This is a genomic window from Falsirhodobacter sp. 20TX0035 (assembly GCF_028307215.1).
In the GTDB taxonomy this organism is placed as follows: Bacteria; Pseudomonadota; Alphaproteobacteria; order Rhodobacterales; family Rhodobacteraceae; genus Falsirhodobacter.
On record NZ_JAQMHV010000010.1, the window covers coordinates 1 to 55615 of the forward strand.

53 protein-coding genes (1 of these 53 cut by a window edge) are annotated in these 55615 nt (G+C 67.1%); 23 read left to right on the top strand and 30 right to left on the bottom strand.

All coding sequences use genetic code 11. The features are described 5' to 3' along the window. Positions 1-189 precede the first annotated feature (189 nt). Positions 190-4479 carry a PLxRFG domain-containing protein gene (locus tag PIJ50_RS11420; protein WP_271975373.1) on the top strand — a complete coding sequence of 1430 codons (4290 nt, stop codon included), beginning with the start codon at positions 190-192 and terminating at the stop codon, positions 4477-4479. Between the two features lie 276 nt (positions 4480-4755). On the opposite strand, the gene PIJ50_RS11425 is transcribed toward PIJ50_RS11420, so the two are convergent. Further along, positions 4756-5139 (bottom strand): MerR family transcriptional regulator, encoded by a 384-nt coding sequence (locus PIJ50_RS11425; protein WP_271975375.1) that lies wholly within the window; start codon positions 5137-5139, stop codon positions 4756-4758. A 181-nt stretch (positions 5140-5320) separates the two neighbouring features. Here PIJ50_RS11425 and PIJ50_RS11430 point away from each other — a divergent pair, with 181 nt between their 5' ends. After that, positions 5321-5674, top strand: a complete 354-nt coding sequence (locus PIJ50_RS11430) for a DUF305 domain-containing protein (protein ID WP_271975377.1) — start codon at positions 5321-5323, stop codon at positions 5672-5674. A gap of 64 nt (positions 5675-5738) precedes the next feature. On the opposite strand, the gene PIJ50_RS11435 is transcribed toward PIJ50_RS11430, so the two are convergent. Continuing rightward, positions 5739-6167 (bottom strand): MerR family transcriptional regulator, encoded by a 429-nt coding sequence (locus PIJ50_RS11435; protein ID WP_271975379.1) that lies wholly within the window; start codon positions 6165-6167, stop codon positions 5739-5741. Between the two features lie 81 nt (positions 6168-6248). Here PIJ50_RS11435 and PIJ50_RS11440 point away from each other — a divergent pair, with 81 nt between their 5' ends. The 10 genes from PIJ50_RS11440 to PIJ50_RS11485 all read left to right on the top strand — a co-directional run bounded on the left by PIJ50_RS11440 (position 6249) and on the right by PIJ50_RS11485 (position 12919). Next, positions 6249-8465, top strand: a complete 2217-nt coding sequence (locus tag PIJ50_RS11440; RefSeq protein ID WP_271975380.1) for a heavy metal translocating P-type ATPase — start codon at positions 6249-6251, stop codon at positions 8463-8465. Beyond that, positions 8462-8953, top strand: coding sequence for a signal peptidase II (lspA, locus tag PIJ50_RS11445; protein ID WP_271975381.1), 492 nt, complete (start codon positions 8462-8464; stop codon positions 8951-8953). The genes PIJ50_RS11440 and lspA overlap by 4 nt, the downstream gene beginning before the upstream one ends. 761 nt (positions 8954-9714) lie before the next feature. Then, complete coding sequence (locus tag PIJ50_RS11450; protein WP_271975383.1) at positions 9715-9972, top strand: hypothetical protein; 258 nt, start codon at positions 9715-9717, stop codon at positions 9970-9972. Then, positions 9972-10772: a hypothetical protein gene (locus tag PIJ50_RS11455; protein ID WP_271975385.1), complete on the top strand. Its 801-nt coding sequence runs from the start codon at positions 9972-9974 to the stop codon at positions 10770-10772. The genes PIJ50_RS11450 and PIJ50_RS11455 overlap by 1 nt, the downstream gene beginning before the upstream one ends. After that, the gene (locus tag PIJ50_RS11460; protein ID WP_271975386.1) at positions 10769-11017 is read left to right on the top strand and encodes a hypothetical protein; all 249 of its coding nucleotides are present in this window, start codon (positions 10769-10771) and stop codon (positions 11015-11017) included. Before PIJ50_RS11455 ends, PIJ50_RS11460 begins: the two co-directional genes overlap by 4 nt. A gap of 105 nt (positions 11018-11122) precedes the next feature. Next, entirely contained in the window at positions 11123-11383 is a 261-nt protein-coding gene (locus PIJ50_RS11465; protein ID WP_271975388.1) for a hypothetical protein, read from the top strand. Further along, on the top strand, positions 11373-11564 hold the full coding sequence (locus PIJ50_RS11470; protein WP_271975390.1) for a hypothetical protein: 192 nt from the start codon (positions 11373-11375) through the stop codon (positions 11562-11564). Before PIJ50_RS11465 ends, PIJ50_RS11470 begins: the two co-directional genes overlap by 11 nt. Next, entirely contained in the window at positions 11557-11961 is a 405-nt protein-coding gene (locus PIJ50_RS11475; RefSeq protein ID WP_271975392.1) for a hypothetical protein, read from the top strand. The genes PIJ50_RS11470 and PIJ50_RS11475 overlap by 8 nt, the downstream gene beginning before the upstream one ends. Further along, complete coding sequence (locus PIJ50_RS11480; RefSeq protein WP_271975394.1) at positions 11961-12629, top strand: N-acetylmuramidase family protein; 669 nt, start codon at positions 11961-11963, stop codon at positions 12627-12629. Before PIJ50_RS11475 ends, PIJ50_RS11480 begins: the two co-directional genes overlap by 1 nt. Further along, positions 12626-12919, top strand: a complete 294-nt coding sequence (locus tag PIJ50_RS11485; protein WP_271975395.1) for a hypothetical protein — start codon at positions 12626-12628, stop codon at positions 12917-12919. Before PIJ50_RS11480 ends, PIJ50_RS11485 begins: the two co-directional genes overlap by 4 nt. Before the next feature lie 558 nt (positions 12920-13477). Here PIJ50_RS11485 and PIJ50_RS11490 read toward each other — a convergent pair. Then, on the bottom strand, positions 13478-14833 hold the full coding sequence (locus tag PIJ50_RS11490) for a glycosyltransferase (RefSeq protein ID WP_271975396.1): 1356 nt from the start codon (positions 14831-14833) through the stop codon (positions 13478-13480). A gap of 135 nt (positions 14834-14968) precedes the next feature. Between PIJ50_RS11490 and PIJ50_RS11495 the strand changes: the two genes are divergently transcribed. Further along, entirely contained in the window at positions 14969-15154 is a 186-nt protein-coding gene (locus PIJ50_RS11495; protein ID WP_271975397.1) for a DUF3606 domain-containing protein, read from the top strand. A gap of 7 nt (positions 15155-15161) precedes the next feature. Here PIJ50_RS11495 and xth read toward each other — a convergent pair whose 3' ends face one another. The 3 genes from xth to PIJ50_RS11510 form a co-directional block, all read right to left on the bottom strand. After that, positions 15162-15932, bottom strand: a complete 771-nt coding sequence (gene xth, locus PIJ50_RS11500; RefSeq protein ID WP_271975398.1) for an exodeoxyribonuclease III — start codon at positions 15930-15932, stop codon at positions 15162-15164. 39 nt (positions 15933-15971) lie between these two features. Continuing rightward, positions 15972-16457 (bottom strand): hypothetical protein, encoded by a 486-nt coding sequence (locus PIJ50_RS11505; RefSeq protein ID WP_271975400.1) that lies wholly within the window; start codon positions 16455-16457, stop codon positions 15972-15974. A gap of 110 nt (positions 16458-16567) precedes the next feature. After that, positions 16568-16948, bottom strand: a complete 381-nt coding sequence (locus PIJ50_RS11510; protein WP_271975401.1) for a DUF6481 family protein — start codon at positions 16946-16948, stop codon at positions 16568-16570. A gap of 177 nt (positions 16949-17125) precedes the next feature. On the opposite strand from PIJ50_RS11510, the gene PIJ50_RS11515 reads away from it, so the two are divergent. The 4 genes from PIJ50_RS11515 (at position 17126) to PIJ50_RS11530 (ending at position 19852) form a co-directional block, all read left to right on the top strand. Continuing rightward, on the top strand, positions 17126-17476 hold the full coding sequence (locus PIJ50_RS11515; RefSeq protein WP_271975403.1) for an ArsR/SmtB family transcription factor: 351 nt from the start codon (positions 17126-17128) through the stop codon (positions 17474-17476). A 2-nt stretch (positions 17477-17478) separates the two neighbouring features. Continuing rightward, complete coding sequence (arsC, locus tag PIJ50_RS11520; RefSeq protein WP_271975550.1) at positions 17479-17898, top strand: arsenate reductase (glutaredoxin); 420 nt, start codon at positions 17479-17481, stop codon at positions 17896-17898. 388 nt (positions 17899-18286) lie between these two features. After that, on the top strand, positions 18287-18973 hold the full coding sequence (gene arsH / locus PIJ50_RS11525) for an arsenical resistance protein ArsH (protein ID WP_442900735.1): 687 nt from the start codon (positions 18287-18289) through the stop codon (positions 18971-18973). A gap of 84 nt (positions 18974-19057) precedes the next feature. Beyond that, entirely contained in the window at positions 19058-19852 is a 795-nt protein-coding gene (locus PIJ50_RS11530; protein ID WP_271975406.1) for a DUF6635 family protein, read from the top strand. A 246-nt stretch (positions 19853-20098) separates the two neighbouring features. On the opposite strand, the gene PIJ50_RS11535 is transcribed toward PIJ50_RS11530, so the two are convergent. Then, the gene (locus tag PIJ50_RS11535; RefSeq protein ID WP_271975408.1) at positions 20099-20785 is read right to left on the bottom strand and encodes an SOS response-associated peptidase; all 687 of its coding nucleotides are present in this window, start codon (positions 20783-20785) and stop codon (positions 20099-20101) included. A 193-nt stretch (positions 20786-20978) separates the two neighbouring features. On the opposite strand from PIJ50_RS11535, the gene PIJ50_RS11540 reads away from it, so the two are divergent. From PIJ50_RS11540 to PIJ50_RS11550, 3 genes are all read left to right on the top strand, one after another. Next, the gene (locus PIJ50_RS11540) at positions 20979-22436 is read left to right on the top strand and encodes a lipopolysaccharide biosynthesis protein (protein ID WP_271975410.1); all 1458 of its coding nucleotides are present in this window, start codon (positions 20979-20981) and stop codon (positions 22434-22436) included. A gap of 156 nt (positions 22437-22592) precedes the next feature. Then, on the top strand, positions 22593-24326 hold the full coding sequence (araD, locus tag PIJ50_RS11545; protein ID WP_271975411.1) for an L-arabinonate dehydratase: 1734 nt from the start codon (positions 22593-22595) through the stop codon (positions 24324-24326). 12 nt (positions 24327-24338) lie between these two features. Further along, positions 24339-25064: a ribonuclease activity regulator RraA gene (locus PIJ50_RS11550; RefSeq protein WP_271975413.1), complete on the top strand. Its 726-nt coding sequence runs from the start codon at positions 24339-24341 to the stop codon at positions 25062-25064. A 144-nt stretch (positions 25065-25208) separates the two neighbouring features. On the opposite strand, the gene PIJ50_RS11555 is transcribed toward PIJ50_RS11550, so the two are convergent. The 3 genes from PIJ50_RS11555 to PIJ50_RS11565 are packed head-to-tail and all read right to left on the bottom strand — an operon-like array spanning position 25209 to position 28781. After that, positions 25209-26264 carry an Ldh family oxidoreductase gene (locus PIJ50_RS11555; protein ID WP_271975415.1) on the bottom strand — a complete coding sequence of 352 codons (1056 nt, stop codon included), beginning with the start codon at positions 26262-26264 and terminating at the stop codon, positions 25209-25211. A gap of 52 nt (positions 26265-26316) precedes the next feature. Then, positions 26317-27822 carry an ABC transporter substrate-binding protein gene (locus PIJ50_RS11560; protein ID WP_271975416.1) on the bottom strand — a complete coding sequence of 502 codons (1506 nt, stop codon included), beginning with the start codon at positions 27820-27822 and terminating at the stop codon, positions 26317-26319. A 53-nt stretch (positions 27823-27875) separates the two neighbouring features. Continuing rightward, positions 27876-28781 (bottom strand): dihydrodipicolinate synthase family protein, encoded by a 906-nt coding sequence (locus PIJ50_RS11565; protein WP_271975419.1) that lies wholly within the window; start codon positions 28779-28781, stop codon positions 27876-27878. 122 nt (positions 28782-28903) lie between these two features. Here PIJ50_RS11565 and PIJ50_RS11570 point away from each other — a divergent pair, with 122 nt between their 5' ends. Next, positions 28904-29605, top strand: coding sequence for a GntR family transcriptional regulator (locus tag PIJ50_RS11570; protein WP_271975420.1), 702 nt, complete (start codon positions 28904-28906; stop codon positions 29603-29605). Here PIJ50_RS11570 and PIJ50_RS11575 read toward each other — a convergent pair. The 12 genes from PIJ50_RS11575 to PIJ50_RS11630 all read right to left on the bottom strand — a co-directional run bounded on the left by PIJ50_RS11575 (position 29602) and on the right by PIJ50_RS11630 (position 44964). Beyond that, positions 29602-30540, bottom strand: a complete 939-nt coding sequence (locus PIJ50_RS11575; RefSeq protein ID WP_271975423.1) for a 2-hydroxyacid dehydrogenase — start codon at positions 30538-30540, stop codon at positions 29602-29604. The genes PIJ50_RS11570 and PIJ50_RS11575 overlap by 4 nt on opposite strands. Beyond that, positions 30537-32168 (bottom strand): ABC transporter ATP-binding protein, encoded by a 1632-nt coding sequence (locus PIJ50_RS11580; RefSeq protein ID WP_271975425.1) that lies wholly within the window; start codon positions 32166-32168, stop codon positions 30537-30539. The genes PIJ50_RS11575 and PIJ50_RS11580 overlap by 4 nt, the downstream gene beginning before the upstream one ends. Continuing rightward, positions 32161-33078, bottom strand: coding sequence for an ABC transporter permease (locus PIJ50_RS11585; protein WP_271975427.1), 918 nt, complete (start codon positions 33076-33078; stop codon positions 32161-32163). The genes PIJ50_RS11580 and PIJ50_RS11585 overlap by 8 nt, the downstream gene beginning before the upstream one ends. 9 nt (positions 33079-33087) lie before the next feature. After that, positions 33088-34002, bottom strand: coding sequence for an ABC transporter permease (locus PIJ50_RS11590; RefSeq protein ID WP_271975429.1), 915 nt, complete (start codon positions 34000-34002; stop codon positions 33088-33090). Between the two features lie 258 nt (positions 34003-34260). Next, on the bottom strand, positions 34261-35697 hold the full coding sequence (locus tag PIJ50_RS11595) for an NAD-dependent succinate-semialdehyde dehydrogenase (RefSeq protein ID WP_271975431.1): 1437 nt from the start codon (positions 35695-35697) through the stop codon (positions 34261-34263). 1 nt (position 35698) lies between these two features. Then, the gene (locus tag PIJ50_RS11600; protein ID WP_271975433.1) at positions 35699-36745 is read right to left on the bottom strand and encodes a tartrate dehydrogenase; all 1047 of its coding nucleotides are present in this window, start codon (positions 36743-36745) and stop codon (positions 35699-35701) included. A gap of 11 nt (positions 36746-36756) precedes the next feature. Next, positions 36757-38220 (bottom strand): aldehyde dehydrogenase family protein, encoded by a 1464-nt coding sequence (locus PIJ50_RS11605; protein WP_271975434.1) that lies wholly within the window; start codon positions 38218-38220, stop codon positions 36757-36759. A gap of 119 nt (positions 38221-38339) precedes the next feature. After that, the gene (locus PIJ50_RS11610; protein ID WP_271975436.1) at positions 38340-39701 is read right to left on the bottom strand and encodes an NAD(P)/FAD-dependent oxidoreductase; all 1362 of its coding nucleotides are present in this window, start codon (positions 39699-39701) and stop codon (positions 38340-38342) included. Beyond that, positions 39698-39997: a (2Fe-2S)-binding protein gene (locus PIJ50_RS11615; protein WP_271975437.1), complete on the bottom strand. Its 300-nt coding sequence runs from the start codon at positions 39995-39997 to the stop codon at positions 39698-39700. The genes PIJ50_RS11610 and PIJ50_RS11615 overlap by 4 nt, the downstream gene beginning before the upstream one ends. Beyond that, the gene (locus tag PIJ50_RS11620; protein WP_271975439.1) at positions 39994-41964 is read right to left on the bottom strand and encodes a hydantoinase B/oxoprolinase family protein; all 1971 of its coding nucleotides are present in this window, start codon (positions 41962-41964) and stop codon (positions 39994-39996) included. Before PIJ50_RS11620 ends, PIJ50_RS11615 begins: the two co-directional genes overlap by 4 nt. Positions 41965-41968: 4 nt before the next feature. Beyond that, the gene (locus PIJ50_RS11625; protein WP_271975441.1) at positions 41969-44002 is read right to left on the bottom strand and encodes a hydantoinase/oxoprolinase family protein; all 2034 of its coding nucleotides are present in this window, start codon (positions 44000-44002) and stop codon (positions 41969-41971) included. Positions 44003-44076: 74 nt separating this feature from the next. Further along, the gene (locus PIJ50_RS11630) at positions 44077-44964 is read right to left on the bottom strand and encodes a LysR family transcriptional regulator (protein WP_271975443.1); all 888 of its coding nucleotides are present in this window, start codon (positions 44962-44964) and stop codon (positions 44077-44079) included. A gap of 102 nt (positions 44965-45066) precedes the next feature. Here PIJ50_RS11630 and PIJ50_RS11635 point away from each other — a divergent pair, with 102 nt between their 5' ends. Further along, on the top strand, positions 45067-46173 hold the full coding sequence (locus PIJ50_RS11635; RefSeq protein WP_271975444.1) for an NAD(P)/FAD-dependent oxidoreductase: 1107 nt from the start codon (positions 45067-45069) through the stop codon (positions 46171-46173). Positions 46174-46175: 2 nt separating this feature from the next. On the opposite strand, the gene PIJ50_RS11640 is transcribed toward PIJ50_RS11635, so the two are convergent. Then, the gene (locus PIJ50_RS11640) at positions 46176-47501 is read right to left on the bottom strand and encodes an NAD(P)/FAD-dependent oxidoreductase (protein WP_271975446.1); all 1326 of its coding nucleotides are present in this window, start codon (positions 47499-47501) and stop codon (positions 46176-46178) included. Positions 47502-47656: 155 nt separating this feature from the next. Between PIJ50_RS11640 and PIJ50_RS11645 the strand changes: the two genes are divergently transcribed. Further along, positions 47657-48151, top strand: a complete 495-nt coding sequence (locus PIJ50_RS11645; protein ID WP_271975447.1) for an Lrp/AsnC family transcriptional regulator — start codon at positions 47657-47659, stop codon at positions 48149-48151. On the opposite strand, the gene PIJ50_RS11650 is transcribed toward PIJ50_RS11645, so the two are convergent. From PIJ50_RS11650 to PIJ50_RS11680, 7 genes are all read right to left on the bottom strand, one after another. Continuing rightward, positions 48148-49806: an ABC transporter ATP-binding protein gene (locus PIJ50_RS11650; RefSeq protein WP_271975449.1), complete on the bottom strand. Its 1659-nt coding sequence runs from the start codon at positions 49804-49806 to the stop codon at positions 48148-48150. The genes PIJ50_RS11645 and PIJ50_RS11650 overlap by 4 nt on opposite strands. Then, complete coding sequence (locus PIJ50_RS11655; protein ID WP_271975451.1) at positions 49806-50654, bottom strand: ABC transporter permease; 849 nt, start codon at positions 50652-50654, stop codon at positions 49806-49808. Before PIJ50_RS11655 ends, PIJ50_RS11650 begins: the two co-directional genes overlap by 1 nt. Further along, positions 50654-51613 (bottom strand): ABC transporter permease, encoded by a 960-nt coding sequence (locus tag PIJ50_RS11660; RefSeq protein ID WP_271975452.1) that lies wholly within the window; start codon positions 51611-51613, stop codon positions 50654-50656. Before PIJ50_RS11660 ends, PIJ50_RS11655 begins: the two co-directional genes overlap by 1 nt. 58 nt (positions 51614-51671) lie before the next feature. Continuing rightward, a complete protein-coding gene (locus PIJ50_RS11665) occupies positions 51672-53285 on the bottom strand; it encodes an ABC transporter substrate-binding protein (RefSeq protein ID WP_271975453.1) in 1614 nt (537 codons plus the stop codon). Positions 53286-53344: 59 nt separating this feature from the next. Beyond that, positions 53345-54070 (bottom strand): HAD-IA family hydrolase, encoded by a 726-nt coding sequence (locus PIJ50_RS11670; RefSeq protein WP_271975455.1) that lies wholly within the window; start codon positions 54068-54070, stop codon positions 53345-53347. A gap of 165 nt (positions 54071-54235) precedes the next feature. Continuing rightward, a complete protein-coding gene (locus tag PIJ50_RS11675; protein ID WP_271975456.1) occupies positions 54236-55147 on the bottom strand; it encodes a 2-hydroxyacid dehydrogenase in 912 nt (303 codons plus the stop codon). Beyond that, a protein-coding gene (locus tag PIJ50_RS11680; protein ID WP_271975458.1) for an aspartate aminotransferase family protein crosses the window boundary here: on the bottom strand, positions 55147-55615 show its 3' portion. The gene runs 905 nt beyond the window's last position; the window shows 469 of its 1374 coding nt (coding positions 906-1374); its start codon lies off the right edge, out of view; it ends in the stop codon at positions 55147-55149. Before PIJ50_RS11680 ends, PIJ50_RS11675 begins: the two co-directional genes overlap by 1 nt.

Here is a 55615-nt window from a genome sequence, read left to right on the forward strand (position 1 = left end):
TCAGGCCCCGCGCAAACCGCATCAGGGGGGTCAATATTGGGCGCCGATAAGGGGTCAGTTTTGCGCGCCGATTGACAGTTCACCTTCAAGAGCGGCGGCAACACCCTGACGGCCGGCTTTGGTGCCAAGGATTCCGGCAAGTGGCTGGACGATGACGGCAACCGCCATGACGTCTACTGGTTCGAGGCGGTGGCCGACGACGCGGACAGCAGCCTCATGCTGGTGCAGGCCGCCCAGATTAAGGAGGACGAGAAGAAGGGCATCGCTGCGGATCTGCGCGTGATCGACGTCTTCGACACCGGATACACGCAGGCGGTGGCTCCATCGCGCGAGTCGCGCTTCGCCGCACCCGCCCGCGATGCCGGCGCGCGGCAGGCCACGCCGGAACAGCTTGCCGCGATCGAGTCCGCGGCGCGGGTGGAACTGGCCAAGCTGGGCATAGGCGAAGCCGTCAAGGTGGAGGCGAAGGCTACTGGCAAGGCGGGCGTGGCTGGCTCCTACCAGAACGGCCGGATCAGCGTCATTCTCGATGCCAACGGAAAATGGCGCGAGACACTGGATCACGAGGTGATTCACGCCCTGCGCGACAAGGCGCTATGGGATGGTGCCGAGTATGGCCTGTTCACCCAGGACGAATGGCGCGCGCTGGTGAAGGCCGCACGCGCCGACAAAGCCTTGGTGGAGCGCGTGGAAGCCGCCTATCCCGACCTCTCCGGCCTCGCCCGCAGCGAGGAGATGGTGGCGGAATTGTATCGCTCCCATGCCACAGGACGCCGGGAGCAGCCCCAGGGGGCGCTTGCCGGGGCGTTCGGCAAGGTCCGGTCCTTCTTCCGCGCCTTGGCCGCAGCCCTGCGGGGTGAGGGCTTCGTAGACGCAGCGAAGATCATGGAGCAGATCGCCAACGGCCATATCGGCGGCCGGGGCCCGGGTGGCGGAGCCAAGAGCAAGGCCACAAACACGCATGGCACCACCGCGCGCACATTTGGGATGCCGACAGCACCATTCAAGGATTCTCGATCCCCGGAGGAACGCCCCATCGTGGCCTCTCTGACGGGCAAGGAATTGGGCGAGTGGGCGGAATTGAAGCAGCTTCAGGCTAAGGCGCGGGACTGGTATCGCGACAACCTGGTGGGGCAGACCGTCACGAACGCAGCGACGGGCTGGCAGATCAGTTTCAACATGTCGGGTGCGAAGAAGACCACGAACAGCGCCGGGGACGTGCTGCTACGTCTGGTTCCTGCGCTTCGCTCGATCATCGAACAGGGAACGCTGGTGCGATCGGAGCCCGATGCCCGTGGACGCCACACCATCAAGGCCGTCCACAGCTTCTCCGCCCGTGTCTCGCTGGAAGGTCAACCGAAGGACGTGGTTGTGCAGGTGCGTGAAACCGAGAACGGCACGTTCCACTACAATCTGTCGAGGGATATGGGCGACGGGGCTAAGTTCCTACGAACTTCGGGGTGGGACGAAACCTTACCTGACGGCTTGGAAAGCAACCCCGTCACGCTCAACATGGACCTTCAGGAGCCTTCCGTCAAGGAATCCCGCTTTACGGAAGCCGCTTCGCACTTCGCGGAAGACGTGGCGGTTGGCACGCGGAGCCGGATCGGGCGGGCGAAAGAGAAGCTGTCAGGCATCGAGGGCGAGCGGAGCGCGATCAGCCGCGCCGTCACGACCGCAATGGGGGGCGACACGAACCTTCTGGCGCTGGTGCCCGGGCGCGCCCTCTACGGGGAACTGGGCAAGTCCCTGCCCTCCGCGCGGAAATACCTGCGCGAGAAGGACGAAATGGACACTCTGCGCAACGAGTGGCACGGCAAGATGGACACCGTGGCGCAGGCGTGGCGCAAGGCCCTGTCCCGCGATGGCGCGGCCAACACGACCATGATGGAGATGATGCACGAGGCGACGATCGCCGGGGTGGACCCTGCCCGCCCGTTCGAGCCGCTCGTGTCGGAAGCTGACGCGCGTGCCCTCAAGAACGGCGCGCTGTCCAAGGACGCCCGCAAGCGCATCCTCGACCTGCAGGAGCGGGATCGGACGCGGATCGTGAAGCACCGGGATATGGTCGGGCGGTGGAACGCCCTGCCCCAGCCGCTCAAGGACGTGTGGAACAGCGTGCGCAACGCCTATGAGGAACAGGGCAAAGCGTTCGAGGATGCCGTGGTGGACAACGTGCGGGACGCCATGGCGATCGGGCTGGAACGGGCGCAGCGGAAGTATGAGGCCGACATGCGCGAGATCACCGACGAGGGCCTGACCGGTCAGGAGAAGGATGACGCAGAGGCCGCCGCCAAGAAACGCCTGAACGGGGCCAAGCGGCGCAACGGCTGGGGCCAGAACGCCCGCATTTCCTCGCTGCGTGCCGAGTTCGAGTCCAACAAGATCACGGCCCCCTATTTCCCCCTCATGCGCTTCGGTCGCTTCTACCTGACGCTGCGCGATGAAGATGGGAAGGTCATCAGCTTCTCCAAGCACGAGACGGAGGGGGATCAGCTTCGGGAAGCCAAGCGTCTGCAGGCGGAATATCCGAACGGCCGGATCGAGCGCGGCACGATCGATGACAGCTTCGAGGCGCGGGAGCAGGTTGATCCTTCCTTCGTGGCCGACATCGAGGCGATGATGGGCGACATCGGGGCCGATCGCGAGGTGATGGACGGCATCTGGCAGAAATACATCGAGACGCTGCCCGATCTGTCCGTCCGCCGGTCCCGCCTGCACCGCAAGGGCACCGAAGGGTATCAGGCTGACGCCTTCCGTGCGTTCGGCCGGCAGATGTTCCATGGCTCCCATCAGCTTGCCCGCCTGAAATACGGGCTGCGCATGAAGAAGACGCTGGAGGATGCCCGCGTCGAGGCGGAGCAGAGCAACGACCCCAACCGGAACGGCCTGATCGTGACGGAGATGGGCAAGCGACATGCCTTCGTGATGAACCCGACCGGCAGCGCCTTGGGCCAACGGCTGACCTCGGCCGCCTTCGTCTATTACCTGGGCATCACGCCGGGCGCCGCCCTGGCCAACCTCACGCAAACGACGATCGTGGGCGTGCCGATGCTGGCGGCCGGCTTCCAGAAGGGCGGCGTCTCCCGCGCCTCCCGCGAGATGATGCGGGCCCTCAAGGACTTCACGGCCGGCGTCGACAAGGCCGGCTTGAAGGAAGGCGACTACGGCGTGGGGCGGTCCAAGAACTTGACCGACGACGAGCGCGCGGCCGTGGAAGAAGCCTACCGGCTCGGCACGATCGACAAGAGCCAGGCGCACGATCTGGCCGGCGTGGGCGAGACGGGGATCGAATACAACGACCGCCGGCAGAAGATCATGGGCTTCATCGGCTATGCCTTCCACCACACGGAGCGCCTGAACCGCGAGGTGACGTATCTGGCCGCCTACCGCATGGCCCGTGACAACGGCATGTCCCACATGGACAGCATCGAGAAGGCCGCCGACCTGACGTGGAAGACGCACTTCGACTACACCAACACCAGCCGGCCGCGCCTCGTGCAAGGCGACTGGATGAAGGTGCTGCTGACCTTCCGCAACTTCCAGATCAACATGCTCTACCGCCTGTTCCGGGACGTGCATCAGGCCGTGAAGGGCAAATCCGCGGCCGAGCGCCGGGAAGCCCGGGGCCAGCTCGTCGGGATCACCGGCTCCATGATGATCCATGCCGGCATCAAGGGCACATGGGGCTATGCCCTGACGATGATGCTTCTGGGCCTGTTCACGGGCTTTGAGGACGACGAACTGGAAAACGAGGTGCAGAAGGCGCTGGTGAACACCCTCGGCCGCGACATTGCGGGGGTTCTGCTGCAAGGCGTTCCGGGACACCTGACCGGGACGGACCTTACCAACCGGATCGGGATGCCCGAACTGTGGTTCCGGTCCTCGGATCGGATGCTGGAAGGCCAGGACGCCTACAACTTCTACCTGTCGGAACTGTTGGGCGCGGTGCCGGCGATGGCCGAAAGCGCCTTCCGGGGCGCGGCGCAGGCGATGGATGGCAACTACTGGCGCGGCGTGGAAACCATGATGCCCAAGTTCATCCGCGACCAGATGCGGGCCACCCGCTACTGGGACGAGGGTGTGACGACCATGGGTGGGGATCTGCTGCTGGACGGCGGCAGCGTCCGGGATGCCCTCAAGCAGTCCTTGGGCTTCACCCCGGCCCGGGCGGCGGCGCGCTACGAGGCCAACAGCCGCCTGAAGAACGCCGAGAAGCGCATCGAGGACGAGCGGAAGGACATTCTGCGCGACGTGACGCGCCGGCTTCGGGCCCAGAAGCCCATGACGGAGGCCATGCAGCGCCGGATTGCAGAGTTCAACGGCACCTATCCCGATCGGGCGATCACGGGCCCGACGATCACCAAGTCCCTGCGCGGCCGCATCCGGGCCTCCGAGGACATGGAAGGAGGGATCAGGATCAACCGAAACCTTGATCGCGTGCTGCGGGAGGATGCCGCGCCGGCGATCTACAACTGATCTCTCTATGACACCGCCGGCGTGTTAAAGTCGGCGGTGTTTGCTCATCCAAGAAAGGAAGCGTGGTCGTCTTCATGGTGAGAGGCTTGAAACCGGCCAGCCACATGATGGCGATATACCCCGAGGTTCCTGCCTAACCGACCGCAGCGTAGACCATGGTAATGACGAGGAAGGCCATTGGAAGGAAAACGGTTTCGCTGCCCATGCTGGTCCCTTGGCGTATGGACCCTCAGCTTATGCCGCATCATGGTCAATGCTGAATACCAGCCATTCACCCTATTGAACAAAAGCCTCCAGAATGGGGCATACTCCTGGACCTTGATGGGCACACTGGTCCGCAAGATGCCGCAAAGAATCCCGGACCTTCTTCATCTCCTCGATCTGTCGATCCAAGACTTGAAGCCGCTGATACGCCATCTTGCGCGCTCGTTCCCGATCCTGGCACGCATCCAGGTCGATCAGCTCCTTGATCTCCTCCAATGTGAAACCGGCGCGTTGAGCGGCCCGAATGAATTTCAGGCGTTTAACAGCATCTTCGCCGTATCGTCTGATCCCTGATGGGACAACGGGCGTATCCAGAAGCCCTTTGCGCTGGTAAAACCGAACGGTCTCCACCCCAACCTCAGCAGTGTCAGCGAATTGCTTGATCGTCAGACTCATGCCTTGACTCCGTACTATGGTACGGATGGTATATAGCATCCGGTCGATCGTCAGCAAGCCGGATGCCATGACTGCCAGTTGCAAGAAAGCTCTGATGTCATGGGAGCCGGCCTCATCGGCGTCACCCATTCCTGGCCCACAGCCCGTTAGACATAATCCAGCAAGACGGAGATCCTGCAAGATGCTGACCAAGAAGATCATCCTCGCGGCCACCATGGCCGCGCTGCTGACGACGCCTGCCATCGCTCAATCCAGCATGGACCATTCCGCCCACGCGGAAGGGCCGATGGCCGACTACATGGCGACCATGGACACCATGAACGGCATGGAATCTTCCGGCAATGCAGATGCGGACTTCCTCCTGATGATGATCCCGCACCACCAGTCGGCCATCGACATGGCGAAGGTCGAACTTGAGCAAGGCAAGGATCAAGAGACCCAAGAGATGGCCGAAAAGATCATCGCGGCGCAGGAGGAGGAGATCGCTGAAATGAAGGCGATGCTGAAGCGCCTTGGAGTGGAAGCACCGCAGTAAGCTCATGAGGGCGGCCTAGGCAGCCCTCCTACTAGCACGGCTTGGGCGTTGATGCCGGTGCTGTTCAGAAATGCTCTGCGCGATGCTCGCTGACGCAGTGGGCATGATCGCCCAGCACCTCGATGACGCGGCAATTGGCAATCGTTCCACAGGCGCATTGCGTCAGCATCCGTTCCAGTTCGGCCTCAAGGGCCTGTAGACGCGCGATACGCGCCTTCACTTCGCTCAGCTGGCGCGCGGTGATACGGTCCACCTCGATACAGGACTGGTCAGGGTTGTCGGCAAGGCCCAGAAGTTCGCGGATCGCCTCCAGAGGGAAGCCGAGGTCGCGAGCATGGCGGATGAAGGCTAGGCGACTGACGCTGGCGCTTTCATATACGCGCTGATTACCAGCGGAGCGGCTGGCGGGCGGGAGCATTCCGATGTCTTCGTAATAGCGGATGGTCGGCACCTTGACCCCGGTGGCCTCGCTCAACTTTCCAATGCTCAGCATGAGAAACCCCTTGAACCTCTAGTTGCTAGAGCAAGTAGTTTCCCGATTCGATGGGCACAAGAGCCCGGATACGGAGACAAGATGGCAGAGCGGCGGGAATGGACCGTGACCGGCATGGACTGCGCGGTGTGCACGGCCAAGGTCGTGCGAGCGGTGGAACGGCTGCCCGGTGTCAGCGATGTGAAGGTTGCGCTGATGGCGGAGCGGCTGTCGCTGAATGTGGAAGACGGTGGTGCCGCCGCCGTCGAGGATACCGTTCGCAAGCTGGGCTACGGTATCGCGCCGAAAGGTCAGGAGGCTCCTCGCAAGAAAGCCTTTGTGATGCCCGGAGAGCCGACGAACGCCGAGGTGGGAGACCACGCCGGTCATGACCATGGTCCTGCCGGAAACCATTCCGGGCATGGCCACAGCCACGACGATCCTGCGGATCGCGGCAAGCCTTGGCATCGCACCGGCAAGGGGCGGCTGGTGATCCTGACAGGCGCCCTGCTGGGGGCGGCCTGGGGTGTCGAACTCTTGACCTCCGCCGAGCTTGGCTACTGGGCGTTCCTGCTTGCCTGCCTGATCGGCGTCGCCCCTGTCGCGAAACGCGCGTTCGAGGCGCTGCGCATGGGCCAGCCCTTCACCATCGAGTCGCTGATGACCATCGCCGCCATCGGCGCGCTGTTCATCGGTGCCGCCGAAGAGGCGGCGCTGGTCGTGTTCCTCTTCGCGGTCGGGGAGGTGCTGGAAGGGGTGGCCACAGGAAAAGCGCGCGAAGGCATACGCGCGCTGGCGAATCTCGTGCCAAAGACCGCGCTTCTGGAAGTGGACGGGCAGACGCGCACGGTTCCGGCGGATGCGCTTGCCATCGGGCAGATCGTGCTGGTTCGGCCCGGCGACCGCATTCCCGCAGATGGCACCATCAAGGAAGGCACCAGCGGCATCGACGAAAGTCCCGTTACGGGCGAAAGCGTTCCGCTGGCCAAGACCGCAGGCGATGCGGTCTTCGCGGGGTCGATCAACACCGAGGCCGCGCTGCGCATCCGGGTCACGCGCGAGCCGTCCGACAACACGATTGCCCGCATCATCCGACTGGTGGAGGAGGCCGAAGAGGCGCGTGCGCCAACCGAGCGGTTCATCGACCGCTTCAGCCGCTGGTATATGCCCGCCGTGGTCGTCGTGGCCGCGCTGGTCATCGTGGTCCCGCCTCTGGCGATGGACGCGGATTGGGGAACGTGGGTGTATCGGGGGCTGGCGCTTCTGCTCATCGGTTGCCCTTGCGCGCTGGTGATCTCCGTCCCGGCCGCCATCGCTTCGGCCCTGTCGTCAGGCGCGCGACGAGGGCTGCTCATGAAAGGTGGCGCGGTGATCGAGGCGGCCGCGAAGACCACCCATGTCGCTTTCGACAAGACCGGCACGCTGACGCGCGGCAAGCCAGTCGTGACCGACCTTGTGCCCGCTTCGGGAGTCTCCGAGGCTGATCTTATGGCTGTTGCCGCCGGGGTTGAAACGGGGTCGAGCCATCCGTTGGCACAGGCTATTCTCATCCGGGCCGCAGGATCGGCGCTTCCTTCCACCAATGCGCGCGCTCTGCCCGGCAAGGGGGCCGAGGCCGTGGTGGAAGGCGCGATGGCTTGGGTCACGTCCCCCCGCCATGCGGCGGAACTTGAAGGTATCGATGGATTCGCCTTGCGTCGGGCGGCCGCGCTGGAAGAGGAAGGAAAGACCGTCGTCGCGGTCTTTCGCGCCCGCCAACCGCTTGGCCTCATCGCCCTGCGGGACGAGCCCCGTGAGGATGCGGCCGACGCCGTGCGACAGCTCAAGGCGATGGGAGTGTCTTCCGTCATGCTCACGGGCGACAACGCCCGCACGGCCGCCGCCATCGCGGGTGGCCTTGGCTTGGATCATCGGGCCGAGATGATGCCCGAGGACAAGCTTTCGGTCATCCGGGAACTGGGGCCGCAGGTGATGATGATCGGTGACGGCATCAACGACGCCCCTGCGCTGAAGCAGGCCGGCGTGGGCGTCGCCATGGGGTCGGGCACGGACGTTGCCTTGGAAACGGCGGACGCGGCCATCTTGCGCGACAGGGTGACGGACGCGCCGGCACTGATCCGCCTCGCCCGCGCCACGATGGGCAACATCCGGCAGAACGTCGCACTGGCCCTGGGGCTGAAAGCCGTTTTCCTCGTCACGTCTGTCCTCGGGATCACCGGGCTGTGGATCGCGATCTTGGCTGATACCGGGGCGACCGTTCTGGTCACGCTGAATGCCCTGCGCCTTCTTGGATACAATCCGGCAAAGGAAAGAAAATGATGGTCGGCACCCCCATGGTTTCTCTGTCGCGGGGGCCCTGGCAGGTCATGCTATGCACATTGCTGGTGGACCAGGCGACAAAGACTGCCGCGCTGACCTTCCTGCCTGATGGAGCTGTTTCGGTGCTGCCCTTCTTCGACCTGACGCTTGGCTTCAACACCGGGGCCAGCTTCGGGATGATGTCTGTCGCAATGGCGGCTCGGCCGATGCTGATGGTGCTCCTGACAGGGGTGATTACCCTTGGCTTTGCCTGCATGGCCTATCGTGCCACCAACCGGCCAGAACGCAACGGCTTTGCGTTGATCACAGGTGGCGCCTTGGGCAACATCGTGGACCGCTTGAACCGTGGTGCGGTCACTGACTTTCTCGACTTCCACTGGCAAGGCTGGCACTGGCCCGCCTTCAACATTGCCGATGTTGCCATCTTCATCGGCGCAGCATTCGTCATCGTCAGTGCTTTTCTTGGAAAACGGGCGCGCCATGCCTAATGCTTGCCGCAAAGACGCGGCATGTTCACGACGCTCCGATCGCGCTGATATCCCCGTGTGGCGCTTTGTTCATCGGCGAGTTCATGGGTCAGATAGCAGCTTCGGGCTTAGGCTCTGAGCAGCACTGCGGGAAGGTGTCGCGCCGGCGATCGACTAAACAGGCAGGTCAGGGGCGATGACCCCTGCCTCTACTTAGCAGGACTCTGATGTGACGATGGAGGCTCCATCGCCCGTTCTCGTAGCCGCGCTCGTGCCTCTGCCGCCTCCTTCATATGCTGCAACTCGCCTCCGAAAATCAGCGACCAATCTATGATCTGACCAGTCTCCAATTCTTGCGCAGCTAGTAGAGACAATCTTGGTGGGTCTGCAGGTGAGCGCAGCACGTCGACTGCCCACCTCCTGAGGCTCTTGTTCGATTCCTCTAGCGGCTGTTGTAGTATTCCCACCGCGATCTGCGACATCTGCGCTGATAGCTGCCGCTGTGAAGTGTTCTGGTTCCACATGTAGACAGAGATGCCAACAACCGCCGGCACTACAATGATTCCAACAGCGCGCAGGATGATGTCAGCCTTATCCCAGCCATCTTTGACAGCGGGTAGTCCTTCTCGCATGATCATTCCTCCAGTGGCCAGACCTTTAACTTTATGCCTATGATAAAGCGTGGCTGTGGTGTGGTCATTCTTCAAAGCTGACCGCTTCCATGCTATCTATGCGGCGTCAGGTGCAGGACGTGCCTCTTGAACCCTATTCAGGAGGCACCCGTGGCAACCCCCTTCAACATCCCCCTCACGCACGTCTGGCTTGCGATCGCCAGCGGCCCCGGCCAAGCCGCCTTTTGCCCAATCGATGCAGAGGCCGAATGGACTGTGGGCTCGAACGGCCAGACGCCGGCGCAGGACATTCGTGGCCTGCCCGCCCCTCGGCGTGAAAGCCAGTTCACCCGTCTTGAGGATGGCGAAACCGTCTTCCTGCGCGGCCGGGGCATTCTCGCCGGTACCGCAACCTCCTTGGTGGAATGATGCAGATCCTGCGCGGCTGGCGGACGCCCATCGCAGGATGGACGCAGACCGCCCTGACCAAGCTGGTACCGTGGACCCTGGAGGACATTCCAGCCTCTTTCCGCTCCAACGGTGGGCTGTGGGAGGCGAAGAACGCCCAGACCACCGCGGATTCGGTCACTCAAATCCCCGACAGCTTCGACGTGCGGCCGATGGTGCAAACCAGCGCCGCCTATCAACCGAAGTTCGCGGTCGTTGACGGCCATCCGGCGGCCGTGTGGCCGGAGGCCGACAACAACGTCCACCTGGTCCCGAACACGGGCAGCAACTACAACCCCGTCTTCTGGCTCATCCTCGGGCAGTTCTCCGATGGTCTGGTCAAGACGTTCCCTGCCTTCAACAACCTCATATCCAACGGGTGGACCGGCGGCGTCGGGAACGCGGCCCGCTATCGTGCCCGGGTCTTCGGGGAGTCCGGCACCGGCAAGCTGTTTGCGGATGCCTGGGCCACGGAAGCCTCGATCAACGCCCGCCCCGCCTCCGCTGACGTCCTCCCGCTTCCCAAGTCCATGATCGTCATGCGCGGCGCGGCCAGTGCCGGCGGAGATGCGCGTTACCTGTGGGGCTTGGGCCGAAGTTCCGGCTCATCGCTGCGCGGCTGGCGCGGGCCGATATGGGCCGCTCTCGCCCTGGGCGTTGAGCCCCCCAAGGAACTGCTGGCGCGCATCGAGGGGCGCATGGCCTGGAACTATGGCATCCAAGGGAAACTGCCTCTTGGCCACCCCTACCGTGATGTCGAACCCATGAAGGAGCCTGAATGATGTGGTGGGTTGGAACACAGGAAGCCGTCAGCGCGGCCGAAAGAGCGGCGGCCGCGCGCGTGGTGGGCCAGCCAGAGTTCATCGACGGCGTGGAGGTGGCGCCGGAGGACCGCGTGACGCAGCGGTGGGCCTTCCTGATGCCCACGGCGTCTGGTGAGTGGGCCATTCCCGCCCATCCCGACCTGAAGCCAGCCGGGGTCGCGCTGGTCGCTGCCGTGGAATGGCCGGCCGAAGACGAGGCATAGGCCCGTATGGTGCTAGGGACTTCCTAAAGCACCATATCTTGTGCTAGAGCCTGACCCATCATCGTGCAGGACGTGCGAGTTCCCTTTCTGGAGCCGCACACCCCGATGGAAGCTATCCCATCCGAAATCGCCAACAGCTTCCTCGAAGCGGGGCCCTGGGGGGTCTTCAGCCTTGTGCTGCTTTGCGCGGTGATCGCGCTGTGGCGTCGGAACAGCAAGCTGAACGACGACCGGATCGAGGACGCTCGCCTGTTCGCCGCGCAGATCCTCGCCATCACCGAGAAGGGCCATGAAGCGCAGAGCGCCACCACAGCCGCGCTGATGGGCCTGACCGATTACATCAGGGGGCAACGGCATGGTGCGTAACTGGTGGCCCATGGGCTCCAAGGCCAAGAGCCGAGAAGCCGAGATCGCCCTGATGAAGCGAGACACCGCCTCGGCCGTCGCGACCTACGGCGAGGAACAGGACGCGACCACGGCACGCGCCCACCAGCTTTCCCGACTCCTGCACGAACTCACCGAGCGCAAACGAGGCTACAATGGATAATCTTCAAACGGTCCTGATGGTCCTCGATTGGGCGGTGATGCTGCTTCAGATCGCGGTGCAGGCCCTTGTCATGATCGGCTTCGTGCGGATCGCGGTGCGGCCCGATGGGAGCCCCGTCTGGCACATGGCCATGGGCATGATCGCCTTGAACGCGGCCTATGCCTTCCGTTCCTTCTACTGGATCGTGGTGCCGATCGAGGTCCGCGAGGTCATCGGGAAGGAGCCCCCCAACATCGCCATGTCCCTGCTGGTGTTGGCCGCTTCCCTGTTTTTCCTGCGGATGCTCCTGCTGCTGATCCACGAGGCCGAGCGCCGGGAATGGAACATCATCACCGCCGCCTTCTACCCCCGCCGCCTTGAACGGCTGCTCGATTCCCTGTTTCGGAGAAAAGTCTGATGGGCCGCCGCGTGTCCCTGCCCCGCGCCAACCCCGCCGCTTTCGGCACGATCACCAGCTTCTACGGCAAGGCCAAGCGGCTCGATGACCTGGACCTTCCCCGCCTGGGCGCCCTGATCGGCGTCGGTGAGGACGAACTGCACGCTGTCATCGAGGTGGAGACGGCCGGCGGCGGCTTTGACAGCAAGGGCCGCGTCCGCATGTTGTTCGAGCCGCACGTCTTCTATCGCGAGTTGGGAGAGCAGAAGCGCCGGCAAGCCGTATCGGCGGGCCTCGCCTACCCCCGGTGGGGCGAGAAGCCCTATCCGGCCGACAGCTACGCGCGCTTCGAGCGGGCCATGCAGATCGACCGGCCGGCCGCCTTCCGCTCCGCAAGCTGGGGCTTGGGCCAGATCATGGGCTTCAACTGCAAGGCCGCCGGCTACCACTCGGCCGAGGCGATGGTAGCGGCCTTCCTCGATGAAGAGGCCAAGCATCTTGAGGCCATGGTGCGCTTCATCCAGTCGGAGGGGCTGGACGACGATCTGCGCCGGCACGACTGGTCCGGCTTTGCCCGGGGCTACAACGGCGCGGGCTATGCCACGCACGGCTACCACACACGGCTGGCGGCCGCGTTCGCCAAATGGGCGAAGATCAAGGACACCCCTTACCAGGCGGCCGTCGCGTGATCCCTCGCTGGGCCATCGCCGGCGGTGCCCTGGCGCTGGCCTTTGCGGCCGGCGTCTGGCTCGGCGTGGAATGGCAGGCCGGCCGGCAGGCCCAGCGTGAGGTGGCAGAGCGCGTGCTGATCGAGCGCCGGCGGGATGAGGTTCACGCGGCCGAGGCGAACCGGCTGGCCGAGGAGTCGGCCCGCGATCTTTCCATGGGGGTGCTGCTCGATGAAGCGCGCGATGATCCTGATGCTGGCCTTGGCTCTCTCGGCGTGCGGGATGCGCAACGGCTCAATGCCATCCGATAGCGTCCCGCCGTCCCTCCTTCAATCCTGCGCGCTGGCCGTCGCGGTGCCGGAGCGGGATCTGACGCGGGCCGAGGTTATGCCTTTGTGGCTGGCCGATCGCCGCGCGCTGGTGGCGTGCCGATCGCGGCACGGTGGGTTGGTAGATGCGATCCAAGGGAATACAAATCGGGCCGCAGAAGATTAGCTGAGGGGCCAAAAACCTCGAAAATGGCCTCAACGGGTGGGTCACATTTTGGGCCACATATCTTGGCACATACGCCAATATATGCAGGTTTCCCCTATTTTGTGGCGCACTCTCTCTCCGCCACTTACCTCATAGGTCGCTTGCTGCTGGCGTACATTGCCCGCCCCATTCGGCGAACGTCTTCAACGTATCCTCCCGCCGCCCCGCACTTCTGTTTACGGGTTCCTTTAGGGCCGCATCGAAGCGCCTCGGCTGGGGACGGATCCCTCCAGGAGTGGCGTTCCGCGACGCGTTCGTGACACAGGTGCAGGCGACAGTGGAACGTATGGAGCCGGTTGCCCGTGCCGTCACGGCTCCACCGCCACTCGCGCGATCTACAGGCTGACGGCTTGCAATACGGGTCGGTTGGCCCGTTGCTCCTGCTCCCCGGGCTTGCGAGCACGGGCCAGTACCTCCCCGACCACTCCTGCCAGTTCTCGCGCAGGGTCGAGGGCACGGTATTCGCGGCTCAGGGCGGCGGCGCCCGCCTTCAGCGCGACGTCCTGAAGGCCCCGACGGACGGCCGAGGCGATCTGCTCCACCGAAGGCCGGTCGGTGCGCAGGTTGATCCCGGCCCCGGCCCATTCCACACGCGCGGCGACCTCGGCCTTGTCTTCGGACAGGCCGGCCAGCACCAGCGGCACCCCGTGGCACAGCGCCTGCTGTACGCCGCCATAGCCGCCATTCGTCACCACCAGATCGGCCAGCGGCAGGATGCGTTCATAGGGCAGATAGTCGGTCATCCGGGCGTTGGCCGGCAGACCTTCGGACATCGCGTCGTTCATCTTGCCCGCCGTCGCCACGACCAGCGCGTCCATACCGGCCAGCGCCGCCAAGGTCGGGCGCAGCAGCTTGTCGAGGTCGCGCGCCACTGTTCCTTGCGTGACAAAGATCACCGGGCGACCGGCCGCCCGCGCCGCGACAACCTCGGGCCACCAGGCCGGCGGGGTGAAGGCCTGCGGCACCACGGGGGCGGAGCCGATCATCCGCAGGTCGCGGGGCACGTGCTGGCGCGGGTATTCCAGTCCCGGAACGCTCAGCTGCAGGAAATGATCGGGAAGAAAAGTCGTGGCGTCCATGAAGGGGTGGGGGCTGATCTCGGCCCCCAGTGCCCGAAGCTCCCGGTTCAGAAGCAGGTGCGAAGGGCGCAGCGGACCATCGTCCAGCGCGCGCTGCATCCCGGCATAACGGGCACGCTCTGCCCCGGTGGCGGGCGGCAGGCCTGCGCCAAAGGGCGCCAGCGACGGGTCGCTGGACATCAGCGGCGTGATCCCCAGCGCGATCACCGCCAATGGCTTCGGCCCCGGCATCCCCAGGCGGAACGGCCAGCCGCCCGCAAACATGTGGTTGCAGATCAGGACGGCCGGCCCTTCGGCCAGCGCGCCCTGAATGGCGCGCGCCTGATCGGCCATCGGCTCGATGAACAGGGTCCGGAAGTCGTAGTCGAGGAAGTCCGGCCCCGGCACGGCGTTCCGGCGCTCGGGGAAGGTCACGTTCACGTCGGCGGCGTCGTAGTCGGCCTTTCCCGTCAGGGGGATGTGGCGGATGCCCTTGTCCCGCAACTTTTCGGCCCAGCGCGATCCGGTGATGAAGGTGATGTCGTGCCCCGCCTCCCGAAGGGCGGGAAGAAGGGACAGGACCGGAAGAACGTGACCGGTCTGGGAGGTGGTGGCAACAAGGATGCGGGACATGCGGACGCCTGAGGTGGAACAGATGCCCCACCCTACGTCCCGAACATCACAGGGATATTTCCGTTCGTGGGCAAGATGCTGAGATTCATGGACCTTCTTGCCACGCCCGGCGTTCACTATGGGAAGGAGAGGATCATGACTCAGAAACAGACACCCCGTGGCCGCGCCCAGGACCGCCGACTCGTCGCCAGCGGTCAGGAGCATGAAGTCCGCTACGAGGCCCGCAAGGAAGGCGTTTCCAAGCAGGAGGTGAAGAGCGCCATCAAGGATGTGGGCAACAGCCGCGCCCGGGTCGAGGATCGGCTGGAAGACAAGGACTGACCGCCGCTCAGCGTTCCAGCGCAATCCAAACCGACGCGTGATCGGACGGCTTGTCCCACCCCCGCACATGCGCGTCGACCCCGGCCGCCCGCAAGGTGGGGGCCAGTGCGGGTGACAGAAGAAGGTGGTCGATCCGCAGCCCCGCGTTCCGGTCGTAGGCGTGCCGCTTGTAGTCCCAGAAGGTGAAGACCTGTTCACCGGGATGCCGGGACCGCAGCGCATCGACCCACCCCGCCGCCCCAAGCCGCTTGAACGCCTGCCGCACCCCTGGATGAAACAGCGCGTCCTCGGCCCACCGCTCCGGTTTGTGGACGTCAAGGTCGGTCGGGATGATGTTGAAGTCCCCGGCCAGCACGACCGGGATCCCGGCCTTCAGCAGACCGGCCGCATGATCCTCGAACCGTTGAAGCCAGCGCAGCTTGTCATCGAACTTCGGACCGGGGCGCGGATTGCCGTTCGGGACATAAACGCAGCCGATCAGGACGCCGCCCACCGCCGCCTCGATGTAGCGGGCGGGTCCATCCTCTTCCCCCGGCAGATGGTCGCGCGTCAGGACGGGCTCCGCGTCCCGCGCCAGGATCGCGACGCCGTTCCAGGCGCGCTGCCCCTTCCAGACGGCGCGATAGCCCGCCTCACGAAGCTCCTCCTCCGGAAAGGCGGTGCCGGGGCATTTCAACTCCTGCAGGCACAGAACGTCGGGTGCCGCCTCGGCGAGCCATTGCCTCAGCAGGGGAAGCCGGCCGCGCACGCCGTTGATGTTGAAGGTCGCGATCTTCATCCGGGCGAACGATGCGTCAGCCCGCCCGGTTCCGACCCCTCAGGAACACTGGGTCAAGTAGCTTTGCTGCGCGGTGTTCATCAGCCCGTCCAGCAATGCCAGACCCAATGGGTTGCTCGACACGTCGGGCACCTGCCCCAGCGGCCCGCGTTCGCGCAGCACCTTCATCAGCAGGTCGGGATGGAACTGCCGCAGCATGGAGCCGAACACCAGCGAAAAGGCCATCCCCTGCTGCTGGTCCAGCGCCCCCATCGTGGTGACCGTTGGGACCGAAAGGCCGGAGATGCGCGCCACCTCGGCCGGGCTGGCGTTGCGGTTGGCGTCCATCGCGGCTCCGATGCGCTCGATGTCGTCGGCCGAACGGGTGGCCACGGCGTCCTCCACCTCCCTCAGGGCGTTGCATTGCGGGGGCGAGAAGACCATCGGCGTGCCGGCCGAGGGCAGCGTGGCAAATTGCGCGCCCGACGGCTGGGCGGCCAGCGCGAGCGTGCCGAGCAGAACGAGAGAAAGAAGATGTTGGCGCATGAAGGTTCCCATCGGGTTCGGCCGCAATGCATCCACATTGGGACGATCCGCAGGACGCGCGCAAGGCCACGCGCGCGCCGCCGGCCGGATGCGGCCGACGGCGGGAAGGATCAGCCCTGACGGCTCTTGCGGTTGGCATAGCGCTGGTCGCGCCTGGCCTTGTGCGCCGCGTCATCCGCAAGAAGGCGCGCGATGCGGTCCTTTTCGGCGGCTTCGCGGGCATCGGCATCGGCCGTTTCGGCGGCAGCGCTTGCGGCGGCCTTGGCGTCGGCCTCTTCCTTCGCCCTCTGCTGCGCGTCCCGCTTTTCCTGATCGCGGGCGGCCCGGCGCGCCTCCCGCGCCTCGGCCACGGCGGCGCGCTCCGCCTCGCGCGCGGTGCGGGTCGGTTCGGCGGCGGTTTTCGCGGCCTTGAACGCCTCCAGAAGGGACGCCTTTGCCCGTGCGGCAGAGGATTGGCGGTCGGACAGGCCGGCGGTGTCTTGGTTTTTCAAATTCTGTTCCTGTGGGTGGACCCGGCGCAACAGGCCCCGGATCTCGGCGGCACGGCGTGCCGGAAGGGGCGAGCTTATCAGCAAACGGGCGCCTTTGACATCCGCCATGTCCACCACCTGCTTGCCGCAAGCCAATCTCCATGCTATTGTTTCAATATTACTTGAGAGGTTGAGTCGATGGAAGAGGAACGCGCGCTGGCCGCCTTTGCGGCGCTGTCCCAGGAAACGCGGCTGCGCATCGTGCGGCGGCTGATCCAGGCCGGGCCGGACGGTTTGGCGGCGGGTGCGTTGGGAGAGGCCGTGGGAGCCGCCACCTCGCGCCTGTCGTTTCACCTGACGCATCTGGAACATGCGGGCCTGATCCGCTCGCGCCGTGACGGGCGGTTCATCATCTACACCGTGCTGTATCCCGCCTTCACCGACCTCATCGGCTTTCTGCTGCGCGACTGCTGCCAAGGCCACCCCGAAATCTGCGCGCCCGCCCTGAAGATGCTGGCCTGCGAACCCACCGCCACGGAGACGGCTTGACCATGGACATCGTGATCTATCACAACCCCGCCTGCGGCACGTCCCGCAACACGCTGGCGATGATCCGCAATGCGGGGGTCGAGCCGCATGTGGTCGAATATCTGAAGACCCCGCCGGCGCGGGCGCTGCTGGTGCAGTTGATCGCCCGCATGGGGATCACGCCCCGCGATCTGGTGCGGCAGAAGGGCACCCCTTATGCCGAGCTTGGGCTGGACGAGGCCACCGACGACGCCCTGATCGACGCGATGATGGCCCATCCGATCCTCATCAACCGGCCCATGGTCGTCAGCCCTCAGGGTGTCCGCCTTTGCCGCCCGTCCGAGGCGGTGCTGGACCTTCTGCCGCCGCAGCCGACCGCGTTCACCAAGGAGGATGGCGAGCGGGTCGTGGACGAACATGGTCAACGCATGCGAAGCGTCTGATGCGGCGCCTGTGCGTCCTCATCGGCTCTCCGGGGCGCTGCGTCCGGATCGCTCGTGAAGAGACGTGTTCCTGCCGAAGATCCTGCCGCGATGGTCAGCCTGAGGGGCGGCATCCTACGGTCGCGCTGCGCATCGCCGTGCCGCTGGCAAACTCTCCTGCCGTGCGGCTCATTGTCCGTTCAACGATGGAACTGTGGATCACGAAGGATCATCCGCGCCTCACGGCCACCGCCCCTTCCCACGCCGGCAATACTTTCAAGCCGGCCCTCGCAGCTTTCCACCCAGCCCGCCCCGTCGCGATCCGCCCGGTGGTAAAGGTTCTGATTTTTCCTCTCAGCGTCACGCAGCGGCTAGGCCGACGCTGGTTCCCTAACGGAGTTTCCGCATGATCCCCGACCTGCCCAACCTGTCACCGGATGCCCTGCGCCTGCCGCAGATCGATGGCCCGCCGCCGCGCATCCTGCTGCTTTATGGGTCACTGCGCGAACGGTCCTACAGCCGCTTCGCCACGCTGGAGGCCGAACGCCTGCTGCGCCATTTCGGCTGCGAAACGCGCATCTTTCACGCAGACGGCCTGCCGCTGCCAGACGATGCCGAGGCGGATCACCCCAAGGTGCAGGAGTTGCGGGACCTCTGCCTCTGGTCCGAGGGGCAGGTCTGGACCAGCCCCGAGCGCCATGGCGCGATGACCGGCGTGATGAAGGCGCAGATCGACTGGATCCCCCTGTCGATGGGCGCGATCCGCCCCACGCAGGGGCGGACGCTGGCGCTGATGCAGGTTTCGGGCGGGTCGCAAAGCTTCAACGCCCTGAACCAGATGCGCATCCTTGGGCGCTGGATGCGGATGGTGACGATCCCCAACCAGTCCTCGGTCGCGAAAGCTTATGAGGAGTTCGACGAGGATGGTCGCATGAGACCCTCCCCCTATTACGACCGGATCGTGGACGTGATGGAGGAGCTGGTGAAGTTCACCCTCCTGACCCGGGATCGGCCAGACCTGACCAACCGCTACAGCGAGCGGAAGGAGGCGGCGGAAAAGGTGCAGGAACGTCTGAACCTGACGGCCGCGACGTGAAGCGGCGGGCGGGATGTCCCCGCCCTTGCCATGCCATCACCCCGCGCCCAAGTTGATCCTAAGGGTGACAGGATGAGGGGGCAGATGCAGACCGCACAGGATCGGGCCGCCGCGGTGGAGGCGTTCACGCAGCGGAACTTCAGCCTTTGGGGCAGCATGAAGCTTCACCGGCACGCCATCGGCTGGGACCTGCTGCGCGCGCCGGCCAATGTGGCGCTGGCCCCGCTGTTCCTGCTGCAAAAGCTGGCGGGCGTGATCCTGGGCGGGCTGCGCCTGACCCGCGCCGCGCGCTGGATCACCGCCCGCCCCCTGATGTTCCGCACCGCCCTTGCGGCCGAACTGGACCGCCGGCTGTACCGCGACCTGCTGGAGCCCTTGGGCCTGATCCCGCAAGGCGCGATCGACGACTACCTTGCCACCCGCAACGCCACGAACGAGATTGCGACCACCGTCGGCACCCTCGGCTTCGGCGCGGTCACCTTCAAGTCGCTGACGCCGGGGGTGCTGTCGCTGGCGCCTGCACTGGCTGCCGTCATGGCGCAAGGAGCGGCGGTGGCGTCGTTTCCGCTGGGGGGCGCGCTGGGGGCGGTGTGGTATTCGGCGTTTCCGTCGAAGGTGCCGATGTCGACCGTGGTCCTGACCGGGGCCGCGCTGGTGCTGGTGCTGGCGCTCATGGCCACCTTCGCGGGCATCCTCACCGATCCGGTCCAGCGGCGGCTGGGCCTGCACCAGAACCGTCTGCGCCGGCTGGTGGAGGCTCTTGCAGCCGAGCGTGAGGCCCCCGGCACCGGCCGCTTCACCGCCCCGGAACATTACGTCGCCCGCAGCGGAGATCTGGCGGACGCGGCGGTGAATGCGTTGCGGTGGTTCAGGGGATAGCGGCGCCCATCCCCGCCCAACCCGAACCTTGCGCCTTACGTGGCGGACATAGCGGACGCGGCAGCGCGCGTTGTGGTAGTATAGAGCGCCTAGCCTCCGCCCTGAAATCACGTCACGCGCAGCCGGGATCTAAGCCACGGTGAATGCGCTGCGATGGTTCAGGAGGAGAAGACGCCAACCCCCTGCACTGAAATCACGCCACCTGCCGCCAAGACATGGCCAATACGGCGGTGAACGCGCTGCGGTTCAGGAGATGGAGGCACCCATCCAAGCCCGGGCATCCTCGCGCACGCCTTCGGCCACGATGTGCAGGCGGCCGTCGGGCAACGGGCGCTGAAGGCAGAGGGCCTCGAGCACCGGGGCCGTCATCCAGATCTTCCACTCCTCCGGCTCCGTCAGGATGACGGGCATCGCTTTGGGGTGCACCTCCCCCACCTCCCGGTTCGGGTCGGAGGTCAGGAAGGCGAAAAGCTCGTCCGTCGTTTCCCCCTCCTTCAGCTTGCGGACCGAGGTCCAGTGCGTCCGGATGCCAGCGAAGAAAGCCAGCGGCCGCCTTTCGTCCAGTGCGAACCAGACCGGATGGTTGCGCGGCGCGCCGGGGCGGCTGTCCATTTCGGAAAAGCTGGTGAAGGGCACGAGGCAGCGATGCTCCACCCCCAGCCAACGCCGCCAATGGGGCGAATCCACCCGTCGCACATTGGTCACGCCGGGATCCGTGCGCTTGCCGGTCAGATAGCGCGGTGGCGTCGGCATCCCCCACCGCGCCATGGACAACTCCATCCCACCCTCCCCGTGGCGCAGCACGGGCGCCGCATAGTCGGGATAGATCCCGCGCTGCGGGGCAAGGTTGCCCGTCCGCTCGATCACGTCGACATCCTCGACGGCCTGTCGGATTTCGTCCGGGCCGGCGATCTGGGAATACAGGTTGCACATGGTCGTCTCCTTCGCGCACCAGGGAACGTGCCGGCGGCGCGAAAGGTCCGCCTCCACCACGCGGCCCTTCGAACATCAACTACAGGTTGCAAGAACGGCGTAGGGGCCCGCACGGGAACGTGCCAACATCGTCCTGTCCGAATCGTCGCGCCGCGACATCGGCGCCCCGTCCTATGTGCAAGAGTGTGATGTCATGAGCGGTTTCAAATCGGCGACCATCCGTGGGGCGTGGTGGATCAGCGGGATGCGCGTCTTCCGCATCCTTGTCAGCCTTGTCACCCTGTCGATCCTGTCCCGCTTCCTGTCGGCCGAGGAGTTCGGGATCGCCGGGCTGATCATCGTCGTCACCGGGCTGGCGCAGGTGATCGGCGATGTCGGCACCCGGCTTGCCCTTGTCCAGAAGGCCGAGATCACGCCGCTGGAGATCGACAGCGTGTTCTGGATGAACCTGACAATCGGCCTTGCCCTGACGGGACTGACCATCGCCTTCGCCGCACCGATCGCCGGCCTGTTCGACACCCCGGCCATGGCGGAGCCGTTGCGCTGGGCGTCCTCGGTGTTCCTGATCACGGCGATCCAGGGGGTGCCGAATTCCCTTCTGGAACGCGGGATGCGCTTTCGCGAACTTGCGCTGGGCGAGGCGGCGGGTACGGCGGCGGGCGCGATCACCGCAATCATCCTTGTTCTTCTGGGCTTCCAGCTGGGCGCGCTGATCGCGCAGCTGATCATGTTCTCTCTGTTTGCCTGCCTGATGGTGAACCTTCAGGCCCGCTGGCGGCCGCGCTTGCGGTTCAGCTTCGGCGCGCTGACGCCGATGCTCGGCTTTGGGGCGTGGGCGTCCTTTGCCAGCCTGATCACCTTTATCGGCGCGAACGCGGAACGGCCGATCCTCGCGGCCGCGCTGTCGACGGCGGCACTGGGGTATTTCACGCTGGCCGCCCAGATCGTGCAGACGCCTCTGCGCACGATCGTGCAGGTGGTGCGGACGCTGACGCTGCCCGTCTTTGCCCGGATGCAGGACGATCCCGAACGCGCCCGCCGCGCCTATCTGAACGTGTGCCACGCGCTGATGGTCGTGATGTCCCCCATCTGCTTTGGCCTGATTGCCGTGGCCGGCGACGCGACCACCCTATTCCTGGGGCAGGACAAGGGGGCCGTGGTGCCGCTGGTCATGATCCTGTCGCTGCGCGCCCTGATCGGCACGCTGACCGACATTCATGGGTCGATCCTGACCGCCTGGGGCCGGATGCGGTTCCAGTTCGGCTGGGCCCTCGCCTCCACCGTCGTGACGATCGGAGTGCTGTGGGGGGTGGCGCCACGGGGGCTGGAGGCGGCGGTGCTGGCCCTGCTGGTCCTGACAGCGCTGATGGTGCCCGTCTTCGCCTTTCCGGTGCTGCGGCGGCTGGACCTTCTGAACAGCCGCCTGCCCCGGACCATCGCGCCGCCCCTGATCTCCGGCGCGATCATGTGCCTTGCGGTGCGGGAGGCGGCGGTGCGGGTGCCCATGTCCCCCGCCCCCGGCCTGCTGACAGGCGTGATTTTGGGGGGCACGGTCTACGTCCTGTGCCAACTGCTGCTGGACCGGTCGCGCTGCATGGAACTGTTCCGCGCGGTGGCCCGCCGACGGTCGAAGGTGGCCGTGCCCGCCTGATCCGGCGCTGCAAACAGCCGATTGACACCCTCGTCTTATATATTAGTATCCTTTTACATCGGACTTTGGGAGGAGGTCCGACTCGCGGGAACCCCGTTGCGCGCGCGCATCGACCGGCCCGTCGTCATGTTCCTCCGGACGAGACAGGACACGACCATGACCCGCAAAACCCCCGCCGATCTGCGCTCGGCCCGCTGGTTCGCCCCCGACGATCTGCGCAGCTTCGGGCACCGCTCGCGGCTGATGCAGCTTGGCTATTCCGAGGAGGATTTCCGCGACAAGCCGATCATCGGCATCCTCAACACCTGGTCCGAGCTGAACTCCTGCCATGCCCACTTCAAGGAACGGGCGCAGGATGTGAAGCGGGGCGTGTTGCAGGCGGGCGGCTTCCCGGTCGAGCTGCCCTCGCTGTCGGTCGATGAAAGCTTCACCAAGCCGACCTCCATGCTGTATCGCAACATGCTGGCGATGGAGGCCGAGGAGATGATCCGGTCCCACCCGCTGGACGGCGTGGTGCTGATGGGCGGCTGCGACAAGACCACGCCGGGCCTTGTCATGGGCGCGATCAGCGCGGGCGTGCCGATGATCTACCTGCCCGCGGGCCCGATGCTGCGCGGCAACTATGCGGGCCGCATCCTCGGGTCCGGGTCGGACGCTTGGAAATATTGGGATGAACGCCGCGCGGGCAACATCAGCGACGCCGAATGGGTGGGCGTGCAGGGCGGCATCGCCCGCTCGGCGGGCACCTGCATGACAATGGGCACCGCGTCCACCATGACGGCGATCACGGACGCGATGGGGCTGACGCTGCCCGGCGCGTCGTCGATCCCCGCCGTGGACGCCAACCACCAGCGCATGGGCGCCGATTGCGGCCGCCGCATCGTCAACATGGTGTGGGAGGATCTGACCCCCGACAAGATCATCACGGCCGCGGCCTGCCGGAACGCGGCCATCGTGGCCATGGCCACGGGCTGTTCCACCAACGCCGTGGTCCACCTGATCGCCATGGCGCGCCGCGCGGGCGTGGACCTGACGCTGGACGATCTGGACGAATTGGGCCGCAACACGCCGCTGATCGCCAACGTCCGTCCGTCGGGCAAGGACTACCTGATGGAGGACTTCTTCTACGCGGGCGGGCTGCGCGCGCTGATGAAGCAGATCGAGGATCGTCTCGACGGCTCCGTCATGACCGTGACCGGCAAGACGCTGGCCGAGAACCTTGAAGGTGCGGTCGTCTACAACGACGACGTGATCCGCCCGCTGTCGAACCCGGTTTATGCCGAAGGCTCGCTGGCCGTGCTGCGCGGCAACCTGTGCCCTGCCGGGGCGATCATCAAGCCCGCCGCCTGCGATCCGAAATACCACGTCCATCAGGGCCCGGCGCTGGTCTTCGACAGCTACCCCGAGATGAAGAAGGCCATCGACGACGAGAACCTGGAGGTAACGCCGGATCACGTTCTGGTCCTGCGCAACGCCGGTCCGCAGGGCGGTCCGGGCTTCCCCGAATGGGGCATGCTGCCGATCCCGAAGGCGCTGATCAAGCAGGGCCACCGCGACATGCTGCGCATTTCCGACGCGCGGATGTCCGGCACGTCCTATGGCGCCTGCATCCTGCACGTGGCCCCCGAAAGCTTCGTCGGCGGCCCGCTCGCGCTGCTGAAGACGGGCGACATCGTGCGGATGGACCTGCCGAACCGCACGCTTGACATGCTGGTGGACGAGGCGGAACTGCAACGTCGCCGCGCCGCCTGGGTCGCGCCCGAACCGCATTACCAGCGCGGCTGGGGCTGGATGTTCTCGCGCCACGTGACGCAGGCCGACAAGGGCTGCGACTTCGACTTCCTCGAAACCTCGTTCGGCGGCGCCGTCCGCCAGCCCGACATCTTCTGAATGGAGCCGACCATGACCGACTACGTCCTGTCCGAGGACACGCGGGCCAAGTACCGCAAGATCTCCACCGCCTCGCTGGCGACGGCGCTGTACAAGCGGGGCTTGCGCAACCAGTTCATCCAGAACGTCGTGCCCGTGGCCCCGAAGCCGGTGACGATGGTGGGGCAGGCCTTCACCCTCCGCTACATCCCCGCGCGCGAGGATCGCAACGAGATCACGGTCTTCCGCAACGCCGACCACCCGCAGCGCGTGGCGATCGAAACCTGCCCCCCCGGCCATGTGCTGGTGATGGACAGCCGCAAGGACGCGCGCGCCGCCTCGGCCGGGTCGATCCTGGTGACGCGTCTGGCAATGCGCGGCGCGGCAGGTCTGGTGTCGGATGGCGGGTTCCGCGACGCCGAAGGCATCGGCAAGCTGGACATGCCCTGCTATCACCAGCGCCCCTCCGCCCCCACGAACCTGACCCTGCACGAGGCGCTGGACATCAACATCCCCATCGCCTGCGGTGACGTGGCGGTGTTCCCGGGCGACGTGATGGTGGGCGACCGCGACGGCGTGATCGTCGTTCCGGCCCATCTGGCCGAGGAACTGGCCGACGAATGCCTTGGCATGGAAAGCTTCGAGGATTTCGTGCTGGAGCAGGTGCTGGATGGCGCGGCCGTGATCGGCCTTTATCCCCCGACCAAGGAAGAAAGCCTGCAGAAATACCAAGCGTGGCGGGAAAAGACCGGCCGCTGACAGCCGGAACGAACCGCCGAGGCCATGGGCCCCGGCGGTTTTTTCATGCCAGTTCGGCGGGCAGCGCCACGTTCACGCATTCGCCGGCACGGGCCAGCTTGACCGTCAGTTCGCCCGAAGGAACCTAAAACCTCGGCGGTTTTTTCACGCCAGTTCGGCGGGCAGCGCCACGTTCACGCGTTCGGCCGCGCGGGCCAGCTTGGCCGCCAGTTCGTCCGAGATCGCCACACCCTTGTCCAGCGCGTCGCGACGCTTGCGCGCCGCGCTGTCGCCGGGCACCCGGACCGGGCCGGTGTTGCCCGCAGCCGGGGGATTGGTGCGGCAGGCCTCCGCCGTCCATTCGGACTGTTCGGTGAAGGCGTCCAGACCGCTGAACGCTTCGGGGTCCATGACCTGAAGGAACGCCGACTGGGCGAAGGTGCCGTTGTCGGTGTTTGCGCGGCCGCGCCCGGACAGGCCCTGCCCCAGCACGTCCACCATCAGCGCAAGGCCGAAGCCCTTGTGCCCTTTCAGCGCACCACCGAGCGGCATCAGCGATCCGCTGCGTTCCGTCACCTCCGAAGGATCGTCGGTCGGCGCACCTTCGGCCGTCAGCGCCCACGCTTCGGGGAAGCGTTCGCCCTTCTTGGCCAGCTGCTGCGTCATCGTCGTCGTCGCGATGGAGGTGGAGACGTCGATCAGCATCGGGTCCGACCGGGTGGGCAGGCCCACGGCCAGCGGGTTCGGCGTCAGCACCGGCTTGCGCCCGCCGAACGGGGCCACGCGTGCGGCGCCGGGGTTCGAACAGCTGATCTGCGCGATCAACCCCCGTTCCGTCACCCGCCGCAGATAGGCCGACAAGGCGCAGGTGTGGTGGCAATTGCGGATCGCCGCCGTCACCACGCCATGCGTCGCCACGCGGTCCATCGCCTGATCCAGCGCCTGCGTGAACAGCCACGCCCCTGGCAGGAAACGCCCGTCCCAGACAAAGGTCGCGCCACGATCCGACACCACCTCGTAGCCGCCAACGCCATTCATCGACCCGTCCGCCAGCGCGTCCAGATACCAAGAGATCAGGCTGACGCCATGGGTGTCGTGGCCGATCATGTCGCCTTCGACCAGGATCTCGGCGGTGGCGGCGGCCTTGTCGGCCTCCATCCCCGCGCGGGTCAGCATCGTTTCGGCAAAGGCGCGCAGGGTGTCGTGGGGGATGCGGGGCATGGTCTCTCCGGACATGAAAAGGCCGCGCCCGAAGGCGCGGCGCAAGGCGGGATCAGCGGAAGCCGATCTGCGCCAGTTGCAGTTCCGAGTTGGCGGCGATCGTCGGCTGGTAGTCCAGACGCGGCGACACGCGGGTGAAGCCCACCATGTGGAACATCGGCACGTTGGCGATGATGTCGTTCTCGGCCACGCGGAACACCTCGGACCACATCGCGGCGCGCTCATCGCCCGAGGCGATGGTCGCGTCGGCGATCATCTTGTCCAGCTCGGGGTTGACCACCATCGACTGGATCCCGTTCGAGGCGTATTTGACATAGGCCGTGAAGACGGGGTCGCCGGTGGCGTTGTCATGCATCGCTTCCGTCAGGGTCGGCACGCCGTCCTGGTTGAAGGGCCGCACGAAATAGGTGTTGTGCACCGACACGTCGTTCATCTGCAGTTCGACGTTCAGGCCGATGTCCTGCCACATGGCCATCATGGCTTCCATCGTTTCCGTCCCGTTCGGGAACAGGTTGTTCCGGCCCACGATCAGCACCTTGGTGTCCACCGGAACGCCGTCGGCCTTGGCTTCTTCCACCAGTTCCTTCGCGCGCTCGGGGTCATAGGGCCAGGGCTTCATGTCCTTGTTGTAGCCGATGGTCGTCGGCACCACGAGCTGGCTCGCGATCTGCGCCTCCTCGGGCAGAAGGGTGCCGATCATCGCCTCGCGGTCGATGGCCAGGTTCAGCGCCTCGCGGATGCGGCGGTCGTCCAGCGGCGCCGTGCGCGTGTCGATGCGCATGTAGGTGGTTTCCGAGTTCGGATAGGCGAAGTCGGTGTCGGGGTTCGTCGCGTCCTGCATGGCGATAGACGGCACGATGTCGGCCTCGCCCGTCTGGACCATGGCCGCGGCCACCGCGCTGTCGGCGCGCGAGATGTAGGTCGCCTGCTCCACCTGCGGCTGCTCGCCCCAGTAATCGGGGTTGCGCTTCAGGACAAGCGACTGGCCCACGTTCCACTGGTCGAAGATGTAGGGGCCGGTGCCGACGGGCTTGCGCGTCAGCTCGTCCACCGGGGTGGCGGTGGCCGAGGCGATGGGCATCACCGTCATCAGCAGCGGCAGGATGGGCGATGGCGGGTTCGTGGTGATGTCGATCGTGTGGTCATCCTTGATGTCCACCGAGAATTCCATCCCGCCGAAATACTTGCCACCCACTTCGCAGGTCAGGTTCGGGTTCTTGTTGCGCTCCAGCGTGAAGGCCACGTCCTTGGCGGTGAAGGGCGTGCCGTCGTGCCATTTCACCCCGTCGCGCAGCTTGAACTGCCAGGTGTCGTCATCGACCTGCGACCATTCAGTGGCCAGGCGCGGCTTCAGCCCGCCATCGACATAGTCGAACTCCACCATCATCTCGTTCACGTTTTCGGAAACAACGCGGCCGACGTTCTGGCGTGCGGACATGCAGGGATCCACAAGATCCACGTTCTGCGACAGCACGACCGTGATGTTGCGGTCCTGCGCATAGGCGCCGGTGGCCATGAGGGCCAGTGCGGCCGTGGCGGTCAGATAGGCTTTCATCATGCTCCTCCCAAAGCAAAAAGCCCGCCCCCGGTCGGGGTGCGGGCGTCGATCCGTCAGGCCGCGCTGCGCCGAGCCAGGCCGTTGGCCTGAAGGAACGCGCGCATCCTCGTGTCCTGCGCGGCGGTCAGGGGCCAGGCGGACGGGGCCCGCGTCGGCCCGCAATCCTGCCCCACTGCGGCCAGCGCCGCCTTCACGCCGGTGACGTTGGTGCCGTTCATCTCCTCGGCCCGAATCTCCTCGAACGGGGCCATGTCGGCGATCAGGGCGCGTGCGCAGGCATAGTCGCCCCCTTCCAAGGCCGCGTGGATGGCCATCGACCGTTCCGGCCAGATGTTGATGAGACCGGAGGTGAACCCCCGGGCCCCCACGGCGTAGAAGGCGGGCGCCCACACTTCGGCCAGACCGCCCACCCACACGATGGAGGGGTCGGAGGCGGCCATCGCCTCGGCCAGCCGCAGCGGATTGGCCGAAGCCCATTTCACGCCGACGACGCCCGGCACCGAACACAGGTCGGCGATCGCGGCCGCGCCCATGGCGTCGTTGCGCAGATACAGAACCAGCGGCAGCCCGTCCGCCGCCTCGGCCACGCGGGACAGGTAGGTCTTGACGCCGCGGGGCGCGGTGAAGGGATCCGGCGGCTGGTGCACCATCAGGCCGGCGGCCCCGGCTTTGGCCGCCGCGCGGGCCAGACGGCAGGCGTCGCCCACGCTGCGCCCCACCCCGGCCAGAACCGGCGCGCGGCCATCGACCATGCCCGTGACGGCGTGGATCATCTCCTCCGCCTCTTCCATCGTCAGGCCGTAGAATTCACCCGTGTTGCCGTTCACCACGGGGATGTGCATCCCGGCGGCCAGCGCCTTGTCGATGATCGGCTGCAGACGCGCGGGCGCGATGCGGTCCCCTTCGTCGAAGGGCGTCACCAGAATGCCCGAAATACCCGTCAAGGCCTGTTGCAGCATCGTCTCTCCTCCGGTGGATGAAGGCGTCGCTCCCCCGACACCTCTTGATTCTTATATATTAGCGTTCTAGAAATCTCAATCTGTAAGTTCGTGCCGCTGGCCGCGCAGGAAGGACCAAAAGGATGAACCCGACCTCCTATTCGGGGCTGGCGATGAACGACCAGCCCGCGGCGAACACGGTGCAGCGCATCCACGACGCGCTGCGCCAACGCATCATCACGCTGGATCTTCCGCCCGGCACCGTCCTGTCGCGGACCGAGCTGACGGAGGAATACGGCGTCAGCCAGACCCCCCTGCGCGAAGCGTTGCAGAAGCTGGCCCATGACGGGCTGGTCACGATCCGCCCCCAGTCCAAGACCATCGTCAGCCGCATCGACACCGAGCAGCTGCGCGAGGCGCATTTCCTGCGCGTGGCGCTGGAAACCGAAGTGTCGCGCCGCCTGGCCGAGGATCTTCCCGAAGGCACGATCGCGCGCCTCCGCTCCATCATCCGGATGCAGCAGGCGGTGGGCGACGATCCGTCGCAATACCGCATCTTTCAGGAACTGGACGAGCTGTTCCACCAGACGCTGTTCATCGCGGCGGGCCAGCCCGACCTGCACCGGCTGGTGCGCGAACGGGCGGGACATATGGAACGCGTTCGTCAACTTCACCTCCCTCATCCCGGCAAGATCTCCGACATCCTGGAACGCCACACGGCCATCGTCGACCGGATCGAGGCGCAGGACGCCCCCGGCGCCATGGACGCCGCCCGCAGCCACCTGAGCCGGACCGTCCTGCAGGTCGAAGCGCTTCGCGAGAAGCACCCCGACTACTTCACCTAGAGCACCGGCGTCAGAAGCGGCTGTCCGGCGTAAAAGGCCGCAAGGTTGTCCACCGCCAGCTGGTGCATGGCGTCGCGCGTTTCCACCGTGCCACTGGCGTGGTGGGGATACAGCACCACGTTCGGCAATTCCAGAAGGCGCGCGTCCGGTGTGGGCTCGTTCTCGAAGACGTCCAAACCGGCGCTGGCGATGGTGGCATTCTCCAGCGCCGCGATCAGCGCCTCCTCGTCCACCACGGTGCCGCGGGCGATGTTGACGAAGCTGCCATTCTCGCCCAGCGCGCGCAGCACGTCAGCCGAGATCAGATGCTCCGTGTCCGCCCCACCCGAGGTGGCGACGATCAGGATGTCCGCCCAATGGGCCAGATCGGTCGGGTTGTCGAAGAAGGTGTAGGGCACGTCCTTCTTCGTGCGGCCGGAATAGGCGATCTCCAGCCCGAACACCTCGCACCGTTTGGCGATGGCGCGGCCGATGTTGCCAAGGCCAACGATCCCCGCCTTCTTGCCGCGGGTCGACGTGGTCAGCGGGAACATCCCCATCTGGCCCCAGTCACCCGACCGCACATAGGCGTCCCCTTCCACCAGCTGCCGGCGGGCGGCCAGCATCAGCAGCACGGCCATGTCCGCCACGTCGTCCACCAGCGCGTCCGAGGTGTTGGTCATGCGGATGCCGCGGGCCTTCAGCGCCCCCACGTCGATCGTCTCGAACCCCGCCGAGGTGACGGCGATCATCTCCAGCGCCGGCATGTTGTCGAGGAAGGTCGTGTCCACATGCAGATGGCCGTTGCAGAACATCGCCCGGCAGCGCGGCCCGAATTCCGCTAGAAAGGCCGGCTTGTCGGTCGCACGGTCATAGCGGTGGCAGGTGTAAGCTTCCTCCAGCTGCGCCATCTGAAGCGCGCGGGGGGTGAAGGCGACCAGAAGATCGGGTTTCATGCGACGGCAGTCTCCATGTTGCGGCGCGCGTCCCGGCGGGCGGCCTGGACATTGGGATCGGGATCAAGGCTCGCGGCCAGAAGCGCGCGGGTATACTCCTCGCGCGGGTGGTCGAAGACCTGGCGCACGGGCCCTTCCTCGACGATGCGGCCCGCCTTCATGACGATCACACGGTCGGCGAAGTCCCGCACCACGGGAAGATCGTGGGCGATGAACAGGTAGGACAGATCGAATTCCTTCCGCAGCCCGTCCAGAAGCTGGATGACCTGCGCCTGGATCGACACGTCCAGCGCCGACACGGCTTCGTCGCAGATGATCAGGCTCGGCTCCATCGCCAGGGCGCGGGCGATGGCGATCCGCTGCCGCTGCCCGCCCGAGAACTGGTGCGGATAGCGCGCGGCCATTTCCGGATGCAGGCCCACCTTGGTCAGCAGTTCCGACACGCGGCCCCGCCATTGGGACTTCGGCAGGATGTCGGGATGAATGGCCCAGGCCTCGGCGATGATCTGGTAGACCGTCATCCGCGGGTTCAGCGATTGGGTCGGATCCTGGAACACCATCTGGATGTCCCGGCGCATCTTGAACAGGTCCTTCGGCGCCATCGTCACCAGATCGCGGCCACGATAGATGGCCTTGCCGCCGTTCGGCTCCTCCAGCCGCAAAAGGGCGCGGGCGAGGGTCGACTTGCCCGATCCGCTTTCCCCCACCACGGCCACGGTTTCGCCGGGCATGATGGTGAAGGTGACGCCCTTCAGCGCGTGGAACGCGCCATAGGATTTCTGCAGCGACTGCACCTTCAGCAGCGGCTCCCCATCCCGGTCGCCCTCGACCGGCATCTCGCCCTTGCCGGGGGCCGCGCCGATCAGCTTCTTCGTATAGGGGTGCTGGGGGTTGGTGTAGACCTCGGCGGCCTGCCCCGTCTCCACCACGCGGCCGCCGTTCATCACGACGACGCGGTCCGCGATTTCGGCCACCACGCCCAGGTCGTGGGTGATCAGCAGGATGCCCATGCCGGTTTCCTTCTGCAGCTCCTGCATCAGGGACAGCACCTCGGCCTGCACGGTCACATCCAGCGCGGTCGTGGGTTCGTCCGCGATCAGGATGTCAGGCTTCATCGCCACGGCCATCGCGATCATCAGCCGCTGCCGCTGCCCGCCCGAGAACTGGTGCGGATACTTGTTCAGCGCCGCCTCCGGCTCGGGCAGGCCCACGCGCTTCAGAAGGGCCAGCGCCCGGGCATGTGCGTCGGCCTGCGGCGTGCCGTGGACGCGCATGATCTCGGCGATCTGCCAGCCCACAGTGTAGACGGGGTTCAGGTGGGCCAGCGGATCCTGGAAGACCATGGCGATGCGCTTGCCGTTGATGCGGCGGCGCTCCTCGTCCGTCATCTTCAGCAGGTCCTTGCCGTCCAGCAGGATCTTGCCCTGCCGGATGCGGCCCGGCGGCATGTCGATCAGGTTCATCACGGCCGAGGCCGAGACGGACTTGCCCGACCCGGATTCGCCCAGGATCGCCAGCGTCTCGCCGCGGTCGAGGTGCCAGGACACGTCCTCCACCGCCTTCACGACGCCTTGCGCGGTGTGGAATTCCACCGACAGGTTGCGGACTTCCAGCAGATGATCAGCCATTCTTGCGTCCTCCCATTTCCAGCCGCCAGCGTTGCGCGGGATCCAGCGCGATGCGCAGCCAGTTGGAGATCAGGTTCAGTGACAGCGTCGTCAGGATGATGGCCAGACCCGGCCAGAACGACAGCCACCACGCGTTCGTCAGATAGGCGCGGCCCTGCGACACCATCAGGCCCCACGTGATCTCGGGCGCCTGAATGCCGATCCCGAGGAACGAGAGCGAGCTTTCGGCCAGCATCACGAAGGCGAAGTCCAGCGTCGCGATGGTGATCAGCGTCGGCAGGATCACCGGCAGGATGTGGCGGAAGATGATGCGGGTGGAGGAGGCGCCCATGACGGTGGCGGCCTGCACGAACATCCGCTCGCGGATCTCCAGCACCTCGGCCCGGGCGGTGCGCAGGTAGACGGGGATGCGGGTGATCGCCAGCACGATGATGATGTTGGTCACGCTGGGCTCCAGCATGTAAAGCACGATCACCGCCAGCAGAAGCGAGGGGAAGGACATGATCACGTCCGCAAAGCGGGGGATGATCTGGCCAAGGCGGCCGCGCGAATAGCCCGCCACCAGCCCCAGGCAGGTGCCGATGATCATGGAGCAGAGGACCGCCCCCGCCGCCACCATCATGGTGTTCTGCGCCGCGATGATCACCCGGGGCAGCAGCGGCCGGCCCAGCGAATCCGCGCCTAGCATCATGGCCCAGCCCAGGTCGAACTGGAACGGCGGCGCGTTGCGGCCGCGCAGGTTCAGCCCGCCCGCCGCGTCGCCCATCAGCCAAGGCCCGAACAGGGCGCAGAAGATCACGACGGCCAGGAACAGCATGGCCACGAAAGCGAACTTGTCCGCCCAGAGGAGTTTGAGGAAGGTGCCGAAGGGTCCCTTACCGCGCGGCGTCGTCGTCGCTGTGTCTGTCATCGCCATCGCTCAATACCGGATGCGCGGATCAAGCACGGCATAGGCCATGTCGATCAGCAGGTTCATGATGAAGATCGCCAGGGCGGAGATCATGATGGCCGCGAGGACCACCGCGAAGTCGCGTTGCAGGATGCTGTCGATCATCAGCTTGCCGATGCCGGGGAAGCCGAAGATCGTTTCCACCACCACGGCGCCGTTCAGGATCGCGGCCGCCTGGTCGCCGATCACGGTGATGACCGGCAAGAGCCCGTTGCGCAGCGCGTGCACGAAGATGATGGGGCGGGCGCGCACGCCCTTGGCCTTGGCCGTCTTCACATAGGCCGAGGACAGGGCCGTGATCATCGACCCGCGCACCACCTGCAGGATCAGGCCGAAGGGGCGGATGAACAGCACCGCCACCGGCAGGATCCAGTGCCAGACCGTTCCGGTGCCCGAGGTGGGAAGCCAGTGCAGGTTCACGGCGAAGATCACGATCGCGACGATCGCGATCCAAAAATCCGGGGCAGAGGCGCCGATGAGCGAGAAGAAGGTGGCCAGCCGGTCGAAGATCCCGCCCACACGGAAGGCGGCGAGCGAGCCAATGACCACGGCGGCGACGGTCACGATGCTCATGGTGACGACGGCAAGGCTCAGCGTCCAGCCGAAGCCCTGCAGCACCACGTCGATGGCCGGGCGGGCTTCACGGATGGACTCGCCGAAATCCAGATGCAGGAGGTCCCAGACATAGCGTCCGAACTGCACCAGCAGCGGGTCGTTGAAACCGTGCAGTTCACGGAACTGTTCGCGCGCTTCCAGGCTGGCATCGACCGGCAGGTACAGATCCGTTGGATCCCCCGTCAGCCGTGACAGAAAGAAGACGAGTATCACGAGCCCAACCAGCGATATCGCGCTGGCAAAGGCCCGTTTCCCCAAGAATTGCCTCATGTCGGCCCCCTCCCTTTCCCATTGGGTCGTGAGTGCGGCGTTCCGGGCCTCCATTCCCGAATCATCGCATTCTTATATATTAGTATATTCGGTTTGGAAGGAAAGGGCGGGGTTCTGGCCCATCCATGCCCTCCGTGCCGAAGACCCGGCCGGGTCCAACCCGGTTGCAGATCCTCGGCATACACCACTTGTCGGCAAAAGTCGTCTGTTGAATACGGCGAATACCAATTAATTCATCAGACAGGTTGTCAAGGAACCTTACAACCCGCCGAAGTGGAACGCTTTCGTCTCCAAGTATTCCTCGATCCCCTCCTGCGCCCCCTCGCGGCCAAGGCCGGAGGATTTCACCCCGCCGAAGGGCGCCACCTCATGGCTGACGCCGCCGGTGTTCAGGCCGACCAGCCCGAACTCCAGCGCTTCGCCCACGCGGAAGGCGCGGGCCATGTCCCGGGTGAAGAAATAGGCCGCAAGGCCAAAGGGGGTGCCGTTGGCGATGGCCAGCGCCTCCTCCTCCGTCTCAAACCGGAAGACGGGGGCGACGGGACCGAACGTTTCCTCGGACGCAAGGCGCATGTCGGTCGTGGCGCCGACTAGCACCACGGGATCGGCATAGGCGTCACCCAGATCGCGGGTCGCGGTGACCGCCCGGGCGCCCTTGGACAGCGCGTCCGCCACATGGCTGCGGATCTTGGCGATGGCGGCGGCGTTGATCATCGGGCCGATGGTGGTGCCCGCCTCCGTTCCTGGCCCGACCTTCAGCGCGTCCACCCGTTTGGCAAGTGCGGCAACAAAGGCGTCATGGATGCCCCCCTGCACCAGGATGCGGTTCGCGCAGACGCAGGTCTGCCCGCCGTTGCGGAACTTCGACATCATTGCGCCTTCCACGGCCGTGTCCAGATCGGCGTCGTCGAACACGATGAAGGGGGCGTTCCCGCCCAGTTCCAGCGACATCCGCTTCAAGGTCGGGGCGCATTGTTCCGCCAGCAGCGCGCCCACCCGGGTCGATCCGGTGAAGGACAGCTTGCGCACCACGGGGCTGGCGGTCAGCGTGGCGCCGATCACCTCGGGCCGGCCGGTCAGGACGTTGATCACCCCCGGGGGCACGCCCGCGCGTTCCGCCAGCACGGCCATGGCCAGCGCGGAATAGGGCGTGAAGTCCGACGGCTTCACCACCATCGTGCAGCCTGCGGCCAGACCCGGCGCCACCTTGCGGGTGATCATCGCGATGGGGAAGTTCCAGGGCGTGATGATCGCGCAGACGCCCACAGGCTCCTTCATGGCGAAGATCTTCTTGCCGGGCACCGGCGAGGGGATGATCTTGCCGTTGATCCGGCGCGCCTCTTCCGCGAACCAGCGCACGAAGGACGCGCCATAGGCCACCTCACCCCTCGCCTCGGCCAAGGGCTTGCCCTGTTCGGCGGTCAGGATCTGGGCCAGATCCTCGGTGTGGTCCAGCATCAGCTGGTACCAGCGCATCAGGATGTCGGCGCGATCGGCGGCGGTGCGCGCGCGCCAGCCCTTCATCGCGCGTTCGGCTGCGTCAATGGCGCGCGTCGTCTCATTCGCCGTGCAGTCGGGCATGGTGCCAAGGGTCAGGCCGGTGGCGGGATCGGTCACGTCCATGTCGGCGCGAGCGATCCAGTCGCCGTCGATCAGGGCCGCCTCGCGGAACAGGTCGGTGTCGTTCAGCTTCATCTCACGCCTCCAGCGCGTTCAGGATGGCGGCGGTGATCTGGCCCGTCCCGTGCGAGCCCGGGCGGATGCCCACGCCCTGCCCCGTCGCCGCCTGCACGGCCGACAGGACAGCGGTGGCGGCCGCGCTTTCGCCCAGATGTTCCAGCATCATGGCGCCCGACCAGATCGCGGCGATGGGGTTGGCGATGTTCTTTCCGGCAATGTCGGGGGCCGACCCGTGGACCGGCTCGAACATCGACGGGCCGCTGCGGTCGGGGCAGATGTTGGCCGACGCCGCGAATCCGAGGCCCCCCTGGATCGCCGCGCCCAGATCGGTCAGGATGTCGCCGAACAGGTTGGACGCGACGATCACGTCCAGATCCTGCGGCGCCATCACCATCTTGGCGGCCATCGCGTCGATGTGCATGTGGCTGACCGTCACGTCGGGATATTCGGGCGCCAGAAGCTGCGTCACCTCGTCCCAGAACACCATGGAATGCCGCTGCGCGTTGGATTTAGTGACGGAGGTGAGGTGCTTGCGCCGCGCCCGCGCCTGTTCGAAGCCGAAGCGCAGGATACGCTCCACCCCCTTGCGGGTGAAGATCGCGGTTTCCACCGCCACCTCGTTGTCGCGGCCATGATGGACGCGCCCGCCCGCGCCGGAATATTCGCCTTCGGTGTTTTCGCGGATGCACAGGATGTCGAAGCCTTGCGCCTTCAGCGGCCCCTCCACGCCGGGAAGAACCCGGTGCGGGCGGATGTTGGCGTATTGGTCAAAGGCCTTGCGGATCGGCAGCAGCAGCCCGTGCAGGGACACCGAATCCGGCACGGTCGCAGGCCAGCCCACGGCCCCCAGATAGATCGCGTCAAAGCCGCGCAGCGTTTCGATCCCGTTTTCGGGCATCATGCGGCCGGTGGCGACATAGGTTTCGCACGACCAGTCGAAGCGCGTGGCGTCCAGCGCGAATCCGAACCGTGCCGCGGCCGCGTTCAGCACCTGCATCGTGGCGTCGGTCACATCCACGCCGATGCCGTCCCCCGGGATCAATGCGATCTTGTGGGCCTTCATGTCCGTCTCCTTCAAAGGTCGATCAGTACCGATTTCGTGCGGCGGTTGGCGGCGAACGCCTCGCGCCCCAGGTCCTTGCCAAGGCCGGAGGCCTTCCAGCCGCCCGTGGGCAGGATGTGGTCGCGCGACCGGCCATAGCGGTTGACCCAGACCGTTCCCGCTTCCAGCCGCCGCGTCAACCGCAATGCGCGGGACAGGTCGCGGGTGAAAAGGCCCGCGCACAGGCCATAGCTGGGATGGCGGGCCAGCTCCATCGCCTCGTCCTCGGTGTCGAAGGTCTGGAAGGTGGCGACGGGGCCGAAGATTTCTTCCGTCACGGCGGGGTTCGACGGCGTGACCCCCGCGATCAGGGTGGGGCGATAGAAGCTGCCCGCGTGGTCGAAGCGGGTGCCGCCGCACAGGATCTCCCCTCCCTGCCCGGCGGCGGCCTGCACGATCCCGTCGATCCGCGCCAGCTGCGTTTCCGAGATGATGGGCGAAAATCCCGCCTCCGCCTCCCAAGTCGCGGCGGGGCGGTGACGGCCGAACCGTTCCGCCAGCCGGGCGGCCAGCGCGTCCGCGATGCCGCGCTGCACGATGATGCGCGACCCGGCTACGCAGAACTGCCCCGCGTTGGGAAGAATGCCGCGTTCCAGGCAGTCGGCCGTCAGGTCCACGTCGGCGTCGTCGAACACGACCATCGGGCTTTTGCCGCCCAGTTCAAGCGTCATCGGCTTGATGCCGGTGCGGGCGATGTTCTCCATGATCGCAGCACCCGCGCGCGTGGACCCGGTGAAGGAGATCTTGTCGATCCCCGGATGCCCCGTGATCGCGGTGCCGGTGACGGGCCCGTCGCCCAGCACCACGTTGATCAGGCCCGCGGGGATCCCCGCCCGCACCGACAGTTCTGCCATGTAGAGGGTGGAGAACGGCGTCATCTCCGACGGTTTCAGCACCACGGCGTTGCCCGCGGCCAGCGCCGGCCCCAGTTTCCATCCGGCCATGGAGATGGGAAAGTTCCACGGCGCGATCGCCCCCACCACGCCGTAGGGCTCGGACGAGATGTAGCCGAAGGCGCTGTCGGAAGTGGGCACCAGATCCCCGCCTTCCTTGTCGGCGAACTCGGCAAAGAAGCGGATCTGTTCCGCCGTCACCGCCACGTCCCCCGCCACAGCCTGCGACACGGGGCGGGAGGAGCAGACCGCCTCGAGCCGCGCGAGGGTGTCCGCCTCCGCCTCGATCAGGTCGGCCCAGCGGTGCAGGGCGCGCAGCCGGTCGCGCGGGGTGCAGCCGCCCCAGCCCGACATGTCCAGCGCCCGCCGTGCCGCCTTCACCGCCCGGTCCACCACGCCCGCATCCGCGCAGGGGATGGAGGTCAATACCTGCCCGGTGGACGGGGCCCGCACCTCGATCGCGTCCGGTCCGGGCACATAGGCCCCGTCGATGAAATGGCCAGACGGCAGGCGCACATCGGCGGGCGTGAAGGCAAGGGACATGGCGACCTCTCCATCGGTTCGGGATCAGGATGGGCGGGGCGGGCCAGAAAAAGCTGCCGAATGACGAAAGGGCGCGGCAGATTTGTCCGGCAGCGCGGGGGCGGCAGAAGATTGTGCGGTCAGCCTTCCGGCGCGTCCAGCAGGGCGGCAATCGGCACCGGGCGCACCGGCGGCTGGCCCCGCAGGCGCCCCACCTGCGCCACCGCGCATCCCGCCTGCCCCGCGATCAGTTCCGCCGCGGCCAGCTGGCAGTAGCGGCCCTGACAGCGCCCCATGCCGACGCGGGCCAGCGATTTCACACGGTTCGCCTCCGCCCCGGCCATCGGGACGGTGCCGCGAAGCTCGCCGGCCGTGATGCCTTCGCAACGGCACAGGACGGTGGCGTCGGGCAGGGCCCGCACCTGCGCGCCGGGCCAGGGAAAGGCGCGGGCCATCGCGCGCGCGAAACGGTCCAGCCGCGCCGCCCGCCGCAACAGCGCCGCCGTGCCGGAGGCCGGCTGCCCCAGATCCTCCAGCACCGCGTGGGCGGCCAGCGTTCCGGCCCGTTCCGCACCGTCGGCCCCCAATATCCGCACGCCATCCCCCGCCAGATACAGCTCCGGCCCCGCCCGGCCCAGCGCGTCGGTCTGCGGCAGCCATTGCGCCCAGTCCGCCGACCATTGGAAACGGGCGCCGGCCAGATCGGCCAGCTGGGTTTCCGCCCTCAGGTGCCAGCCCATTGCGACGGCGTCGCAGGGCGTTTCGTGCCATCGCCCACGGGCGTCCTGCCAATGAAGGGCCACGGGGCCGTTCGCGTCCGTTTCGATCCGCTCCAGCCGGACACCGGCGTGATACAGACGGCCCAACCCCGCCCGCATCCGCAACCCCCGCAGCGTGACCCAGGGCCGCGCCGCCGCCATCCCCGCCGCCCCCCACATCTGGTCGGAATACGAAGAGGTGTCGAGCACGGCCGCCACCCCCGCCCCCGCCTTGACCAACTGCGCGGCCACCAGCGTCAGCAGCGGACCGGAGCCGGCCAGAACGATGCGCCGACCCAGCGCCATCCCCTGCGCCTTCAGCGCGATCTGCGCCGCGCCCAGGGTGTAGACCCCGGCCGACTGCCAGCCGGGCACCGGCACGACACGGTCCGTGGCGCCGGTGGACAGGATCAGGCGGTCGTAAGGCAGGCGAAGCAGCCCGTTGGGACCCGTCGCATGCGCCACCCCGTTGCGCAGGGCGAAGACGGAATGTTCGGGCAGATGCTCCACCTGCCCCGCCGTCACCAGCGCGTCGAAGGTGGCGTGCAGGTGTTCCGCCTTTGCGGCCTCGGAGCCATAAAGCGTCCTTGCCGTGCGCCGGAAGCCTTCGGGTGGGCGACGGTAGATCTGGCCGCCCGCGCGCGCCGCCTCGTCCACGATCACGGGGCGCAGGCCCGCCTTCACCAGCGTTTCCGCCGCGCGGATGCCCGCAGGCCCCGCGCCCACGATCAGGACGCGGGTCATGCCGGCCAGTCCCCGGCGGGTGCCGACCGCAGCCGCATCCCCGCGCGGAGGGGGGTGGAGCAGGCACGCAGGCGCGGCCCGTCCTCCTGCCAGATCCAGCAGTCCTGGCACGCACCCATCAGGCAGAACCCGGCGCGGCCTTCGGGCCCGAACTCGGCCTGCCGCAGGCGGGGCTTGTGGATCAGGATGGCCGACAAGACGGTGTCGCCGTCCAGCGCCACCAGATCCTCCCCGTCAAAGCGGAACGACAGCGCGGGCCGCTCCGCCTCGGCCAGCCGAAGAAGTCGGCCGTTCATTCCGCGGCCTCCACCCGTTCCGGGGCGCGCGGCAGTTCGGGGAAGCGCTCGCAGACGGCGTCGAAGGCGCGCTGCACGGCGCCGGGGCCCTCGCCCTCGATGCGGCGGAAGATCTCCGTCTTGGTGAAGAAGCGCCAGTGGATCGGCAGCGACGCGAGGATCCGCGTCAGGGTGTCATAGGCTTCGGGCGTCCAGCGGGTCTCGTAGCCCTCCCGCTCGGGCCCGAAATGGAAATGGGCCGCGGGGGTGGCCATGTTCGCGCGCAGGCCCTGCGTCGCCGCATCGTCACCCGGCACCACGCCATAATCCCGCCGCGCCGCATCGGCGGACACGTAGCCCCGCGCCACGTCCTGCGCCACGCGCCAGGGTTCGCGCAGCTTCGGATCGCCCCGTCCGCCGCCACCGGCCGAACGGATGGCCAGAACGTCGCCCGGTTGCAGGATCGCGGTGTCGGTGTTGCCCAGCGTCCGCTCCTCGGGCGTGCCGGGGTTCACGATCATGTCCGACAGGCCCGCCGCGCGGCCGCCCAGAACGCCCCAAGGCCGGAAGAAGCTGCGGTCGCGGTTGCGGGCGGTGATGCGGGTGTCGGGGGCGAAGACGCGGAACGCCATCTCGGTCGCCAGCCCTCCGCGCCAGCGCCCCGCCCCGCCGCTGTCCTGCGCAAGGCCGTAGCGCACGAACTCCACCGGAACCTCCGTCTCCGTGATCTCGATCGGGGTGTTCTTCAGATAGGCCGCGTCCGCGCCCGAGCCGTTGGTCCCGTCGCGCCACGGCATCCCGCCGCCGCCGCCGACCACCGGGTTCACCGCGGCGATGACGGTCTTCTGCGTGCGTTCGTCCCGTGTCATGACGTTGACGATGCAGTTGTTGCCGGCGGGCGCCGCGGGCATCCGGTCAGGGATGGCCTGACTGAACGCGCCGAAGATGACCGACCGCAGCCGCGCGCAGGTCAGGGACCGCATGCCCACGGCGGCGGGGGCCACGGGGTTCAGCACGGTGCCTTCGGGCGCGATGCAGGTGAAGGGCCGCGTCAGGCCGGTGTTCAGAAGGATGCGGGGGTTCAGGGTGTACAGGACGTAATACACCCCCACCAGCAGGATCGTGTGACGCGGGTCCCCGCCCGACGGCACGTTCAGCGAACTGGCCAGTTGCGGGTCTGATCCGGTAAAGTCCAACACCGCCTCGTCCCCCCGGATCTTCAGGGTCAGGTTCAGGCGGCAGGGGTTGGCGTGATCGCTGTCCTCGTCGGCATAGTCCGCGAAACGGTAGTCGCCGTCGGGGATGGCGCGCAGGATGTCGCGGGCCTGCGCCTCGGCCTGATCCATCAGGGCGGCGACGCCCTGCACGAAGCCCCTCTTGCCGAAGCGGGCGATCATCTGGTGCACCTTGCGTTCGCCCGTGTTCAGCGCGCCGACCAGCGCCTGGATGTCGCCGATGTTCAGCGCGGGCTTGCGGACGTTGGTCTGCATGATCCGCAGGATCTGGTCGTCGAACACCCCTTCGCGCACCAGCTTCATCGGGGGGAAGCGGATGCCCTCCTGATGGATCTCGGTCAACGACCGCGACAGGGAGGCGGGCACCGCGCCTCCCATGTCGGTGTTGTGGATGTGCCCGCCCGTCCAGGCCACGATCTCGTCCTCCGCGAAGACGGGCTTCCACAGATGGGTGTCGGGGGCATGGGTGGCGACATGCCCGGAATAGGGATCGTTGGTGAAGGCCACGTCGCCGGGCCGGTAATCCTCCACCATGTCGATCGCGCGGCCATAGGTCAGGCCGGGATACCATGTCGCGCCCAGTTCCATCGGCACGGCAAAGGTGTCGCCCCGCCGGTCCATCAGCATCACCGTGAAATCCTGCGTTTCCTTCACGAAGGCGGAATGGGCGGTGCGGTGCAGGGTGTGGGCCATGTTCTCGGCCGCGGCGCGCGCGTGGTTGGCCAGCACCTGAAGCGTCATCTTGTCGAACATGGGATCACTCCTCGAAGGTCAGATGGATGTTGAGGTGGCGGTCCACCGCCGCGCGCGTGCCGTCCGGGATGGCGAAGGTCGTATCCTCCTGCGCGACGATGGCGGGACCGGCGAAGGTCGCGCCCGCGGCCAGGTCCGCGCGGTCGTAGAGCGGCACGTCGCGCCACCGGCCCATGTGCACGGGAACGAGGCGCGCGGGCGTGGCGGCGGCCGCAGTGCCCGCCTCGGCCGGGAATTCCGGCTTCGGGCCAGCGCCGATGGCCGACAGGCGCAGGTTCACCACCTCGATCCGGCCCTGCGTGTCGTCGAAGTCGTAGATCCGGCGGTGGGTGGCGTGGAACGCTTCGGCCATGCGGGCGGGGGTGTCCAGCCATGCGGGCTGCAACTCCACCTCGATCTCGTAGCTTTGGCCGGCATAGCGCATGTCGGCCGAAAGGCGCAGGTCGGCCGGGCCGTGGTGGCCCTGCGCGGCCAGCCAGGCCCGACCTTCATCAGCCAGCGCGCGGAACGGCGCGGCCAGCGACACGCCCAGATCGGCAAAGACCGTGCGGATGAAGTCGCCCCGCAGGTCCGCCACCAGCCCGCCCAAGGCGGACACCACGCCCGGACGGCGCGGCGCGATCACGCGGGCCATCCCCAGTTCGCGCGCCAGGAACGCGCCCAGCATCGGACCGCCGCCCCCGAACGGCATCAGCGCGAAGTCCCGAAGGTCCACCCCCGCGCGCGAGGACAGCTTCTCCACCTCCACGAACATCTCGGAAATCGCGATGTCGAGGATGGCCTGCGCCGTATCTTCCAAGCTGCGGCCCAGGGTGGCGGCCAGCGCGCCCACGGCCTGACGGGCCAGATCCACATCCATCCGCAACTGGCCATAGGCCATCTGGCTGTGGCCCAGCCAGCCGCAAACGGCCAGCGCGTCCGTCACGGTGGCACGGTCGCCGCCCCGGCCATAGCAGGCGGGCCCGGGATTGGACCCCGCCGATTCCGGCCCCACCCGCAGCACGCCCTGCCCGTCCACGGTGGCGATGGATCCGCCCCCGATCCCGATCGAGCTGACGGACACCGAGGGGATGTGCAGCGGGAACTCCCCGATCCGTTCGTCCGTGCCGAACTGCACCTCCCCGTCCACGATCAGCGCGAAATCGGCCGAGGTGCCGCCGATGTCCAGCGTCAGGATGCGCCCCTCGCCAGCCTGCCGCGCCAGCCACGACGCGCCGATCACGCCCGAGGCCGTTCCCGACAGCAGCATCGACACGCAGTCGCGCCGCCCCTGCCCCGCCGTCATCAGCCCGCCGTTCGATTTCGTCAGCATGGCGCGGGCGGGCACGCCCTGATCGGCCAGCCGCCGTTCCAGCGCCGCCAGATAACCGGACACGCGGGGATGCACATAGCCGTTCAGGATCGCGGTGGAGGTGCGTTCGTATTCGCGGATCACCGGCCACACCTCGGACGAGGTGAAGACGAAAAGGTCGGGGGCCAGCGTTTCGACCTGCGCCTTCACCGCCGCCTCCTGCCGGCCGTCGCGCCAGGAATGCAGCAGCGCCACGATCACGCCCGCGGCGCCCGCCGCCCGCGCGCGGTCCACGGCGAAGGCGATGGCCTGCGGATCGGGGGCCGTCGTTTCACGCCCGTCCGCGCGCAGGCGGGCGGGAATGCCGAAGATCATGTCGCGGGGGATCAGCGGGTCGGGCCGGTGGCAGAACAGCGAATACATGTCGGGCATCCGCAGGCGGGCCAGTTCGACCACATCCTCGAACCCCGCATTGGTGATCAGCGCCAGCGTCGCGCCCTTGCGCTGGATGATGGTGTTGATGCCCACCGTGGTCCCGTGCACGAAGCGCGACACAGCGGCGGGGTCCAGCCCCTCCCGCTCGGCCAGAAGGCGCAGGCCTTCCAGAAGTTCGGCGCCGGGATCGTCCGGCGTCGTCAGCACCTTCAACGAGGCGACGCGGCCCGACCGCGCCTCCAGTGCGCAGAAGTCCATGAAGGTCCCGCCGATGTCGACACCGATCTTCCAGTCCGCCGTGTTCCCGTCCATGTCATCCTCGCCTGTGTCCTGAGCCGAGGAAACCAGAGGGCGGCGCCCGCGTCCAAGACGCAGGTCGGGGCGGGCTATAAGTCGGACTTATGCCATGCGGCGCGGATGTGGTCGCGCATCACGTCCTCGGCCCGCGACAGGCTGCGGTTCTGCACGGTCAGCAGCGACAGGGGCAAGGTCGGCCCGTCGCGCAGCGGGCGGACATGCAGACCCGCGAACTGCGTCCAGGGCAGCAGCGAATCCACCACCGCCACACCCAGGCCCGCCTGCACGAAGCCGACGGCGGTGATGGAGAGGTCGATCTCCAGCATCGGTTCGAAGCGCAGGCCCTGCCGGCGGGCGGTGGCCGACAGTTCCGCATGCGGCCGCGTCGCGTTGCGATAGGAGATCAGGGGCACCCCCGCCAGATCGGCCAGCGACAGGCTGTCCGCCGCCGCCAGCGCATGACCCGCCGGAAGAAGGCAGGAAAAGCCGGTGGTGCCCAGCCGTTCCGTCACGATGTCGGGCGGCAGATCGTCGTCCAGCGCCAGCGCCATAGCCGCGTCCCCGGCCCGCAGCATCCCGATCAGGGCCAGCAGGGGCGCCACATGGGACCGCAGCAGCACGTCCGGATGGGCGGCGCGGTAGCTGGCCAGCACGCCGGGAAGAAACGACATGGCCGGCGGGGGGGAGGTCGCGATCCGCACCAGACCCGCCCGTCCCAGGCGCAGATCCGCCGTCTTGCGGCGCAGCCCTTCCAGACCGTTGAACAGCGTTTCCGCCTCGCCATGCAGTTCCAGCGCCTCGGGCGTGGGGTGAAGGCGGCCCTTTTCGCGGGTGAACAGCGCAAAGCCCAGTTCATCCTCGGCGTGCAGCAGGATCTGGGACAAAGCGGGCTGCGAGATGTTGAGCATCCGCGCCGCCGCCGTGATGGACCCGGCGCGCATCACGGCCACGAAAACCTCAAGCTGTCTGGCGCGCATGGGACCCCCTATAGGCCGGACTTATGACATCCCGCATTTCCGGTCTTTGACGCAGCGCCTGTCAAGACGCTTGATGGACCGGTGCGAAACGGGAGGCGGACCATGTCGGTGATCGTTCTGGGCGGCGGGCTGATGGGCACCGCCACGGCCTTCTTCCTGGCCCGGCGGGGCGTGGCCGTCACGTTGGTGGAACGCGGGCGCGTTGGCGCGGGCGCCACCGTCGCGTCGTTCGGGAACGTGCGGCGCAGCGGGCGGCACCTGTCGCAGCTGCCGCTGGCCCGCCGCTCGCTGACCCTGTGGAACGAGGCGGCACGCCTTCTGGACCGGGATGTGGAATTCCGCGCCACCGGCCATCTGCGCCTGATCTTCGACGCGGACGGGCTGGCCCTGATGCGCGACTACGCCCGGGCCGCCCGCCCCGCCGGGCTGGAGTTGGAGGAGCTGTCCCCCGCCGACCTGCGCCGCCGTTTTCCGGGCCTTGGCCCCGACGCCATCGGCGCGTCGCTGTCGCCCGAGGACGGGTCCGGCAATCCGCGCCTGATCGGTCCGGCCTTTGCCGCGGCGGCGGCCCGCCTTGGGGCGCAGGTCGTGGACGACGCCGGCAGCGTGCAGGTGCGCCGGACGAGTGCCGGGTTCGAGGTGGTGACGGCCCGGGGCACCTTCACCGCTGACCGGCTGGTGAACTGCACCGGCGCGCGGGGCGGCGATCTGGCGGCGCAGTTCGACGAACCCGTTCCCATCCGCATCCTTGGCCCCCAGATGGGCGTGACGGAGCCTCTGCCCCATCGCATCCTTCCTGTGGTGGGCGTCTGGGACGCGGCGCACGGCGCCTATCTGCGGCAGGTGGAACGCGGCAACGTGGTCTTCGGCGGCGCGGTGGACCGGACGGAGGTGGATCCCGCCACCGGCCACGCGCATGTGGATCCGGCCCACCTGCCCCACCAGTTGCGCGCCGTGGTCCGTCTGGTTCCCGCGCTGCGCCACGTCGCGGTGATCCGCCAGTGGTCGGGGGCGGAAGGCTATGTGGCGGACGGGTTGCCCGTCATGGGCCCCTCCCTCACCACGCCGGGTCTGTTCCACGCCTTCGGCTTTTGCGGCCACGGGTTCCAGCTGGGGCCGGGCGTGGGGGATGCAATGGCCGAACTGGTGGCCACCGGGCGCTGCGACACGCCGCTGGACGCGATGCACGTCGCGCGGTTCGCCGCATGAGGTCAGAATTTCGCGACCTTCCCCCACTGGCTGCCCCGGAACCGGTTCAGCCGGTACTGCACCACCTCGGTGATGGGGTCGCGGCCCAGCAGCAGATCGGCCACCAGGTGCCCCACTCCCGGGCCGATGCCGAAGCCGTGGCCCGACAGGCCCGCCGCCAGCACCAGCCCCGGAACGCCCACATCCGCGTCGATCACCGGCACCCCATCGGGCGTGCTGTCGATGAACCCGGCCCAACTGGCCTGCACCGGAATGCCGCGCAAGGCGGGCAGCAGCGCCCGCGCCCGTGCCAGCGTTTCCCGGATCAGGGGGACAGACGGCGCGGGATCCAGCACGCGCATCCGCTCCATCGGGGTTTCGCGGTCAGTGGCCCAGATGGCCCGCGTCTCAAACCCCGAGGTCCAGCCCTGCGTCCAGCCGGGGCGCAACGACCGCCAGCGCTTGGCGAACATCGGCAGGAAGTGCCGGGCCCCGCGCACGATGCCCGGCGTCAGATCGACGCTGCCCCGGCCCGAGATGGCCAGCGTGTGCCCCCCGTCCCCGCGCCGCGTGACGGACACGCCCTTGGTGTGCAGGGCGTCGGGCAAGCCTTCCGCTCCCGGCATCACCGACAGGATGGAGCTGCGGACCGAGGCCTGGGGGAAGGCGATCCCCAGCTGGTGCAGGAAGCTGCCCGCCCAGGCGCCCCCCGCCACCACGACATGGCCCGTGCGGATCGTGCCACGTTCGGTGATGACGCCGCTGACCCGGCCGCCCGCGCGTTCGATCCCGCGCGCGGCGCAGCCCTGGATCACGTGGCCGCCATGCTTGACCACGCCCTGCGCGATCAGGGGGGCGGCGCGGGCCGGATCGGCGATCCCGTCGCTGACCGACCACACCCCGCCCTGCCAGGACCGTCCGGTGGCGCGCGCCCGCTCCGCCGTCTCGGCCGCGGTCAGCATGCGGGTGTCCACGCCCTCGCCGCGCGCGAAGCGGCCCCAGGCCGCCCAACCTTCCAGTTCCGCCGCATCGTCCGACAGATACAGCAGGCCGCAGCGCCGAAAGCCGATGTCGGGGCCAAGGTCGGCCATCATCTCCTCCCACAGGGCAAGGCTGCGGGTGGACAAGGGCAGTTCGCGCGCGTCGCGGTTCTGCTGGCGGCACCAGCCCCAGTTGCGGCTGGACTGTTCGGCCCCCACGCGCCCCTTTTCCAGCAGCACGACCTTCTGCCCCGCCCGCGCCAGCCAATAGGCGGCGCTGACGCCGACGATGCCGCCGCCGATGACGACGCAGTCGGCCTCGGCCGGCAGGATGGGATCGGTGGCGATGGAAAGAAGGGGTGCGGGCATGTCATCCTCCGGGTCGTTCGGGAACAGGTTAGGGCGGGACCGCCGGTGGCATCTGCCGCATCGGGGGCAAGGTGCGGCAGATCCTGTCGAAAAGGTCAGGCTTGGCAGACGCTTGAAGTTCCACGACAAGGGGAAGGCCCACAAGGAGGGACAAGATGACCATGCGCCTGAAACTCGACCGCATCGACGTGAAGATCCTGGCCGAACTTCAGCGCAACGGCCGGATCACCAACGTGGAACTGGCCGATCTGGTGGCACTGTCCCCGTCCCCCTGCCTGATGCGGGTGAAGAAGCTGCAGCAGGCGGGCTACATCATCGGCTATTCCGCGCAGATCGACGTGGCCAAGCTGGGCGAGACGCTGACCGTTTTTACGGAATTCACCCTGAAGAACCACCGCCAGATCGACTTTTCCCGCTTTCAGGAGGCGTTGGAGAAGATCGACAGCTGCATCGAATGCCACCTCGTATCGGGGGGCTACGACTATCTGGTGAAGTTCGTGACGGCGGGCATCGTCGATTACCAGAACATCATCGAGGCGCTGATCGACCGCGACGTGGGCATCGACAAGTATTTCAGCTTCGTCGTGATCAAGACGCCCTTCGTGAAGAACCAGATCCCCCTGACCCGCCTGTTCGCCGACCGCGTCTAGCGGCGGGCGAACAGGGCGATCAGCTCGGGATCCTGTTCCAGCCCCTTCAGCCACCCGGTGTCCAGCTTCGGGATGGAGGAGATGAGGAGCCGTGAATAGGGATGCACCGCTTCGGCCGACATGCGGGCGGCGGGCAGCGCTTCCACCACGCGGCCCTTCAGCATCACCAGCACGTCGTCGCAGATCGCCTCCACCGTGGACAGGTCGTGGCTGATGAACATGTAGGACAGGTTCAGCTCGCGCTGCAACTCCTTCAGCAGATCAAGGATGGCCGCCGCCACCACCGTGTCCAGCGCCGAGGTGATCTCGTCGCACAGGATCAGTTCGGGGTCCGCGGCCAGCGCCCGGGCCAGGTTCACCCGCTGCTTCTGCCCGCCCGAAAGCTCCGACGGCAGGCGGTGGCGCAGGGCGTTCGGCAGGTGCACCATGTCCAGAAGCTGCGCCACGCGCGCGGCCCGCTTCGCGCCCTTCATCCCGTGATAGAAGGTCAGGGGGCGGCCAAGGATCGTCTCGATCGACTGGGCGGGGTTCAGGGCGGTGTCGGCCAGCTGGAACACGATCTGGGCGCGGCGCAACTGGTCCTTGCTGCGCTGGGCCAGATCCGGCTTCAGCTCTGCCCCGTCCAACTGGATGTTGCCGCGATAGGCCGGCAGGATGCCCGCGATGGCACGGGCCAGCGTGGACTTGCCCGACCCGGATTCCCCGATCACGCCCAGATTGCGGCCGCGTTCCAGCCGGAAGCTGACGTTCTGCAGGATCTTCGCCGCGGGCTCGCCATTCCGGATCGCGCCATAGCCGGCGCAAAGGTTGTCGACCTGAAGGATGGGCCGCGCCTGCGCGCCGGTTTTCGGCGCCGCCACATGGGGCACGGGTTCGAACGCGTCCAGCAGCTGGCGGGTGTAGGCGTGGGCGGGCGCGGTCAGGATCTGCTCGGTGGTCCCCTCCTCCTGCACGACGCCGCCGCGCAGGACGATGATGCGGTCGGCGATCTGGGCCACCACGGCCAGATCGTGGCTCACATAGACCCCGGCCATGTTGCCCTGCCCCATGACGGACCGGAAGGCGCGCAGCACCTCGATCTGGGTGGTTACGTCCAGCGCGGTCGTGGGTTCGTCGAAGATCACCAGCTGCGGATCACCAATCAGCGCCATCGCCGCCGACAGGCGCTGCAACTGCCCGCCCGACACCTGATGGGGATAGCGGCTGCCGATCGTGTCGGGATCCGGCAGGGCCAACGCGCGGAACAGCTCGCGCGCCTTCGCTTCGGCCTTGGCGCGGGGCATGAGGTTGTGGATCGACGTGATCTCCACCACTTGGTCCATGATGCGCTTGGACGGGTTGAAGGCGGCGGCGGCGGACTGGGGGATGTAGGACACCTCGGTCCCGCGCAGGGCGGCGCGCTGGCGTTCGGTCATGCCCGTCACGTCGTGCCGGCCCAGCCGGATCGTGCCGCCGTGGATCGCGCAGCCGGGCCGCGCGTGGCCCATCAGCGACAGCGCGATCGTGGTCTTGCCCGATCCGGATTCGCCGATCAGGGCCACGATCTCGCCCGGGGCGATGTCGAAGGACACGCCCTTGATGATCTCCACCTTCCGGCCGGAATCGGTGGTCGCGCCGATGCGCAGGTCGCGGACACAGACGAGGGGTTCGGTCATCATGCGCTCCGGTCTCTGATGCGGGTGGGCAGGTTGTCGATGAACATGTTCACCGAGATCGTGAGCGAGGCGATGGCGATGGACGGGAAGACGACCGCGGGCGCGCCAAGGCTCAGCCCCTCGATGTTCTCGCGCACCAGCGCACCCCAGTCGGCGTTGGGGGGCTGCACGCCTAGGCCGAGGAAGGACAGGCCCGACAGCACAAGGACGATGAACACGAAGCGCAGCCCCAGATCGGCCAGAACGGGGCCGAGGATGTTGGGGAAAATCTCGCGCAGGATCAGGTGGGCGAAGCCTTCGCCGCGGGCGCGGGCCACGGTGACGAAGTCCATCGTGTTCACGTTCACCGCCAGCGCACGAGCGAAGCGGTAGGCCCCCGGCAGGTAGATCGCGGCCAGCGTCAGGATCAGCACCGGGATGGACGACCCGACCGCGGCCACCACGACCAGCCCGAACAGAAGCGACGGGATGCCGTTGAACGCGTCCAGCAGCCGCGACAGCAGCGTGTCGAACCAGCCGCCCATCACGCCCGCAATCATGCCCAGCAGCACCCCGCCGGCGCAGGCCAGCGTCACCGCGGCCAGCGCGATCCCAACGGTGTAGCGCGCGCCCATGATCACCCGCGACAGGATGTCCCGGCCCAGATAATCGGTGCCCATCCAGAACTTCTGGCTGACGGGGCCGAAATAGTCGAAATCGACCATCTCCCCCGTGGGATAGGGGGTGATCCACGGGCCGATGATCGCGATCACGGCCCAGAACAGGATGACGGCCAGGCCGATCCGGCCCACCCAGTTGAAGGAATAGCCCAGCCGCGCCGGGGTCGGAAGGCGAAGGGACATAGACATCAACGGCGCAACCTCGGGTTGGAGAGAATGGCGATCATGTCGGCGATCGTGATCAGCAGAAGGTAGCTGAAGCAGAAGATCATCGCGCAGCTTTGGATCAAGGGCAGGTCGCGGGTGGACACGGCGTCCACCATCAGCTTGGCCACACCCGGATAGTTGAAGACCGTTTCCACGATGATGACGCCCCCCACCAGATAGGACAGCGACAGCGCCACCGCGTTCGCGATGGGCCCCAAGGCGTTCGGCAGCGCGTGGCGCAGCACCATCCGCGTGCGGGACGCGCCCTTCAGCAGCGCCATCTCCACGTAGGGGGTGTTGATCGTCTCGATCACCGCCGCCCGCGTCATGCGGATCATCTGGGCCGCCACGACGAAGGACAGGGTGATGACCGGCATCGCATAGGCGCGCAGCATCGCGCCCCAGCTGTCCACGTCGACGCCATAGCTCAGCGCCGGAAGCCAGCCCAGCCAGACCGCGAAGATCAGCACGGCCAGCGTCGCCACCATGAATTCGGGGACCGAGATGACGGAGATGGTCAGCATCGACACCAGCCGGTCCAGCACCGACCCCCGCCACATGGCCGAGGCGATGCCCAGAAACAGCGCCACCGGCACGCAGACCAGCGTCACGATCCCCGCCAGCCGCAGGGAATTGGCCAGCCGCCCCGACAGCATGTCGGCGATGGACACGTTGTTCACATAGGACATGCCCAGATCGCCCGAGGCGAGGCCGGCGAGCCAGGACAGGAACCGCCAGATCGCAGGCTCGTCCAGACCCATCGCCGTACGCAGGCCGGCCACCGCTTCGGGGGTGGCGGCCTGGCCCAGCAGGATCTCCGCCACGTCGCCGGGCAGCAGTTCGGTGGCGAAGAAGACGGCGAAGGACACGATCACCAGCGTGATCGCGGCGATCCCGAATCGCTGGCCCACCAGAAGCCATGTGGTCGCAGAGCGGAGCATGCGCGCCTCCTTCAGGGGTTGGGGGCCCCGCGCGACGATCCGCGCGGGACGTGGTGCCTCAGACCTCCAGCCAGACGTATTCGGCGAAGGCATAGCCCATCTGGCCGCCCAGCGGGTTCGGCTGGAGGCCCTTCAGCTTCGACGACAGCGCGTCGACGTTGGAGATGTAGGCTGGGATGATCGTGCCCGCCTCGTTGGCGACCATCTCCTGCATCTCCCAGTAGATCGCCTTGCGCTTTTCTTCGTCCAGCGATCCGCGGGCCTCGGTCAGCATGCCGTCGAACTTTTCGGACTTGTACTGGCTTTCGTTCCACGGCGCGTCCGAGGCGTAGAGGAGCGAGAACAGGATGTCGGGCGTGGGGCGCGGGTTGATGTTGCCGAAATGGATCGGCGCCTTCAGCCAGTAGTTCGACCAGTAGCCGTCCGAAGGCACGCGCTCCAGCTCGAACTTCATGCCGGCCTCGGCGCCCGCCTGCTGCACCACCATGGCCATGTCGATGGCCGAGGTCGGCGCGTCCGAGGTGACGATCGGGATCGTCTGGCCATACACGCCCGCCTTCTTGAACAGTGCGACAGCCTGTTCGGGGTCATAGGGGCGCGGCTTCAGGTTGGGGTTGTGATACTTGTCGGCCGCCGACACCGGCTGGTCGTTCCCGATCTCGGCCAGGCCGCGCAGGACGGACTTCTGGATGGCCTCGCGGTTCATCAGGTACTTCATCCCCTCGATGAAGCCGGCCTTGTCGCCCGGCGCCATGTCCAAGCGGATGTTCAGGTTGGTGTAGTTGCCCGAGGTGGTGACGGAGGTCTGGACATGGTCCTGCCCTTCCATCATCCGCATCGACCGCGGGTTGATGGAGGCGCCCAGATGGATGTCGCCCGACAGGACGGCGTTCACCCGCGCGTTGTTGTCCGAGATGGCGAAATACTCGAAGCTTTCCAGATAGGGGCCCTGCCCCTTGAAGTAGTTCGGGTTGCGCACGCCCACCGAACGGACGCCCGGTTCGAACGTCTCGCAGATGAAGGCGCCGGTGCCGTTGGCGGTGGTGAAGTCCGTGGTGCCGTCGGCCACGATCATGAAATGGTGCAGCGACAGGATGGTGGGCAGGTCGGCATTGGCGGCCGCCAGCACGATGCGCACGGTGCGGTCGTCCACGGCCGTGATCTCGGCCATCTGGGCGGCGATGGCGGCGGCCTTGGAGCCCACGGCCGGGTCCAGGTGCCGCTTCATGGAATAGACCACGTCGGCCGAGGTCAGCGTCTTGCCGTTGTGGAAGGTCACATCCGGCTTCAACGTGACCTGCCAGGTTTTGGCGTCGTCTGTCGTGATCTCCTCGGCCAGTTCCATCTGGGCGATGCCGCCCTGATCCAGGAAGGTCAGGCGGTTGTAGAACGCGCAGCACCGCACATAGTCGGTGGAGAAGGACGCCTTCGCCGGATCCAGCGTGTCGGCGGTGGAGGACGACCAGCCGGCCCCCTTCAGGTGCCCGCCGCTGACCGGCGTCTGCGCCACGGCCTGGCCCGCGCGCAGCAGAAGCGATCCGCCCGCGCCAAGGGCCACGCCCGAGGCCATGAGCATCTTCAGAAGGTCGCGGCGCGAGGCCCCCTTGCGGATCGCGGCCTCCACCATCGCGTCGTCGCGGCCGGTCCAGTTGGAAGGCGTCTTGTGGTTCATGTCATTTCCCCTGTGGAAAAGGCACCGGCGGTTCTTCTGACCGCTCGGGCGATGAAGGCTCAGTTCCGGAAGGCGTCCTCCGCGGCGCGGGCCAACTCGCTCAGCGCGTGGAAGTGATAGTCGGGTTCGGTGAACTCGGCCGGCTCGATCGTGCCGCCGTAGCCGGGCTGGGCGTGGCGGCGCTGGATCCAGGCGTTCGTCATGCCCAGCCTGCGCGAAATGCCGATGTCATGGTGCTGGCTTTGCGCGGTGTGCAGGATGTCGTCCTTCGTGCCCCCATCCGCTTCGACATGGGCGAACACGCGATGGAAAAAGGCGGGATCGGGCTTTTCCGTCCCCGTGTCGTCCGTCGTGAAGGACGCCCAAAAGGGAAAGCCCAGCTTCTCCTCGTACTTGGCAAAGGCCCAGCGGCGGGCGTTGGTCATGGCGATCAGCTTGTAGCGGGCCTTCAGGGCCGCCATCGCCTTCACGCTGTCGGGAAAGGGCTTCGCCTCACCCACGGCGTCGATCATGAACTGGCGGTGTTCTGGCGTGTCCGGCAGATCCAGCGCCGCCGCGATGCGGCCGTAGCAGCGGCCCAGATCGTCGGGGAAGCGCTGCGCGTCCGGTTCGTAGCGCGCATTGCGATAGGCGGCCAGCGCCGCCTCGCCGTCGATGCTGCGCCCTTCGCGGCGGGCGATGTCGGCCAGCGCGTCGGTGATGGCGCCTTCGAAATCGATCAGCGTGCCGACCACGTCGAAGCTGACATAGCGGAAGTCCTGCAGTGGTTTCGGGTCGGTGGCCATGCAAAGGTCCTTTCGTGAAGGGCGCCGGTAAGCTGTCGCCGTTCCGTTACAGTCAGGTTTGCCTGTTTTGGCCCGCGGGACATCCCGAAACCGGCGGCCGCAACGGCATATTCTTTCGTATTGCGGAAGCGCGCGGCACAGAACTCGCCCCATCCGCGCGTCGTGTCAGTAACCGCGGGCGCGGTCGACCAGACCGGGAAGCGGCGCCCCCTCGCGCCCGGCGCGGATCACGGCCAGCGCGTGCTGCGCCCCCTCCTCCGCATCCGTCTGCGCGCCGATATGCGGCGTCACGATCACCCGCGGGTCGGCCCAGGCCCAGTGGTCCGGGGGCAGCGGTTCGGGATCGGTCACGTCCAGCATCGCCGCCAACAGCTGTCCGCCGTTCAGCGCGCGGCGCAGCGCCTCCATGTCCATCTGCGCCCCCCGCCCCGCCTGCACCAGACCCGCGCCCCGTGGCAGCCGGGCGAACAGGCGGTCGTCCAGAATGCCCCGCGTATCGTCGGTCAGCGGCAACAGCCCGACAAGGATGTCGGACCGAGACAGGAAGCCGTCCAGATCATCGCCGCCAAACGTCTCCACGCCGTCGATCGCCTTGGCGGCCCGGCTCCACCCCAGCACCTCGAAGTCCATCGCGCCCAGCGTCTGCGCCACAAGCGTGCCGATGCGCCCCATGCCCATGATCCCCACGCGGCGGGTGCGGGCCAGCCGGGTCTTGTGCGTCACCCATTCCCCCCGCGTCGCCTGATCCAGATAGAGCGGCAGGTCCCGGTGCAGCGCCAGCACCGCCAGCACGACCCAGTCGCGGACCATCGCCTCGATCCCCGGCGCCACGGTGCGGGACAGCGCGACCCCCTCGGGCAAGGGCGGCATGTGGTCCGTCCCCGCGCCCACTCCGATCACGGCCGACAGGTTGGGATAGCGGCTCAGGTCGTTCGGCGGGATCCAGCAAGCGATGTGCGTCACCTCCTCCGGGTCGGTCACCTCGGCCTCGGTCGCGAAGAACAGCTCGCCCGCTTCGGCGAAGACGCGGCCCCAGATTTCCCGCCGTTCGGGGGTGGAGTGCAGGAGCAGCGCCATCAGCGCAGGACCGCGCGGATCTCGGGATCTTCCAGCGTCTGGTCCAGCACGGCGCGCGTGCGGGCCACGATGGCGTCGATCTGGTCCGGCGTGCAGCATAAGGGCGGCGCATAGCCGAAGATGCCCTGCGGGAAGGACCGCACGATCAGTCCGTGGTCCCAGGCGCGGTCGAACAGGCGGGTCGCCGGCTGGACGGCGGCGGGCAGCGGGGTCTTCGCGTCCTTGTCCGTCACCAGCTCCACCGCCGCGAGCATCCCGCGGCCGCGCACGTCGCCCACCAGCGGGTGGTCGCGCAGCGTGTCCAGCCCCGCCATCAGGCGCGCGCCCATCGCGCGGCCGTTTTCCAGAAGGCCGCCCTCGTACAGCGACAGCACCTCCAGCGCGACGGCGGCCGACACCGGATGCGCGGAATAGGTGAAGCCGTGCCCGATGGCCTTGGCCCCCGCCCCTTCGGCGATCGTCTCGTAC

Excerpts from the sequence above, each read along its gene's own strand:
- PIJ50_RS11425 (WP_271975375.1), bottom strand. The coding sequence starts at position 5,139 with ATGAGTCTGACGATCAAGCAATTCGCTGACACTGCTGAGGTTGGGGTG.
- PIJ50_RS11430 (WP_271975377.1), top strand. The coding sequence starts at position 5,321 with ATGCTGACCAAGAAGATCATCCTCGCGGCCACCATGGCCGCGCTGCTG.
- PIJ50_RS11435 (WP_271975379.1), bottom strand. The coding sequence starts at position 6,167 with ATGCTGAGCATTGGAAAGTTGAGCGAGGCCACCGGGGTCAAGGTGCCG.
- PIJ50_RS11440 (WP_271975380.1), top strand. The coding sequence starts at position 6,249 with ATGGCAGAGCGGCGGGAATGGACCGTGACCGGCATGGACTGCGCGGTG.
- lspA (WP_271975381.1), top strand. The coding sequence starts at position 8,462 with ATGATGGTCGGCACCCCCATGGTTTCTCTGTCGCGGGGGCCCTGGCAG.
- PIJ50_RS11455 (WP_271975385.1), top strand. The coding sequence starts at position 9,972 with ATGCAGATCCTGCGCGGCTGGCGGACGCCCATCGCAGGATGGACGCAG.
- PIJ50_RS11460 (WP_271975386.1), top strand. The coding sequence starts at position 10,769 with ATGATGTGGTGGGTTGGAACACAGGAAGCCGTCAGCGCGGCCGAAAGA.
- PIJ50_RS11465 (WP_271975388.1), top strand. The coding sequence starts at position 11,123 with ATGGAAGCTATCCCATCCGAAATCGCCAACAGCTTCCTCGAAGCGGGG.
- PIJ50_RS11470 (WP_271975390.1), top strand. The coding sequence starts at position 11,373 with ATGGTGCGTAACTGGTGGCCCATGGGCTCCAAGGCCAAGAGCCGAGAA.
- PIJ50_RS11475 (WP_271975392.1), top strand. The coding sequence starts at position 11,557 with ATGGATAATCTTCAAACGGTCCTGATGGTCCTCGATTGGGCGGTGATG.
- PIJ50_RS11480 (WP_271975394.1), top strand. The coding sequence starts at position 11,961 with ATGGGCCGCCGCGTGTCCCTGCCCCGCGCCAACCCCGCCGCTTTCGGC.
- PIJ50_RS11490 (WP_271975396.1), bottom strand. The coding sequence starts at position 14,833 with ATGTCCCGCATCCTTGTTGCCACCACCTCCCAGACCGGTCACGTTCTT.
- PIJ50_RS11495 (WP_271975397.1), top strand. The coding sequence starts at position 14,969 with ATGACTCAGAAACAGACACCCCGTGGCCGCGCCCAGGACCGCCGACTC.
- xth (WP_271975398.1), bottom strand. The coding sequence starts at position 15,932 with ATGAAGATCGCGACCTTCAACATCAACGGCGTGCGCGGCCGGCTTCCC.
- PIJ50_RS11505 (WP_271975400.1), bottom strand. The coding sequence starts at position 16,457 with ATGCGCCAACATCTTCTTTCTCTCGTTCTGCTCGGCACGCTCGCGCTG.
- PIJ50_RS11515 (WP_271975403.1), top strand. The coding sequence starts at position 17,126 with ATGGAAGAGGAACGCGCGCTGGCCGCCTTTGCGGCGCTGTCCCAGGAA.
- arsC (WP_271975550.1), top strand. The coding sequence starts at position 17,479 with ATGGACATCGTGATCTATCACAACCCCGCCTGCGGCACGTCCCGCAAC.
- PIJ50_RS11530 (WP_271975406.1), top strand. The coding sequence starts at position 19,058 with ATGCAGACCGCACAGGATCGGGCCGCCGCGGTGGAGGCGTTCACGCAG.
- PIJ50_RS11535 (WP_271975408.1), bottom strand. The coding sequence starts at position 20,785 with ATGTGCAACCTGTATTCCCAGATCGCCGGCCCGGACGAAATCCGACAG.
- PIJ50_RS11540 (WP_271975410.1), top strand. The coding sequence starts at position 20,979 with ATGAGCGGTTTCAAATCGGCGACCATCCGTGGGGCGTGGTGGATCAGC.
- araD (WP_271975411.1), top strand. The coding sequence starts at position 22,593 with ATGACCCGCAAAACCCCCGCCGATCTGCGCTCGGCCCGCTGGTTCGCC.
- PIJ50_RS11550 (WP_271975413.1), top strand. The coding sequence starts at position 24,339 with ATGACCGACTACGTCCTGTCCGAGGACACGCGGGCCAAGTACCGCAAG.
- PIJ50_RS11555 (WP_271975415.1), bottom strand. The coding sequence starts at position 26,264 with ATGCCCCGCATCCCCCACGACACCCTGCGCGCCTTTGCCGAAACGATG.
- PIJ50_RS11560 (WP_271975416.1), bottom strand. The coding sequence starts at position 27,822 with ATGATGAAAGCCTATCTGACCGCCACGGCCGCACTGGCCCTCATGGCC.
- PIJ50_RS11565 (WP_271975419.1), bottom strand. The coding sequence starts at position 28,781 with ATGCTGCAACAGGCCTTGACGGGTATTTCGGGCATTCTGGTGACGCCC.
- PIJ50_RS11570 (WP_271975420.1), top strand. The coding sequence starts at position 28,904 with ATGAACCCGACCTCCTATTCGGGGCTGGCGATGAACGACCAGCCCGCG.
- PIJ50_RS11575 (WP_271975423.1), bottom strand. The coding sequence starts at position 30,540 with ATGAAACCCGATCTTCTGGTCGCCTTCACCCCCCGCGCGCTTCAGATG.
- PIJ50_RS11580 (WP_271975425.1), bottom strand. The coding sequence starts at position 32,168 with ATGGCTGATCATCTGCTGGAAGTCCGCAACCTGTCGGTGGAATTCCAC.
- PIJ50_RS11585 (WP_271975427.1), bottom strand. The coding sequence starts at position 33,078 with ATGACAGACACAGCGACGACGACGCCGCGCGGTAAGGGACCCTTCGGC.
- PIJ50_RS11590 (WP_271975429.1), bottom strand. The coding sequence starts at position 34,002 with ATGAGGCAATTCTTGGGGAAACGGGCCTTTGCCAGCGCGATATCGCTG.
- PIJ50_RS11595 (WP_271975431.1), bottom strand. The coding sequence starts at position 35,697 with ATGAAGCTGAACGACACCGACCTGTTCCGCGAGGCGGCCCTGATCGAC.
- PIJ50_RS11600 (WP_271975433.1), bottom strand. The coding sequence starts at position 36,745 with ATGAAGGCCCACAAGATCGCATTGATCCCGGGGGACGGCATCGGCGTG.
- PIJ50_RS11605 (WP_271975434.1), bottom strand. The coding sequence starts at position 38,220 with ATGTCCCTTGCCTTCACGCCCGCCGATGTGCGCCTGCCGTCTGGCCAT.
- PIJ50_RS11610 (WP_271975436.1), bottom strand. The coding sequence starts at position 39,701 with ATGACCCGCGTCCTGATCGTGGGCGCGGGGCCTGCGGGCATCCGCGCG.
- PIJ50_RS11615 (WP_271975437.1), bottom strand. The coding sequence starts at position 39,997 with ATGAACGGCCGACTTCTTCGGCTGGCCGAGGCGGAGCGGCCCGCGCTG.
- PIJ50_RS11620 (WP_271975439.1), bottom strand. The coding sequence starts at position 41,964 with ATGTTCGACAAGATGACGCTTCAGGTGCTGGCCAACCACGCGCGCGCC.
- PIJ50_RS11625 (WP_271975441.1), bottom strand. The coding sequence starts at position 44,002 with ATGGACGGGAACACGGCGGACTGGAAGATCGGTGTCGACATCGGCGGG.
- PIJ50_RS11630 (WP_271975443.1), bottom strand. The coding sequence starts at position 44,964 with ATGCGCGCCAGACAGCTTGAGGTTTTCGTGGCCGTGATGCGCGCCGGG.
- PIJ50_RS11635 (WP_271975444.1), top strand. The coding sequence starts at position 45,067 with ATGTCGGTGATCGTTCTGGGCGGCGGGCTGATGGGCACCGCCACGGCC.
- PIJ50_RS11640 (WP_271975446.1), bottom strand. The coding sequence starts at position 47,501 with ATGCCCGCACCCCTTCTTTCCATCGCCACCGATCCCATCCTGCCGGCC.
- PIJ50_RS11645 (WP_271975447.1), top strand. The coding sequence starts at position 47,657 with ATGACCATGCGCCTGAAACTCGACCGCATCGACGTGAAGATCCTGGCC.
- PIJ50_RS11650 (WP_271975449.1), bottom strand. The coding sequence starts at position 49,806 with ATGACCGAACCCCTCGTCTGTGTCCGCGACCTGCGCATCGGCGCGACC.
- PIJ50_RS11655 (WP_271975451.1), bottom strand. The coding sequence starts at position 50,654 with ATGTCTATGTCCCTTCGCCTTCCGACCCCGGCGCGGCTGGGCTATTCC.
- PIJ50_RS11660 (WP_271975452.1), bottom strand. The coding sequence starts at position 51,613 with ATGCTCCGCTCTGCGACCACATGGCTTCTGGTGGGCCAGCGATTCGGG.
- PIJ50_RS11665 (WP_271975453.1), bottom strand. The coding sequence starts at position 53,285 with ATGAACCACAAGACGCCTTCCAACTGGACCGGCCGCGACGACGCGATG.
- PIJ50_RS11670 (WP_271975455.1), bottom strand. The coding sequence starts at position 54,070 with ATGGCCACCGACCCGAAACCACTGCAGGACTTCCGCTATGTCAGCTTC.
- PIJ50_RS11675 (WP_271975456.1), bottom strand. The coding sequence starts at position 55,147 with ATGGCGCTGCTCCTGCACTCCACCCCCGAACGGCGGGAAATCTGGGGC.